This is a genomic window from Rahnella sp. Larv3_ips (assembly GCF_003697865.1).
Classification (GTDB): Bacteria; Pseudomonadota; Gammaproteobacteria; order Enterobacterales; family Enterobacteriaceae; genus Rahnella; species Rahnella rivi.
On record NZ_MJIB01000008.1, the window covers coordinates 13,784 to 71,454 of the forward strand.

Sequence of the window (57,671 nt, forward strand, 5' to 3'; positions counted from 1 at the left end):
TGCGGACGTTTTCAACGTCGGCGTTTGTGGCAGCATTGCGGCAATCGCCAGGACAGCGGCGACGGCGCAGCGTCTAACGATTGATGGCTGCATTGATTTCTCCACTGATGCCCATTGCTTTCAACAGGCGATAGGTTTTTCGCCGGTAGTACCAGTTCACCAGAAAGGTCGCGACGCCGACGGCGGCACCCACCAGAAAGGCGATATCCTGATAAGACATACCCCCCAGCCAGGCCAGAAAGACGGCGACGCAGTAACAGATAAACGAGGTGATGCGCTCCATGGTCATCAGTCCCAAAGTGAGACGGTTTCACTGACTGCGGCCTGAGTAATATCCCGCATCCACCGCTAAGCCAGCAGGAGTTCAGCAAATTCGCGCTGGGCTATCTGGTGTTCGGAAATGCGTATCTGGAACTGATCCGTAACCAGCCTGGCGAACCGATGCGCTTTGAGGTCGCGCCGGCTAAATATATGCGGCGCGGAGTGGAAGAGGGGGACGTACAGGTTTGCACAAGGATAGATAGAACCGCATCAGTTCGCAGCAGGCAGCATCTTTCACCTGATCGAGCCAGATATTGACCAGGAGATTTATTGCCTGCCGGAATACCTGAGTGCGCTGAACTCTGCCTGGCTGCTCAAAGCAGCAGTGATATTGACTCAATGCGCAAGGCTATGAGGGATACAAAAGGCCTGGGTAACTTCCGTAACCTGTTCATGTACGGCACCGAACGGCAGGAAAGACGGCATTCAGATTCTGCCGCTGAGTGAAGTTGCGACCAAAGATGATTTTTCAACATTATGAAATTCAGCCGTGATGACTTGCTAAGTGCGCGTCGCGTACCGCTACAGACGATGGGCATCATTCCTGATAATGACGGAGGATTTGGGGAGGTGGAGAAAGCCGCGCAAGTGTTCGTATGGAATGAACTGAGGCCGCTACAGGAGAGAATGAAAATGTTAACTCAATATGCACAATCATTTCATTTGCTAACTATGAGTTTGATATGAGGGTGATTTATTCAATCGTTCAGACACGATAAACTTGCCACTTACTAATTAATAAAGAGTGATTTTTTCTAACAGCAATTTATTTCATATATATAAATACAACATATACAAATGAAAATAGTGGTGCGAGTGGCTCTTCTCATATGTTCAGAGAAGAGCCCAACATTAGAACTTGGTCCAACCACCTGTTTCTGTGGCTAATAAGGTGTTTTTTTCTCGTATATTAGGTCTGATAACGGGAATTGTTGAAGAAGACAGAGGGGCTTCATATTCTATTTTAAATACAGAGACAATTTCTGTGAGTTGACGTGCTTGCTCTTCCAGTGAAGCAGCTGCAGCAGCTGATTGCTGAACCAGTGCGGCATTTTGCTGTGTAACACTGTCCATTTGAACTACAGCTATACCAATTTGACTTATCCCTTTGCTTTGTTCAGTTGATGCAGCGGCTATCTCGCTCATGATGTCATTTACACGGCTGACCGAACTCACTATTTTATCCATTGCTCCGCCAGCCAGTGTAACTTGTTCTGACCCGGACTTAATGTTCTCGACCGATTCATTAATGAGCACTCCAATCTCTTTTGCCGCTTGACCACTGCGTTGTGCAAGGCTTCTTACTTCACTTGCAACGACCGCAAATCCCCGACCTTGCTCACCGGCTCGCGCTGCTTCAACGGCAGCGTTAAGTGCAAGGATGTTGGTTTGAAAAGCGATACTGTTGATCACGCTAATAATATCGACGATTTTATGTGAGCTTGCATTAATCTTTATCATTGTGGATACAACATCGTTAACTATATCACCACCTTGATTTGCTTCCCGAGTTGCCTGATCTGCCAGAGTACTCGCCTGAGTTGCATTATCTGCGTTGTGTCGGACGGTTGAGCTAAGTTGTTCCATGCTGGCAGCAGTCTGTTCAAGTGCTGAAGCCTGTTCTTCAGTTCTGGATGAAAGATCGGTATTTCCAATAGAAATTTCACTTGAGCCTTTGTAAATTGAATCAGCACTATTTCGTATGTCGTATACCGTTTTAGCCCAGTTAGTCTGCATCTTATTAATATAAGGAGTTAACTGGCCTACACAGTTTTTACCTTGGTCAGAAAGCTTGCTGTCAAGTTTACCGGATGCCAGAGATTCAAGGTGCGCTTTTACAATATTTAATGGTTTAACGAGAAAGTTTGCTAGATAACGATCGCTCGTTAGCATGATTACAACACTCACGCCCAAAGCACATATAAGTATATACTGACACCATTGAACCCATTGAGTAATCCTCTGATTTGCCTCAGCATTAAGAGTCATTATTTTTTGATTGTATTTATCAATGGCACTACTAAAATTTCTTCTCAGTGGAAGATACTTATCATTTTTTAAAGACTGGAAAACACCTGTGTTTTTTTCTATCGCTGACTTGTACATCGGAGATAAAGCATCGTTAAAAAGAGATAACGAGCTGTTATATATAGCATTCACAGTGTTTGAGTCGAGATTTCCATGTCTAATGCTTTTAAATTGATTAAGTCCACTTTTAAGACTTTCTAATTCGATAAGGGCTGCTTTTGATTCTAGATCGTAAACTTCATTTTCATTCTTATCCAAACCTATCATTGCACGCTCTAATGCTGTGACAGCACGATAATACTGCGCATTGGCATTATTGATGATATCGCCGTTTTGCTGCTGAACATTAGTAAGACTAAGCTCGCCTTTCAACTCAGTAAGCGAGTATAACGCAAAACATGATGCCCCAGTCCACAAAAAAGAAAAGGTAACGAGAATAGTAATTAATGCTGTTCGTATTTTTATATCTCTTATGAATCTCACTTTATATACCTCAAGTGTTGGATACTGTACTGCGCCTGAGAAAGCCGCGAATTTTTTATAAGCTATATAACAGCCAGGATAGTTTTTTTATATTTTACTAACAATGATATCGGCAATATTATTTTTATCTTGAGATGTTTAGTGATTTAAAAAAATAAAAATGAATAAACGAAGCCTTCATGTTGAAAAGTATGAATATTATTTCAGCGTGTAGAAATGTTAATATTTTCTCTTCTAATTGTATCTCGTTCTTAAAGGGCTAAAAAAATGAATACTAAAAGAAAATTATTTTCCTAATAGAGCGCAATGCTATCCCCGTCACGCCTGCCCGCTTTATTGGTCGCTTTTTATTCAGTTGCGCGATCCGTTTTGATCCACGCCAGCACGGGTGTGGCAGGGAGAAGTGAGCAGGGCGATCACAATGTGAAATCATGCACTCAATGCATGCAGAGCTGCCAGAAGGAGATCACTCACTCTTCTCCGCACCCTATTTCCTTTACTACAAGCTCCTCGATGATTAACAGCTTCTCAAAGCTATGCTTTACTGAAACCATACCTGGTTGAATCTGATTGGAGGAAGCATGTTGATTTACAATGTTTTCGGGAGATACCTCGGGGTTTTAAAAGTGCCTGAGGGCTGGCAGGTTTTTCGCGTGGATATCACCGAAAGAAAGTTCTCGCGGCTTTATGAAATTATCATTCCTGATGAAATGACTGAGAGTGAGATCCCCGGCTGGCTTGGGGATATTTTTCATGAGGCAGCGAGTGAACGGCACCCTGATGTGGTTAGAGTTGAGTGACCGTGTTGAGGACAAAAAAAAGCCCGCTCGGGGCGGGCTGAAAGGGGTAAAGCGAGGGTCTTACACATCGGGAAGGACAGTTCCCGGTTGACACAGGAGAAGAAACTTCGTCTTCGGAATCTAAGGTATCAAACAGAATGTAGGGTTATGTCAGAGCAAAGTAAGTTTGCCTGGTGACATGTAACCCGTGCAGTAGCGGGTTTACATTGAGCTTATAACCGCTATCTTTTTAACAGGAACATAAGCCTGATAAAGGGAATGTGATGCGATATTGGACAGGCACGATAGTTATTTTCATTATCGCCATACTCTGCGCCCTGTGGCTTGGCGACCGTATTCCTCAGGCTTATAACCCGTTCGCGCCACTGGCTGTCAGCGATGCGCCGAACCTCATTACACGCTATAAACTCCGTCGTCTCGACGGTAACCCGCAAGCCTGTCTTGATGCGCTTGATCGCGCGCAATCATCCGGTGCGATTCAGTTTACTCGTGCAGAAAATATGGGGGGAAAGTGCCCGCTGGAAAATCCCGTGCGGGTGAGGGGATTTGGAGATGTGGCACTCAGTTCAAGTTATCTGGCGAGTTGTCGTCTGGCCCTGAGCAGCGCGATGTATGTTTCTCAGGTTGCCAAACCGCTGGCATCAGAGAAATTGGGTTCACAGCTTACACGCATCGACCATTTAGGCAGTTATGCCTGTCGCAATATCTATAGCAAACCTGATGCCCGGCTGAGTGAGCATGCCACCGCTGAAGCGCTGGATATCGCCGGGTTTCGCTTGAAAGATGGCCGGCAACTGACAGTCTTAAAGCAGTGGCCGCAATCCGGTGATGAAGCACAGTTTATACATGCACTATTTTCAGAAAGCTGTCCGTACTTCGGAAACTCGATAGGGCCGGATTACAACGCAGCGCATGCCAATCATTTTCACCTTGGCATGCGCTGGTTTGGTTTTTGTCGTTGATAGATGAGAACTTTATTCGGCCAAATACCGTTCAACCAGACGCGTCCAGTAGGCTGCCCCAAATGTCAGGCTCTGATCGTTAAAGTTATACGCCGGATTGTGCAGGGCGGCGCTGTCTCCATTCCCCAGGCGTAAAAAGCATCCCGGTTTTTGCTGCAGGAAGTACGCAAAGTCCTCACTGCCAGAAATCGGGGGTAAATTGTCTATTACGTTCTCTTCCCCCAGCAGTTCTTTTGCCACGCTGAGAGCGAAAGCGGTTTCCTGATCGTGATTAACCAAAACCGGATAACCCGGAACATACTCGATTTCCGCCCGCGCTCCGTATCCTGTTGCGTGATGTTCAACCAACGTGCGGATGCGTTCTTCAAGGATCTTACGAACTCCGGCATCGAATGAGCGAACGCTCATTTCCAGGCGAGCAGTTTCAGGAATAACGTTTGATGCATGGCCCGAATGCAGTGAACCGATGGTGACTACCGCCGTTTCGTTAGGATCAATGCTACGTGACACAATCGACTGCAAAGCAACCACCAGGCTGCCCGCAACCAGAATGGGGTCTACGGCCATATGTGGCCGTGCAGCATGTCCGCCTTTTCCATGAATAGTGATGTTCACCGTATCGCAGGCCGCCATGAAAGGCCCGGAGCGGAACATCATTTTCCCAACCGGGTAGCCTGGATGATTGTGCAGGCCGTAAACGGCGTCGCACGGAAAACGCTCAAACAGCCCCTCTGCCAGCATGCGTTCTGCACCGCTGTTAAAGCCGATTTCCTCCGCAGGCTGAAAAATCAAATGTACGGTGCCGGAGAAATTTTTGCTTCGGGCCAGCTGTTCCGCCGCACCCAGCAACATGGTGGTATGTCCGTCGTGACCGCAGGCATGCATTTTCCCCGGGTACTGACTCGCATAACTCACGCCAGTTCGTTCAGCGATAGGTAATGCATCCATATCTGCGCGAATGCCGATGCTGCGCGACCCGGAACCCGACGTCAGCGAACCGACCACACCGTGTCCCCCCAGGCCCGTGGTCACCTGATAGCCCAGCGCACGTAATTTATCCGCAACCAACGCAGCGGTCGCGGTTTCTTCGTTAGAAAGTTCAGGATGTTGATGCAGGTGTTGGCGAATTTCTCGCAGTCCCGGCTCGAGATCGGCGACGTCAGCGATGGTGCAAAGTGTTTTATGAGTCATTATGAGTATCTGTCTGTGCCTGAGAGATATCCGGTCAACGTGACCGGTGCCACATGGTTACTTCAGACAGAATGCAATGCCAAATCTGAGCTGGCAATCACTAAATAAATCCTCTGATAAGGTTTGTTCAACATCTGGAATGTTCAATTCAATACCGCTATGTAATTGATGTAACAGATTAAAGTATTTTACGTGATGTCGTCCAAAAAATGATTTGCGCTCTGGACAGTCGGGAGAGGCTTTTGGGAATATCTGGCAGGCGAAAAGTGACCTGCCAGAAAGGCATTCATTTAAGAGGGCTTGAGAAATCAGGCAGGGAGGTAAGTGATCGAATGTTCCAGGGAGTCACATTGAGAATCAATGAGGACATTCCAGATACCTTTATAAGGGATGCCGACATAGGCCGTGTTTTGATCTTTTACTGTCAGTACGTCGCCGAAACCTGAGTGGCGGTTCTGTTGCTCCGTGTCATTTTCGCACATGAGATGGATATGGCATTTCTCTGAACAACGAATGACGACAGTGTCGCCCCCAAAAAGACTTAATCTGGCTCGCACATTTGGCATGACTGTCCCTCAATATAAAGTGATGTATCTGAAATACGCCGTAACTGAACACTGCCAGGGTTTACGCCGGACTCTCTGGAGTGATGTAAGTCACACAACGTTCTGTAACTTATAAAAGCAGACTGCAGGTGGCGAAATAATGACCTTAATCAATAGTTATGAGATTGCGCATCAGATATTCAAATGAGTCATCGATGTGTTGTAAATAAGGGTGCTTAAAACTTCATCAAAAAGGTGTCATGTGTTTTCACGGTTAAGAAAGGGTAAAGAAGCAAGCGGGGCGGTAACATTCATCGGTTATCGTGAACGTCAGTGACTGCCGATATTCATTCGTTACAGAGTAATAAAATAGCTGCTTTTTCTTTCGCAAGCTGACACCCTATAGGTCTGGCATGTGTGCACGCTTGAAATTGATTCTTATCGGATTTTTTACCGTCTAACTCGCTTGTTTAGCGGGTCATGAAAAGAGTGTGCACTACACTTTCTTATCTCATTCAGTCATAAGGGCATCGGATGATTTGCTCCGAAACATTCAAACACTTCAGAAATTTCAGTGCATTAGCGTTGATTCTGAACGCGACTTTTAGCCTGCCGGTACAAGCGGATGATGCGCTGCTACGGGCTTGTGGCAATGCAAATACGGCAAAAGATTGCCAGTTACCTTTCCAGCAGGGGCTTTCCCCGGTTCAGGTGAGTTTGACCCGTGAACCTTTATGGGGTTATGTCGATACCAGCGGACATATGGTGATTAAACCCGCCTTCAGCGAAGTCAGCGGATTTGTTAATGATGTCGCCGCCGTCAAAAAGGGCGATAAGTTCGGTTATATCGATAAAAAAGGCAACTGGGCGATTGAGCCGCGCTTTACCCGCGCTACCGATTTCAATGCTCTGGGAACCGCTCTGGTCGTGACTGATAATCGACTGGCGATGATTAACCGCAAAGGTGAAGTCATCAAAACCTTACCTTTTGCTGCCTCTTCAGACACTAAAGGATTCACGCAGGGTCAGGCGCTGGCAAGTGTACAGGTTCAGGTGTCACCGGCGTTATGGAATGCCGCCACCGATCGATCACTTGCATTACCTGATGACGTGATGGCCCTCGATTTACCGCAATCGGGTCTTATTCCGGCGAAAAAACGTGATACCGCCACTGACGGATTTTGGGGTTATCTGGACGAGAACGGTCAATGGGCCATTGATCCGATGATCCTGAAAACCCGCGACGAACCTATGCTTAACGGCAATGTGGTTGCGGTGAAAACGAAGAACGACTGGACATTTGTTGATCGTCAGGGAGTTTCCCTGAGCAAAGAGCAGTACAAATCTGTCCGCCCGCTGTCATCTGGCAGCTGGCTGGTGACCCTGAACGATAACGGCAAACAACTGCTCAGCAGCAAGCTTGAAAAAGTGCAGGATATCCCTGCCGATCAGGCTGAAAATGTCCTCGTCTGGGGCAATGCCATTATCGGACAAGGCAGTAAGGGCGTTACCATTATTGGTGCCGATAATCAGATCGTCTCGGTGAAAGCCAACAAACCTCAGTTATTACAGCAGGGTGACCGACTTTGGGTCACGCAAAACGAAGGTAAATCGCTGCAGGTCATACAAATCTATAACAATAACGGCGTAGCGCTGCTCAATGATGCCACGCTCGCGGCGTTAAAGGATTATCAGTTGCAACCGCTGGCGACCAGTGTCATGACGGATGATGCGCCCGTATTACCCGCAGAGAGTCAGGATGCCTCGCGGACTTTGCCATGGGCTGTGCTGACTTCATCAGATGCCGCCAGGCCACCCGCCATTTTAACCTCGCAAGGCGCGGTGCTCTCGGACCCGCAGTGGGCATCGATTGATAATGCAATCTCTCAGTCACCACTGATCATCCATACTCAAACCAAAAAAACAGGGGCGGTGGATTCAGCAGGGAAATGGATTATCCAGCCGGTCTATTCGCAAATCAGCCCGTTTAACGGCGATTACACCTGGGCCGTGGACGACAGCAACAAAGCAGAGACCCGTCGTTTAATCGACCACAGCGGCAATGCGGTTGATGTGCCTGCGGATATTCAACAGAATGCCCAGCGTCTTTCTTCCGGAATGTTGTATTACGCGGTAGGCGAAGGTGATTCACGGCGCTGGGGTCTTTGGGATATTGCCAGCAAAAGCATCAAAGCTGCCCCTCAGTACCTGCAGATTGAATCCTTCGACGACGGTTATGCGCTGGCGAAGACAGATGCTGGCTGGGGCGTGATTAATCTTGATGGAACCTGGGCAATTGCACCGGATGCCAGCCTCAGCGGCAAACCTCAGTATGTGGGTGACGGGATGTTTACCTTCTCTGATAACGATCAGCCCGGTGAACGCGGTGCAGTGACCGGTCATTTCGCCCTTTATAATGCGCAAAGTGGCCAGGCGATGGCCACTGACTTGCTTGCCAGTCCGCAACGGGTTGGGGAAAATCACTGGCTGATTAAGCCGTCGGAAGGTGGCGTGTCCTTAATCGATGATGCCGGCCGTGCGCCTCTGAGCAAAGGCATTGTCGCATCCTCAAGCTCCGTTAAAGGTGACTGGGTGATGCTGAATTTCTCGGCGCACTTCGGCGCCATTAACGGCAAGGGTGAATGGCAGATCCCGCCACTGTATACCGCAGAGTTTAACTTCATTTCTCCACTGAACTGGAGCCGTGCGGTAAGTGACAACAACACAACGCTCATCAACGATCACGGCGGCGTTCCGCTCGATGGTTTTGACCAGGCACAACCGCTGAATTCACTGGTTCGTATGGCAATGAACGATGACGCTACCGGTGAAACGGTACTGTTCGATAACGATGGCAATGAAGTCCGTCGCTTCTCAGGGCTCAACAGTCTGCTGGCAGATAAAGCGAGCTCAGGCGTGATCCCAATGCGAGACAATAAAGGCCTGTTCGGGTTTGTGGATCAGCAGGGTAAAAAACTGATCGGCGCCTATTTTGATCAGGTGGGATCGATGAATGATAACTTCGCCGCCGCCATGAAAAAATCGACCTACGGTAATTTGTTCGGTTACATCAATCCTACCGGCCGGTTTGCAGTGTTGCCTAAATTTAACTGGGCAGGCGATTTCAGTGAGAAACATGCGTGGGCGGGCGGCAAGGGCGTGGTCAGCCTGCTGAACGCAGAGGGTGCCGTTCAGGCGAAGATACAAGTGCGCTGCAATCAGCGTGTCATTGTTGATACGAAAGGTGCCTACCTCTGGCCAGCCAAAGCGCCTTCTTGCAGTAACGGAGGCAATTAATGATTGTTAGTAAACCTTCAAGGTTACATCGCGCACTTTTCGGTGCGTTTCATACCACCAGCGCGCTGGCCTTATTGACACTAACAATTCCCGCGATGGCGGCAGAGTCCGACAGTTGTTTCGCACCATTACCCTCGGCTCAGGCTGAAATGCAGGCGCGTAATGCGCAGCCTCTGGTTCAGAATCAGTGTCTGCGCGATGTTCACGAAGGGCGGGCCGCCGTCCGCTTACCGTCAGAGAACGCAAGCGGTGACCGTTGGGGCTTTTTAGATAATAAGGGCCAGTTGGTGATTAAGCCCGTCTTTGATGACGTCGGGGATTATCACTACGGAACCGCCGCCGCGAAGCAGCAGGGCAAATGGGGTTTCATTGATACGACCGGCAACTGGCTGATACAACCGACTTTCGAAAGTGTTCAGCCTTTCACACAGTCGGGGCTGGCCGTGGTGACGCTCGCGGGCAAACCGCAACTGATCGATCGCAAAGGAGCGCAGGCCGGTAAAGCTTTTGATGAGTTAGTTGATGAAGCGACCCTGACTGACGGTGTTCCTGCGCGTTTGCAGCTTTCGTTTAAAAGTGTCTTGCTGTCGCCGGACGGTGTCCGGCATGTCGCGACGGACAAAATGGAGATCGTCGAGCCTTTTGGTGCCAGCGGTTTGTTCATCGCGTTTGATGCAAACAAAGGTTATGGCATTGCTGACGAGAATCTCGCCTGGCGCGTTGAGCCTCAGTATTCGGCGCTGACGCTTGATACGAGAAATCCTGCTGTTGCATTGGCTAAAAATGCCGACGGTATTACGCTTATCCGCGCAGATGGCGTGCAGGATGAGCAGAAATATCTGACGGTCAGTGAAGAAACCGGCGCATTCTGGCTGGCTAAAACTGCCGATGGCATTAAGTTGCTCGATAATTCAGCCGCTGTCATCGCGACATTTAGCGAAGCCGGGGCGTCTGCATTGCAGGTGTCAGGTGACTATGTTCTGAATCCATCGGGCAAAGAAGCGTTAACGGTCTTTGTTCCAGGGCGCAAACAGCCGCTGACGGTGCCTGCTGCCAGCCAGCCTCTGGGGCAAAATACCGGTGAGTTTTTAGTGCTGACCAAAGGTGAGCAGAAGAAAGTGAACACCATCGTGGCGCCATCAGGCGGCATGATCGGCGGGGCACAAAATGTCGGATGGCTGGCACAAATCGCCAGTGCTGAAGTGATTGATCATCGCCTGTGGCTACGTGATGAACAGGGCGACGTGTTAAACGTCGTTGATGCTTCCGGTAAGGCGCTGCTGAATCAGAAAAGCCTCAGTGCCCTTGGCGACAGCCGCATTGAGCCTCTGAACGCCGGTTCGGAGCCTGCCGGCGCGCAATCTCCGTTGGCCTTAATTCGCCCAGAGAATGATTCGGGCAATGCCGGTGCGGGTTTCCTGCGTTCAGATGGTTCACTTCAGATTGAAACCAAATGGCTGGATATACAGCCTGCTGACAGCAGCCAAAATGTCGGTCAGTTTATTGTGCGAACCGCCGGGGGCACCGGCGTGGTGGATGCCCAGGGCAAAACGCTGATCCCACTGGCGGAAGACAATATTTCTCCGTTTGTAAACGGTTATGCGCTGGATTATCTGGACGGCAAGCTGACGGCAATGGATCACGCTGGCAAACACTATGGCCTGCCGGATGTGTTCGAGCTGGAATCTGTTGGCAACGGCTGGTTCCGTTACCATGAGACGGCTGCGGAAGGCGCGCTGTGGGGGATTTTTGACGCGAACAGTCAAAAAAACATTTCGCAACCCGCGTACAAAAGTGTCGGCAATTTCGCTAATAATCAGGCTGAAGTACAGATGCCAGACGGTTTATGGGGCATTGTCGACGCTCAGGGTAAAGTGCTGGTCCAGCCAAAGTATGCGGAGGTTAAGCGTATCAATGCCGCATTGTGGTTGCTTACTCAGCCAGCTGTGGCTGATCAACCTGAATCAAGCACTATCGCTGAAATCATCGGCAATGATACCCAGACACGTATTTCCCCTGTTGCAGGATTATCCGTCACCCAGTTCAGTGATGGCCGCATTTTGGCGACGTCAGCGGCGGGTCAGTCCTGGTTACTGGATGCCAAAGGAAATGTTCAGCTTCACGAACAGCAAACACATATCAGCGCGCTTGGCGATTGGGTGAAACTTTCCCGTCAGCCACAGCAAGGCTACCTGACGGCTCAGGGTGAGTGGCAAATTCAGCCTGTCCCGGTGTCCGAAGGCTCTGCTTTCGGGCAGGGGCGCGCGTTGCGTTCAACGCCAGCGGGCGCTGAGTTAATTGATGATAAAGGTGCACGCATCGCTGCCATGCCGGAAGGTAAATGGGTACTGCCGGCGGGCAGCGCCTGGTCTGTCTCTTATGATCCGCAGGACGATGAGCCTGCCACCCGTTATGTTGACAGTACGGGCAAGCTGGTGCTGACGGTTCAGGGTTTTGCCAGCAGGATGACCGACGGCCACGCTGTGCTGACCCGCGCTGACGGCAGGAAAACCTGGATTGATGCGCAAGGAAAACCGACTGACGGTGTCTCATTTACCGATTTAGGATTGCCGGTTGATGGCCTGGCATTTGCGCGTATCGATCAGGGTTATGGTTTTGTTGATGCACAAGGCAACTTTGCAATTCCGCCGGTGTTCAGTGCCGTTTCCCCGTTTGACAGCGGCGTTGCCGTGGTGTCGACGCCGGTGATGTCGATGATGATTGATAAAACCGGTAAGCCTCTGGCGCGTATCGATAAAGAATGTGGTATTTCGGTCTTGTACGCAGCGGGAAGTACAAGACAGTGGCCGCCGGTTATGCCAGAAAACTGTACGAAATAGCCGATACCTTCTCTGACTGAAACCCGCTTCGGCGGGTTTTTTTGTGCTAATGTTTACAGGTAATCGTTGTGAACTATCTCAATTGAAAGGATAAATTATGATCCCGCAGATCCCATTAAAATACAGGGACGCAGAACGTTGGTCTTTTGGTGATACTGAATCATCCGCAGATGAACTGGCAAAGCGCGTTATCGACGGCACAAAAACAGCGACCTGTTCAAACCTCGATGATGACCCGGAGCCTGAAGCCGGTGAGATCTTTGTTGTGGTTGATGGCCGCAACAATCCTGTCTGCGCCGTTCAGCTGACTGACGTGAAGCAGGTGCCTTTCGACCAGGTGACTGAGCAACACGCCTGGGAAGAAGGTGAAGGCGACCGTACGCTGGCCTACTGGCGCACAGAGCATCAGCGTTTCTTTGAAGAGTATGAAATGTTCGAGCCCACCATGCCGTTGTTGTTGATGAAATTTAAGCTGGTGGAAAAATTCTAATATTTTCCGTTCAGGCCCTTTACGGGCCTGAATATCCATCACTCAGCGATTCCCCCTCTTGTTCATCCGCATCTCGCTCAGGAAACCGTTATGTCTGCAAAGTCTGCTTTTCAGAATGCATTTTCTACCCAATCTGTGATCCCTTATTTCAGCCAATGGGAAGATCCTGATGCTGCTGCGGGGATCATTGCCGGGGAGATTTCGCTTTCGGAAGTGACGCTATGGCGTGAATCCGGGGCATCTTCACAGGAAGAGTTTATCGAGTGGGCTAACCATGTCTGCGGAATGTGTTGTCTGAAAATGGTACTGGCAGCAACGTCGGGCAACGTAGTGCCGATATTAAATCTGACTCAGAAAAGTTTGCCGTATGGCGCTTATGTGCGGGATGGCGAAAATATCAAAGGCCTGATTTATGCGCCCTTTGTAGAGTTCGTGAGGAAGGAGTTATCGCTGAGTGCGCAGGTGAAAGTCGGAATATCCGCTAAAGATATTGCCGGTGAGCTGGAAAATCACCGTTTTTTTATCGCGTCGGTGCATCCGTCAATCCGTAAACCTGAGTCATTGCCGCCGCATAAAGGGGGGCATCTGGTTCTTGTTACCCGGGCTGACGCGCAGTCTGTAACGTTTCATAATCCTTCCGGCCACGATATCTCTTCTCAGCAGGACGTTACGCTGTCCGTTGATGCATTCTCACGCTTTTTTGCCGGACGGGGTATTTCACTGGTGGCTGCCGCTAAGTGACCGCATAGCGGCATGGCGAACAACGTCCCGTTCGCCATGCTGTGTCACTCCAGTCTCATGATCCATTCGTCATTCTGTTTGTCATATTTTTCTTTGTACAACACGGAATGACGGCCATCCAGAATCGCCGGTACGCTGGTGTTATCGTCCCAGGCATCCAGTTGCATGCATAAATCAGGATCTGATTTGCAGGGGATATGAACCTTATCGCCGCCTTTTGCTTCAGGTGTTGATAACTGCGCATCATCTATTTCATAACTGCCAATTCGTATAATCGATTTTCCCATCAGGTACTCCTTGCCAGATTAAAGCCAGTGATTTGAACAGGATCAGGTACGACCAGTTGATCGCCCTTACTTGAGAATAGTCGAGAGCACAAAAAGCGCCATAAGAAATTTTCAAGCAGGGAAGAAGTGGGATGAATCTCATGAGACGTGCTGAGAGCAAGGAGGAGAAATGCCGGTGCGTCAGTAAGACGTTCCGGCATTTTCAGCAGGTTAAAGCGGGTTAAATCTCACAGAAACCGGCATGGCATTGATCTGATTGCGGCCGTTATTTTTCGACAAATATAAGGCTTCATCGGCAGCGCTGACGATATCGGACTGATCGTCAAGGCCGGGATCCTGATCGGGCATATAGGTCGCAATGCCCTGGCTGATGGTCACCCGGTTAAATTCGCTGAAACTGTGCTTGATGCCCAGCGCTTCAATGGATTCCATGATGTGCTGCGCGACGATCCAGGCACCTTTCAAATCGGTATCGGGGAGGATCGCGGCAAACTCTTCGCCGCCGAATCGCGTGACCACGTCCGTGCTGCGTTTTAACGATTTACGCAATGTGCGGGCGACCAGACGCAGACAGGCATCGCCCGATAAGTGCCCGTAGTGATCGTTGAAATGTTTGAAATAATCGATATCAATCATCACAACGGTCAACGGCGTGCGGTTGCGCTTGGAACGCATGTATTCGTGACTGAGCACTTTTTTGAATTCGCGGCGGTTGGGCAATTTGGTCAGTGAATCTGTACGGGCCTGAATTTCCAGACGGCGGTTAGCCTTGACCAGTTTCAGTTCCAGCAGCTTGCGCTCGTGAACATCTTCCGCCGTGCCGTACCAGCGCTGGATTGAGCCATCCGGTGCATAACTGGCTGCCGCGCGAATGCGCATCCAGTTCCAGCCGCGATCCACATGGCAAAAACGCACTTCGATATCCAGCGGTGCACCGGTTTTCAGGCATTGTTCCCAGGTTTGAACCGCGCCACGACGATCTTCCACATGCATGCTCTGGATCCACTTATCGGCCAGAATATCCTGACGGGTCATGCCCGTTATGCGCTGAAATCGTGAACTGACGTCATTGAGCATGCCGCGCGGATCAGCGGTCCACGGAATTTGCGGGTTCAGCTCGACCATATTGCGGTAATGCTCCTGACTTTCCCGCAAAGCCTTCTCCATTCGCTTCAGGCTGGTGATGTCAGTCATCGCCACAGACAGTCCGTTCAGCTGATTTTGTCCGTCGTAAGCGGCTTTAATGCGCACGAAGAACACCTGATTTTTGCCCGGAACCGAAAATTCTCTGTCCGGTGTATGCTCGTTGCGCTGCGCCAGTTCCAGTGCGTTGTTGAGCAACGGCGACAGGCCGGGCAGGAAAACACCGACTTTGCGGCCAATGGCTTCAAAAGGTTGCAGGCCAATAATATTTGCCATGGCGTCATTCACCGTCACATATCGCATGTGCAGATCGATGAAGCACAGCCCAACAGGCGCGTTCGAGTAGATGGATTCCAGCTGAAAAAGACGTTGTCCGGGAGCCTGATCCAGTGTGGTCAGATTGCGGTCGATGCCGCGATAGCCCCGGAAATTGCCGTCGGGGTCAAACAGTGGCACACCGCTGGTTTCGAGAATAACTTCCGTTCCATCCGGGCGGATATTACGGTTAAGCAATCCGCCGAAGGGCGCGCGCCGTTCAACGATGGCGGCAAATTGTTCGCCCACACGTTTCGCTTCGTCTGGCGGCATAAAGTCGAACGGGGTTTTACCTATAACGTCTTCAGGCGGGACTCCCAGAAACTCGATGCATTTATTCGAGGAAAATACGTAACGTCCTTGTGCATCGACTTCCCAAATCCAGTCAGAATTGTTATCGATGATATCCCGCAGACTGGCCATTTCCTGTAAAAGCAGTCCATCTGCTGATTCGAGTTTCATTTCATCCGACATGATACTTCTCCGACTGGCAGCTCTTTACTCAACATCAGGCACTATGATTCATTTAGAAAAATGATATATCACTAGCAATGTTATCTTGAGGGCAATAATACATGGCAGGCTAGGATTATTCCTACTTATAATTCAATAAACCTTAATAGATAAAATAGCTTCATATCAAAGATTTGCAGGATTAAATTTTTATCATGCATTTGATTCATGAGATTAGCTCTCAGAAGTTCACTTAAAGGGATGAGTAAGGAGTATTAACTAAAGTGCGTCTTTGGGGGATTTTGCTGTTTTTAGAAAAGTATAAAGAGAATATTCTGCGCCAGCAGGGTGATCTTCTGGCGCAGTAAACTTTAGCAACAATCACGTTAACTGATCGTTCGGCAAATTCAGATGGCGGATGGCGCCATCTCTGACCAGTTCGCGCGGCAAACTATTTTTGATTCTGCTGCCAATCCGCTTCGCCAGACCGAGCGGTTGCGCATGCCAGGTCACCAGACATTCATCTTTCGGGGGTGCAGTGTCAGGGTAGATATCCACGCCACGCAGCCAGTTTTGCGCCAGTTCATCATTTATCTCAAAACGATTCACCGCATCCGCGGCGCTGAAAGCGATCACGGCCTCATGCTGCCAGCGGAAACCTTTCGGGAAACGTTCTGCCAGACGCAGGCCGATACGCGAGAAGCGGACTTTACCAAACAGCGGTTCCAGCACGGCCGGGAACAACCAGATTTCTTTATCACGCTGCCACAAGGTGAACTGTTTTTCCGGCCAGCGCAGGCCGGACAGTTGCGCTGCATTCACGATCTCTGCGCTCTCCTGACGTGACATAGGAGAGAAAGGAAAACGGCCTACTTTATAGCCGGGCACCGGCAGACGTGGGACGGAATCTGTTTTACGAAAGCGCGCGACAAAGAACCCCTCGCTGTCATAAACCTGAGGGAATACGTGCAGGTAACCTTGCGGGGTAACGGCTTTCGATGCGTCAGTAAATAAGTGTTCAAGCGTTTCCACTTCAACGGCATCCGCATAAGTATCAAGTAACCACTGACAAACCTGCTGATTTTCCTGCGCGTTGAGGGTGCAGGTGGAATACACCAGAACGCCACCCGGTTTTAATGCATGGAACGCGCTGTCGATAAGTTCGCGCTGGGTGGCTGCAATTTCCAGAACGCTGGCCTGCGACCAGTTACTCATTGCATCCGCATCTTTACGGATCACGCCTTCGCCAGAGCAGGGCGCATCCAGCAAAATCGCATCGAACGTTTCCGGCAGGGCGGCACCAAACACACGGCCGTCAAAATGGGTCAGCGCGGTATTGCTGACGCCGCAGCGGCTGACGTTGGCATGCAGCACTTTGACGCGGCTGGCAGAATATTCGTTGGCAACTATGCCGCCCTGGTTATTCATCAGTGCGGCGATTTGCGTGGTTTTTGAACCGGGCGCAGCGGCAACGTCCATCACCAGCACGGGTTGGGTGTCGTTGGCAAAAAGCGCGGTGACCGGCAGCATGGAACTGGCTTCCTGAATATAGAAAAGCCCGGCAAGGTGCGCGAGCGCGTTGCCTAAGCGTGATTCATCCAGAGCATGACGGTTGATCCAGAAACCTTCCCCGCACCAGGGCACCGGTTCTAATTCCCACTGATAGCTGGCGGCCAGTTCGAGAAATGCCGCCACGCTGATTTTTAGCGTATTGACCCGCAGGCTTGGGCGAAGAGGGCGCTGACAGGCTGCAATGAAATCTTCCATGCTGAGGTTTTCAGGCATGATCGCGCGGGTCGCATCGAGAAAGGCGGCGGGTAATTTATCGGCGAAGGCGCCGGTGGTGGTGAGTTTTGACAAGAGTGCGGTTCCAGAACTGAATAAGTTTTCCAGCGACGGAGTCTAGCATATTTACACCCGATGAACGGCAGGTGCGACTGACCAAAATGAACAGGCCACCCGAAGGTGGCCTGTGTGCGTGAGGGGGCGATCAGTTTCTTGGGATTGCGGTTCCCCAGTCCTGCCAGTCTTTCGGCGCCTCCGGATTAAGCAGGAAGTGATTGCCGCTTGCGGCTTTCGGTGCCAGAGGTGTCGTCGGTGGCGTTGCGAAGGCGATTCCGCCACGAATGAACTGCTGGAATGTGCCGCTTTTGAACACGCCGCCGGTCAGACCGAATTGCAGGTCATACCCGGATGCCAGCCAGAAGACCGTGTTTGCCCGCACCAGATACTGATACTTCTTACTGATCCGCAGTGTGACGTTCACCCTGTCAGCCATCGCGCCAAGGTATAAGCCGGAAACGGTACCCACTTCGATACCGCGGAACAGCACCGGCGTACCAATTTGCAGCGAACCGACTTCGGCGGCATCGACCACAATCCCTAATCCGTCGGTATAACGGGAATCGGTTATGGTTGATTCCTGCAAGTCAAAGTTGCGCGTCGGTGCGCCTTTGCCCGCTTCCACATTGATGTAGGGCTGGAGCAGTGTATCCAGATTGCTGACGCCACCGGCAGAAATCTCAGGTGAGACAATCGAGAAGCGCGAGCCGCGACGGGCAAACGCATCGACATATTCCGGATACAGCACCGCTTTGGCCGCCACCTGATTCAGTTGCTGATCCAGTTTCAATGATTCGACCTGACCGATAGTGATACCGAGATAACGCAGCGGCATCCCCGGCGACAGTTTGCTGGCATCGTAGGTATTGAGAACGATCTGGCTGCCGACAGCGCGGGCTGAGGTTTCGGAGTCATACAGATTACGTTTCGCACCTTTGGTCAGCGTCACGCCTTCCAGATTATCGAAGCTAATGGCGCCTTTTAATGCGCGATCGAGCGGTGAAGCCTGAACGGTCAAACCGCTGCCGTTGAGCTGAACCTTCGCGCCGCCTTCTGCCCAGAAAATACTTTTATCTGTGAGCAAGTTGCGATACTGCGGCTGGATGTAAACGTCCACGTCGAATTCATTGGCCTTCGGGCGAACATTAACGATTTCACCGACCTGGAATTTACGGTAGAGCACCACAGAGCCGGTTTGTACGTCTGGCAGGCTTTTCGCGGTCAGCGTCAGCGTTGCGCCGGGTTGCTCACCCTGAATACCTTCGGCCGCTTTTTCGGCGTTGCTGTAAAGCGGGTATTTCTGCGCCGGTGCGCCTTTGGTGCCCGGAATGATGCGTACACCGCCATCTACCCACTCCTGAGCGCTGGCGCCGAGCACTTCCATTCCGTCGATACCCAGTTTGACATCCACGCGGCTGTTGACCACAAACTTACTGTCTTTATGCAGCAGGTCTTTGTATTCCGGCATGATGGCGGCGTTAAACAGGATGCCTTCGTCGGTCAGTTTACGATCCATCACTTGTCCGACCGTGATGCCATACAGTTTGATCGGCTGCCCGGCGTCAATGCCGTAGCTTTGCGGAGCAATCAGCTGAACTTTGACGGTGCCGGGGTCCTGAAGCAGCTTGCGGTTACTGTCCAGCACCACGAAATGCTTCTGCGGTTCACCTTCGCCTGGGATCAGTTCGAGCGTGTTGCCGGTGAGCAACTGGCTCAGATTGGCATTGTTAAGGCTGATGCGCGGGCTGTTCATTTCAATGCGCGTGCCGGTGCGGATCATATCCAGCACAGACGGGTCGACGGTCAGTTTACCGGTGACTTTGCTGTCCGCCTGCAGGGTGATTTTGGTCAGCGTACCGACCTGAAGCCCCTGGTACATCAGAGGTGTCTGGCCTTCCGACAGACCATTGCCATTCGGCAGATCCAGATCGATTTCTACACCGCGCTGGCTTTGCGCCAGATCGGGATAAAGGACATAAGACTGATCGGCTTTTGCAGGTTTACCTTCGTTAGGTGAATCCATTGAAATGGCGCCGTTCACCAGTGCTGCCAGACTTTCCATCTGTACTTTCGCACCGCTGAGGCTGAAATCACCTTTGAAACCTGAGACGTTCCAGAAACGGGTGTTGTCTTTTACCAGATTGGCAAAACGTTTATCGATCAGCAGATCAATCGTCACGCCGTTATTACCGCTTTCAATATCGTAATCGTAAACTTTACCGATCGGAATTTTACGGTAGTACACCAGCGAACCGGTACTCAGTGAGCCCAGATCTTTGGCGTGCAAATGAATCATCAGTTCGCCGGTATTGAGGCGGAATTTAGGCTGCGTATCAAGCGCCACAAAATGGTCTTTCTCTTTACCCGGCCCTGGCATCATGCCGATGTAATTACCGCCGACCAGTGCATCCAGGCCGGAAACCCCTGCAAGCGACGCTTTCGGGGTGACCAGCCAGAATTGCGTGCCATCGCGCAGCGCATCAGTGAGATCACTTTTGATGCTCACCTTCACCTGAATGGTGCGCAGATCCTTGGTCAGGCTGATGGATTCAACCGTCCCGACTTCGACACCCTGATAACGCACAGGCGTACGGCCCGCCACAATCCCTGCGGCAGACTGGAAGTCGATGGTGACTGTTGTGCCGCGTTCCTGAAAGTTGCTGTAAATCAGCCACCCGGCGATCAGTAAGGCGATAAACGGCAGCAGCCAGAAAGGTGAAATCCGGCGTCTGTGTTTTATCCGTGCTTCAGTCGGTGTATTCGGCGTTTCCTGTTGCATGTGCATCCCAAATCAAGCGGCTATCAAGCCATTCAACGGCAAGAATGGTCAGGATCACGGCGGAGCCAAAGTAAAAGGCGGCCGGTCCCATTGTAAATGACAAAAGCTGGTCACGATTTACCAGCGACATCATCAATGAAATTACAAACAAATCGAGCATCGACCAGCGTCCGATCCAGGTCACCAGCCGTAATAAACGAATGCGCGTTTTCAGTCCCTGAATCGCTTTGAAATGGATGCTGAGCAGCAGCGTCAGCATCACGATAACTTTCGTAAAGGGCACCAGCACGCTGGCGATAAATACAATCGCGGCGATCGGAACATTTCCTGAGGTGGCGAGCGACACTACGCCAGAAAAAATGGTGTCCTTCAACTGCTGACCGTTGGCGTAAATAATCGAAATGGGCAACAGGTTCGCGGGAATCAAAAAGATCATCGCTGCAATCAGCGCAGCCCAGGCTTTTTGCAGGCTGTGTTTATAACGCACACGCATTGGCGTATGGCAACGCGGACACCGTCCACGTTCATCGGGCTGACCGGTGAATTTGCAGGATAAACACAGACGCAGCGACGAAGGCACACCTTTAGGCTGGCGCTGCGGATAAAACTCTTCCCACAGCTGTTCGATATTAAGATTTATCATGGTCAGCGTGACCATTACCGTCATCATCAGATACGCGGCCAGCGCCACGCCGACATTGATATCGGCATATTCTTTCACCTTGATGCTGGCGACGGCCATGCCCACCAGGTAAATATCGAGCATGACCCAGTCTTTCAGGCGATCGAGCATCAGCAGCACGGGTTTGAGATTCATGCCGAGTTTGCTGCCAAAATGCAGATAAAGGATGGAGAGGGCCAGCGTGAGCGGTGCGCCAATGGTGCAAAACGCCACCATGCTGGCTGTGACCGGATCGCCCTGACGCGACATTTGCCAGATGCCTTCGAGCAGGCTGGCGTCTATACGGGTGCCCAACAGACGGATGCTGATCAGCGGTTCGGTGAATGCGAAAGGCATCAGCAATAAGATGCTGATGGCAATAGTGATCAGACGGGGCAAGGAGCAAACCCGGCCCTTTTCGACTTTGGCATTGCAGCGCGGGCAATGTGCAGTCTGTGTGCGTTTCAGCGCCGGAAGCGAAAAAAGATGATCGCATTCGCTACAGCGTTGGTAGCGAACTTGCGGGATCTGGGCTGATATCGTGTGTATTTTCATAGTACCTGGAGTAGTAAGAATACCTGTTGTTACAATTACGCATCCCCTCAGGGGGGCAGGCGAGGCCATCAGGCCAAGATCAGCCAGGTTTTTTTGACAAAATAACGTATTATGCGGTCGGCAAACAGTTATTGTAGGTGAGTCTTTTTGATGTCACACAGGATTAATCTTTTCATATGGGCAATTAATGCTTATTTTAGAGAGGTTAAGCACACCAGAACGGCTCAATGCCCTTAGGTTATTATTGGTTACTACATGAATAAAGAAGCATTCTACACGGAATTAAAACGTGATTTGAGCGCGTTGATCGCCGGAGAGAACAATTTTATTGCCACTCTGTCGAACACCAGTGCCTTACTGTTTGAACGTCTTGAAGGCGTCAACTGGGTAGGTTTTTATCTGATGGACGGCACCACACTGGTACTCGGCCCATTCCAGGGTAAAATTGCCTGTGTGCGTATTCCGGTAGGAAAAGGCGTATGCGGTACCGCAGTGGCGGAAAATACCGTTCAGCGCGTGGGCGATGTCCACGCCTTCCCGGGCCACATTGCATGTGACGCATCAAGTAATGCCGAAATCGTTCTGCCTATTACGGTGAAAGGGACGGTTATTGGCGTATTAGACATTGATAGCACCGTTTATCAGCGCTTTGATGAAGCTGATGAGCTGGGGCTGACAGAGTTAGTCAGCGGGCTTTGCCAGCATCTTGAAAACAGTGATGCTGAAAAATATGTCAATCTGATCGCAAGTTGATCGTCGGATAACGTGGCATTTAATAATGGCGTCATTATAATGGCGCCTGTTCATGCCTGCGCCGGTTGGCAAACCCGTTGTAATCAGGAAATTTCATGGAAAATCAACCTAAGTTGAACAGTAGTAAAGAAGTCATCGCCTTTTTGGCTGAGCGGTTCCCGCTCTGTTTTACCGCCGAAGGCGAAGCACGCCCATTAAAGATCGGTATCTTTGCGGATTTGGTCGAGCGCGTGCAAGGTGAAGAGAATCTGAGCAAAACTCAGTTACGCTCTGCTCTGCGTCTGTATACCTCAAGCTGGCGCTATCTCTACGGCGTTAAAGTGGGCGCTGAACGCGTCGACCTTGATGGTAATTCATGTGGCGTACTGGAAGAGCAGCACGTCGAACATGCCCGTAAACAGTTGGAAGAAGCAAAAGCCCGCGTTCAGGCACAACGTGCAGAACAACAGGCTAAACGTCGTGAAGCCGGTGAAACCGCTGAGCCACGCCGTCCACGTCCGGCCGCTAAAAAGCCTGCGCCGCGTCGTGAAAATGCGCCCGCTGCTGTGGCTGGTCAGGAAAATCGCAAACCACGTACACCTCGTCCACCGCGTGAGGAAAAACGTGAACCGCGTCATGTGCCAGTAACAGACATTTCAAAACTGCAAATTGGCCAGGAAATCAAAGTCAGAGCAGGACAGAGTGCGATGGATGCTACCGTTTTGGAAATTGCCAAAGACGGTGTTCGCGTTCAACTCTCTTCGGGTCTGGCGATGATCGTGCGCGCAGAACACTTGCAGTTCTGATACGGAGGCCAACTCAGGCATGAACAAATTTGTCAGATTAAGCGTTATCGCAGGTCTGTTAATGGCAGGAGCAGGGCTGGTTAATACCAGCTTTGCCGCGAATGAGAGTGCACCGGTCACTCTTGCTCAACTCCCTGACCTGACACAGGATCCTCAGGACGCCACGGTGAGCGAGCGTGTTACGGCACGCTTTACCCGTTCGCATTATCGTCAGTTCGACCTTAATGCAGATTTCTCAGCGAAGATCTTCGACCGTTACCTCAACATGCTCGATTATGGCCACAACGTATTGATGGCTTCCGATGTCGCACAATTTACCGATAAGCGTGCAACCTTGGGTGAGGAACTGAAATCCGGTCAGTTAACCACGCCATACGCTTTATTCAATCTGGCGCAAAAGCGTCGCTTTGAACGCTACGACTATGCGTTAAAAGTGCTTGCCCGCCCGATGGATTTCACTGGCAACGACACGATTCAACTTGATCGCAGTAAATCCCCGTGGCCGAAAGACCGCGCGGAACTGGACAAATTGTGGGATGCGAAAGTCAAATATGACGAGCTGAACCTCAAGCTGACCGGTAAAAACGATCAGGAAATTCGCGACGTGCTCTCCAAACGCTATCATTTCGCGATGAAGCGTCTGACCCAAAGCAACAGCGAAGACGTATTCCAGTTGGTGATGAATGCGTTTGCGCATGAAATCGACCCGCATACCAATTACCTTTCTCCTCGCAGCACCGAGCAATTCAATACTGAAATGAGCCTGTCTCTGGAAGGTATTGGTGCCGTTCTGCAGGGTGACGACGATTATACGGTGATCAACTCAATGGTAGCAGGCGGCCCGGCGGCCAAAAGCAAAGCCATTGCAGTGGGTGACCGCATTGTCGGCGTAGGTCAGGTTCAGGCGGGTAAACCCTCACCGATTGTTGATGTGATCGGCTGGCGTCTTGATGACGTCGTCGCGCTCATCAAAGGACCAAAAGGCAGCAAAGTTCGCTTGCAGATCCTGCCAGCGGGCAAAAATGCTAAAAATCATGTGATTACCCTGACGCGCGAAAAAATTCGTCTGGAAGACCGTGCAGTCAAAATGACCATCAAAAATGTCGGCGCTGAAAAAGTTGCTGTCATGGACATTCCTGGCTTCTACGTTGGTTTGACGGACGACGTCAAAGTTCAGCTACAAAAAATGGCTAAGCAGAACGTTAACAGTCTGGTTATCGACCTGCGTACCAACGGCGGTGGCGCACTGACGGAAGCGGTTTCTCTGTCAGGTCTGTTTATCCCAAGTGGCCCGGTGGTTCAGGTTCGCGATAACAATGGCCGCATCCGTCAGGATAGCGATACCGATGGCGTCGTTTACTACAAAGGTCCGCTGGTGGTTCTGGTTGACCGTTTCAGTGCTTCTGCGTCTGAAATCTTTGCTGCGGCAATGCAGGATTATGGCCGTGCGCTGATTGTGGGTGAACCGACCTTTGGTAAAGGTACCGTTCAGCAATACCGTTCGCTGAACCGTATTTACGATCAGATGCTGCGCCCGGAATGGCCGGCCCTGGGTTCCGTGCAATACACTATCCAGAAGTTCTATCGCATCAACGGCGGCAGCACTCAGCGTAAAGGGGTTACCCCGGATATTCTGATGCCAACCGGTATTGAATCGATTGAAACTGGCGAGAAGTTTGAAGATAACGCGCTTCCGTGGGATAGCATCAACGCTGCGACGTACAATAAATTGGGTGACATGAAACCGTTCCTGCCTGAATTATTGAAAAATCACGATGCGCGTATTGCTAAGGATCCTGAGTTCCAGTACATCCAGCAAGACATTGCACGCTACAAAGCGCTGAAAGATAAACGTGATATTGCCTCTCTGAATTACGCACAGCGTGATAAAGAAGATAAAGAGGATGATGCACTGCGTCTTAACCGCCTGAATGAACGCTTCAAACGTGAAGGTAAGAAACCACTGAAATCTTTGGATGATTTGCCAAAAGACTATGTGGCACCGGATCCGTATCTTGATGAAGCCGACAATATTGCGGTTGATCTCGGTAAGCTGGAAAAAGCATTGAGTGATCAGGCTCCGGCTGCGGCGAAATAATCGCTTCGCTGATCTGCCTGTGAATTTAAGAAGCGCACTTCGGTGCGCTTTTTTTATGCCGTGAAAATGAAAGACAGCGCAATCTCGATGTTATATACCGTGGCTTTATCTGTGAAATAAAATACTTCAAAATGTAAAGTATTGTGATTTTGGGCCTTTAACGCCGCGGAACGCTTGAATCCGTGGAAGAAGCCCATAGGATCACTATCAGCCGGACGGGCATGTCCCGGTGGCAGGACCCAATGAATAATAATGAAGTAACGAAGAGGAATTGAAAATTTTATGATGCGTATAGCGTTGTTCCTGATGACAAACCTGGCAGTTATGCTGGTCTTTGGGCTGGTGCTCAGCCTGACAGGCATCCAGTCCAGCAGCGTGCCGGGGCTGATGATCATGGCCGGGTTGTTTGGCTTCGGCGGTTCCATCGTCTCTTTGCTGATGTCTAAATGGATGGCGTTGCGCTCGGTGGGCGGTGAAGTTATAGAGCAGCCACGTAACGAAACAGAGCGCTGGCTGGTCGAGACTGTGCGCCGCCAGTCACAGCAGGCGGGCATCGGTATGCCACAGGTGGCGATCTATCACGCGCCGGATATCAATGCGTTCGCTACCGGCGCACGACGCGATGCTTCTCTGGTTGCCGTCAGCACTGGCTTATTGCAAAGCATGAGTCAGGATGAAGCCGAAGCGGTTATCGCCCATGAGATCAGCCATATTGCGAATGGCGATATGGTGACCATGACCTTGATCCAGGGGATCGTGAATACTTTCGTGATCTTTATTTCCCGTCTGATTGCTCAGGTCGCCTCAGGCTTCCTGTCTGGCAACCGTGACGGCGAAGAGAGTAACGGCAATCCGATGATCTATTTTGCTGTCGCGACAGTGCTCGAACTGGTCTTTGGTATTTTGGCCAGCATCATTACGATGTGGTTCTCGCGATATCGCGAATTCCATGCCGATGCCGGTTCTGCGAAGCTGGTGGGTCGTGAGAAAATGATCGCAGCATTGCAGCGTTTGAAAACCAGCCATGAGCCGCAGGAAGCGGGCAGCATGATGGCGTTTTGCATCAACGGTAAATCCAAATCTTTCAGTGAGCTGTTTATGTCTCACCCGCCGCTGGATAAACGTATTGAAGCACTTCGCAGCGGCGAATATCTGAAGTAATCCTCAGATATTGCACATAAAAATGCCCGGCAATCGCCGGGCATTTTGCTTTCTGAGATCTGCTCAGGATTTCAGATCTTCAGCAGCCTTCTGACTGCTGGTTTTCTGCGTCATTCTGAGCAAACTGACCAGCGCGCCGGTTCCTGCCAGAGTACCGGCCAGTATCAGTGATGCATGTGTGCCGTGTTCCGGAAACAGGTTAAACATCAGCGCCACCATAGCCGCACCGGTCGTCTGCCCCAGAAGACGTGCGGTGCCTAACAACCCGCTTGCTCCGCCGCTGCGGTTTCGCGGCGCGGAAGTGATGATGGTGTGATTATTGGGAGACTGAAATAGCCCGAACCCCGCGCCGCACAACAGCATTCGCCAGATAATATTCAGATGTGAAGGCTCAGGCGGTAGCAGTGACAGTGAAAACAATCCGATTGAAAAGACGATAAGCCCGATACCTCCGAGCATGCCGGGGTGATAACGCTCAACCAGGCGACCGGCGATAGGTGCCATCACCATGGTTGCTAACGGCCACGGCGTCAGCAGTAAACCGGTGTCGACAGAGTTCAGTCCTAACGTATTTTGCAGGAAGAAGGGCAGAGAGACGAACGCCAGCATCTGCGCACTGAAGGAACACAGCGATGTGCCGAGGGAGAGGCTGAAGATCGGGATACGCAGTAAATCTACCGGCAATAACGGGAAAGGCTGTGAGAGCTGACGGCGTACAAAGAACCAGCCAATTATCAGCAAGGCGATGACCTCAGACAAAATTAAGCCATGATTCTGACCCTGAGCAAAGCCGCTGATCGCGATGATGAGCAAACCGAAGGTCAGTGCATTCATCACGCTGCTGGTAAAATCAAAACGCTGCCCCTGACTGCGTGTCGAATTGGCGGGCAGGAATTTAAGGCCTAACAGCAACGCCGCGACACCGATCGGCACGTTAATGGCGAACAGCCATTGCCAGGATGCCACTGACAGGATCCCGGCAGCAATCGTCGGGCCGGCGGCAGAGGAGACGGCCACAATCAGCGCGTTAATTCCCACTCCACGCCCCAGAAAGCGTTGCGGATAGATGATCCTGATCAGCGCCGTGTTGACGCTCATGATTGCCGCTGCGCCAAAACCTTGTAAAACCCGTGCAATGGTCAGCGTCATCAGGGAGTCTGACAGAGCGCAAAACAAAGATGTAATGCTAAAAACCAGCAGACCTGTTTGATAAATGCGGCGATAGCCAAAAATATCGCCCAGAGAGGCGAGTGAAAGCAGGGAGATGGTAATCGCCAGCTGATAGGCGTTGACGACCCAAATCGACGCGGCCGGGCTGGCGTGAAAGTCATTGGCAATGGTCGGCAGAGCTACGTTGGCGATCGCGCCATCCAGCACAGAAACGGTGATACCCAGTGCGATAGCCAAAATCGCGCCGTATCGCTGGGGAAGGGGAAGTCCGTCGTTGGGTATAGCATTTGGGGTCATAGGATCTGTCAGCGCATAGTCATCAGTGAGGGTAATATTACTACGCTAATGAACTGAAAGTGACAACAGTCACAGTCTGTGACGAATTATTTAGTCTATGCATATTATGAAACAGGGTTAACAGTTCTCACATTCCTGTTCAACGGCTTGATTGCTTCTGTGTGACGCTTGCCACTATAATAAAAACCACGTTCTATTTTTTTTGAAACAAAACCAACGCGAGCAGGTAATTCACTCTATGGCTATCGCAGATCTTGATAAGCAACCCGATTCCGTTTCTTCCGTTCTGAAAGTTTTTGGTATTTTACAGGCGCTCGGAGAAGAGCGCGAAATTGGTATTACTGAACTTTCTCAACGCGTAATGATGTCGAAAAGCACGGTGTATCGCTTTTTACAGACGATGAAATCTCTGGGTTACGTCGCGCAGGAAGGGGAGTCAGAGAAATACTCACTGACGCTCAAATTGTTTGAGCTGGGCGCAAAGGCGTTGCAAAACGTTGATCTGATCCGCAGCGCTGATATTCAGATGCGTGAATTGTCACGCCTGACGCGCGAAACCATCCACCTCGGCGCGCTGGATGAAGATGGTATCGTCTACATCCACAAAATCGATTCCATGTACAACCTGCGTATGCATTCCCGTATTGGCCGACGCAATCCGTTGCACACAACGGCGATTGGTAAGGTGCTGATGGCCTGGGGTGACAAAGCCGAAGTGAGCGCACTGTTGCAGGAAATTGAGTTCACCCGCAGCACTGAAAATACCATTATGAATGCCGCTGACTTACAAACAGCGCTGGATCAGGTACGTGAACAGGGCTTTGGGGAAGATAATGAAGAGCAGGAGCAGGGCCTTCGCTGTATCGCCGTGCCGGTGTTCGATCGTTTCGGCGTGGTGATTGCCGGATTAAGCATTTCCTTCCCGACAATTCGTTTCTCTGAAGAAAGTAAGAGTGACTACGTTGCAATGCTGCATACTGCAGCGCGTAACATTTCAGAGCAAATTGGTTTCCACGATTATCCATTCTGAATTTGTGCCGGGCAGAACGACGTCTTCGCAAACGGAAATGATGATACGTGAAATGAAATGTTAAGCTCTGATTGAACGCCTGATGGTGTCGACTGTTTCACACTGGCCGTAGTCTCACAGAGATTACGGCTTTTTTATGTGACTGAATGACGCATCAGGCCCGATGTTAATGAACTGCGATGTGTGTTTCTGATTACTGAACATGTCGCCAAAGCCAGCGGTTTCGGCTGAACATGTTCAGCATTCAGAACTTAGCGGTGTGCCAGCTCAGCCGTTTCTTCTGAATCCATAACTGATTTATCAGTTTGTTTCATGATCTGGCTGGTGATCGTACCGGCTGTCATGGAACCACTCACGTTCAGTGCAGTACGTCCCATATCAATCAGCGGTTCCACTGAAATCAACAATGCAACCAGGGTAACCGGCAGGCCCATTGCCGGGAGCACGATCAGGGCTGCAAATGTTGCGCCACCACCCACACCGGCTACACCGGCAGAGCTCAGGGTGACGATACCCACTAATGTTGCAATCCACACCGGATCAAACGGGTTGATGCCGACCGTTGGCGCCACCATCACTGCCAGCATGGTTGGATATAAACCTGCACAACCGTTCTGACCAATCGTAGCACCGAAGGATGCGGCGAAGCTGGCGATGGATTCAGGAATACCCAGACGGCGAGTTTGCGCTTCAACACTTAGCGGAATAGTTGCTGCACTTGAACGGCTGGTAAAGGCGAAAGTGAGCACCGGCCACACTTTACGGAAGAATTTCATCGGATTCACGCCGGTGAAAGACAACAGAATGGCATGGACGACAAACATAATCGCCAGACCCAAATACGAGGCCACAACGAAGCTGCCGAGCTTAACGATATCCTGAATGTTGGAGCCGGCCACGACTTTGGTCATTAACGCCAGTACGCCGTACGGGGTCAGTTTCATCACCAGACGTACCAGTTTCATCACCCATGCCTGCAGGGTATCGATGAAGACCAGAACACGCGGGCCTTTTTCAGCATCGTCTTTCACCAGTTGCAGGGCAGCAACGCCCACGAAGGCGGCAAAGATCACTACGCTGATGATCGACGTCGGGCTTGCACCGGTCAGATCGGCAAACGGGTTCTTAGGAATAAAGGAAAGGATCAGCTGAGGTACACTCAGATCAGCCACTTTACCCACATAATTGGATTGAATCGCCGTCAGACGCGCTGTTTCTTGCGTACCTTGTACCAGACCTTCGGCGGTGAGTCCGAACAGACCGGTGACGAAGATACCCACCAGGGAGGCGATAAGCGTGGTAAACAACAGGGTACCGATGGTCAGGAAACTGATTTTGCCTAAAGAAGATGCATTATGCAGTTTCGCCACGGCACTGAGAATCGACACAAAGACCAGCGGCATTACGATCATTTGCAGTAACTGAACGTAGCCGTTGCCGACAATATTGAACCAGGTAATTGACGTTTTCAGAATCGGGTCATCTGAACCATAAATCAGTTGCAGTGCCAGACCGAATACAACACCCAGACCCAAACCGGCCAGGACTTTTTTTGCCAGGCTCCATTGTTTATGACGTGTTTGCGCCAGCAATAAAAGCAAAGCGACAAAAACCACTACGTTAAGAACGAGCGGAAGATTCATACCAAACTCCAGACTTATAGTTTTATATTTAAACGGGTGTTCCCAAAGGGATTGCACCATCCCATAGCGTTGGGGTGCAGAATATCAGTTTGGGTGCCCGATCATTTATATCCAAAAAGAATGCATTATAACTTTTTGATGGTTTTTGTATTTATTTTCACCACATCGTCGCTATTTCATTCTGATCAGATGAACAGCTTCAAAAGATGATTAAAAATGTCAGGATTGATTGCACCAATAATGGGCGTCCAGTCTGGCCAGAACAGCGTTAACCCCACCAGCATCAGACAGAGCGTTCGTTCCAGCTGATTGCCTTTCTGACTGTTAATGATGGGCAGACGAAAGCGCCACCGGCATGGCCAAAGCAGGGGAACCCCCGCTGGCGTGAGCATATCTGCAAGTATATGACTGAGATAACCAATGATCATGGCATGAAAAGCATCAGCCGGAATAACCCAGTCGTGGGGGAAATGCGTGCGTAGCAGGAAGATGCCGCCAATGACGGCCAGCAAACTGTGTGTAAAACCGCGATGCCCGAAGGCGCGTGCGATGGGATGAGAAATCCATTTCAGACGCTGGCCAATCAGAGATTTGGGATGATCGATGTCTGGCAACAGGCAGGTCAGTAATGAACCGGGAATAATATGCCACCAGTCGCCGTGCGCCAGCTCGGGAGAGAGCTGCGCCTTCTTGGCAAATACCGCACAGGCGATAGAAAAAATGAGGTGGCCTTCCGCCGTCATGACGCGTCCGAACTGGATAACTGTTATTTTATCCAGTATAAGTGAAACTGTCACAATCTTGAAAGCAGAACCCTGTAACTAATTGTCAACGGTATGATTAAAATGAAAAAGGCGTATAAAAATACGCCTTAATACTGTCACGTATTCTCAGTTAACGTGCCAGCCAGCCTCCGTCCACGGCAATGGTATATCCATTGACGTAATCAGACGCTTGAGAGGCCAGAAACACCACCGGCCCCATTACATCTTCCGGTAAACCCCAGCGTCCTGCAGGAATACGATCGAGGATCTCCTTGCTGCGTTCACCGTCTGAACGGAGCTGCTCAGTATTATTAGTCGCCATATAGCCCGGTGCAATAGCATTCACGTTAACCCCATGTTTGGCCCATTCATTGGCCATCAGTCGCGTAATGCCCATCACCGCACTTTTAGACGCTGTATACGAGGGCACGCGGATCCCGCCCTGATAGGACAACATTGAGGCAATGTTGATGATTTTCCCGCCGGTGCCTTGCTTAATAAACTGTTTAGCCACTGCCTGAGACATAAAGAATAACGTCTTACTGTTGACGTTCATCACGTCATCCCAGTTTTTTTCACTGAACTCAATGGCATCTTCACGGCGAATAATGCCTGCATTGTTAACCAGAATATCAATATGGCCGAACTCATTAACCGCCTGAACAATCAGTTCAGGAATGCCCTGAATACTGCTCAGATCGGCACGAAGATCCAGAAATCGGCGTCCGGTAGCCATGATTTTTTCAGCCGTTTCGCCTGGCTCAGAAACATTAATGCCCACGATGTCGCACCCGGCCTGCGCGAGTCCCAGCGCCATGCCTTGTCCCAGACCCGTGTTGCAACCGGTCACAATGGCGACTTTACCCGTTAATTCAAACGCATTGAGGATCATAATCAGAGTCTCTTTTGCTTCGGCACGTTCGCCTGAAGATTGGATGACTCCGCCATATCATGGCGGAGTCGCTGGATTAGCGAATTTCGCTGACTTTGACGTGATCCATATCGTCGAAGACCTGGTTTTCTCCCACCATGCCCCAGATAAAGGTGTAATTCTTAGTACCGACGCCGGAATGGATCGACCAGCTTGGTGAAATTACGGCTTGTTCGTTATGCACCAGCAGATGGCGCGTTTCCTGTGGTTTGCCCATCATATGGAAGACGGCGGTTTCTTCTTCCATGTTGAAGTAGAAATACACTTCCATGCGGCGTTCATGCGTATGGCACGGCATGGTATTCCACAGGCTGCCTTCTTCCAGCTTGGTCAGCCCCATGGTCAGCTGACAGGTTTCCAGCACGTCCGGAACAATGAATTTGTTGATTGTCCGGCGGTTGCTGGTGGCAGCATCACCGATGGTTTGCGGCGATGCTTCTGCCAGAGTGATTTTTTTGTTTGGGAAAGTGGTGTGCGCAGGGGCGCTGTTGTAATAGAACTTGGCGGGTTTTGTCGTATCGATGCTGCTGAATTCAACCTGTTTTGCGCCTTTGCCCACGTAGAGCGCTTCTTCATGACCAATCTCATACGTTGTGCCATCAACGACGATAATGCCAGGCCCGCCAATGTTGATCACGCCCAACTCACGGCGCTCAAGGAAATAGCTGACACCGAGTTGCTTACCGACTTCATCACCGACAGAAACCGATTTTTCAGCGGGCATTACGCCACCGACGATGATGCGGTCGATATGGCTATAGGTCATGGTGTAAGTATTTCTTTCGAAAATTTTCTCGATGAGAAATTCGCGGCGTAACTCAGCAGTATCGAGCGTTTTAGCGTGGTCGCTGTGAATGCTTTGACGAACTTGCATGTCGTGCCTCTTGTGCGTTGTGTTGTGCATATAAAGGAGGACTTGCCGGGCTAGTCTGACCGTTGCGTGGCAGTGACAGCGTACAGAAGCAGGAGAGCTCCCGGCTCGTCCGTGTTGCAGAAATCATAAGGTCATCGGTATATGAATTCAATAAAAATGAAATAACGTTTTATTTATTTTTGAGGCAGCTCAAGATTTCTGACATTAATCTGTTGTGATGTCAGTTTTAGTGCAGATAGCGCGAGGGATTTAGCAGGAGAGGAGGCGCAGCCGCAATAATGCGCTGCGCCTCAGGTTCAGCTGATGTGCGAAGGACGCAATTCTTCGAGAGTGGAAAGCCGGGTATCGGCAAGTGCCCAGCGCGGATCTGCACTGAACTCATGAGCCGGCACCACTATTGAGCGCATACGTGCCGCTTTCGTCGCGATCATGCCGTTAAACGAGTCTTCCAGCGTCACGCAATGCAACGGATCCACCTGTAACTGTGCGGCGGCGAGTAAGTAAACTTCCGGATGTGGCTTGCTGTAGGGTAAGTGTTCTGCAGAGACGCGAACCTGAAAATACGATTGCAGGTTAAACATTTCCAGTACGGTATCCAGCATATGCAGTGGCGATGCTGATGCCAGACCGATCTTCAGCCCCTGATCGCGGCAAAGCTCCAGCGCGTGCGTGACGCCAGGTAACAGCGGGCGAGTTTGTTCCACCCGTTCAAGGGTGCGGGCGATGACCATCGCCGATGCTTCTTCCTGGCTTGGGCCTTGCCACGGCAATACCTGATACCACATCCGCACCACCTGATCGATGCGCAAACCGAGGGTATCTGGCAGTAAATGGCGCTGTGAGATATCCACACCGAGGCTGCTAAAAACATCCAGCTCTGCCTGAACCCATAAAGGTTCAGAGTCAATCAACAGACCATCCATATCGAAAATTGCGGCGTTAACGGGGCGGGCATAGGCCATGCGGGCGAACTCCATATCAGTGAATTAGACTGTTACTGTATCACCGGCTGAGAAAGGGTTAAATCTGTTGCAAAAAATCCTAAAGCAGCCATTTTCAGGTCAGTATTTTGCTAACTGGTTAAAATGATGAGCGGTTCAGACTTTCTGTGGGTAAACTTAGCGGAAGATAAAGACGTCCTAACAAGGGGAATTCATGACGTACCAACAAGCCGGGCGTGTCGCGGTCCTGAAAAGAGTTGCCGGGTGGATAATTTTCATTCCCGCGCTGCTTTCCACATTGATTTCATTGCTTAACTTTATTAATGAACACACTAAGACTCAAGAGGGTATCAACGCGGTAATGCTGGATTTTGTCCATGTTATGGTGGACATGGCGCGTTTTAACACCACATTCCTCAACGTGTTCTGGTACAACTCGCCTGTGCCGTCACTGGGGCAGGGATTCACCAGCGCGAATATTATGTTCTTCGTTATCTACTGGCTGATCTTCGTCGGGCTGGCACTTCAGGCTTCTGGCGCAAGAATGTCACGTCAGGTGAAACATATTCGGGAAGGCATTCAGGATCAGCTGATACTTGAGCAGGCAAAAGGTGCAGAAGGGCGTACACGTCCCCAGATTGAAGAGCGCATAGTGATCCCCCGACATACCATTCTTGTGCAATATTTTCCGCTGTATATTCTGCCCGCCATCATTGCGGTTATCGGCTATTTCATTTTGAAATTATTAGGTTTACTGGGGTGACCCCGGTGAAACCGGCGGGTTAATTTAAGCCGCTTTGACGCATAAATAAGGCCTGAATATTTCAGTTATTCAGGCCTTATTCGTTTGTGCATTTACTCATGTATTCTGCTAATTAAAATCTTCGTGTAACAACCTTTCCACCGCGCGTTGCGCGACGACCTGATGCTGGCCACCGAATAAATTGCTGCGGTTCAGCAGATAATATAACTGGTATATCGGTTGCCTCGAAATGAAGTCATCGGGGAGCGGCGTCTTGCTCTGATAGCCGTCGTAAAGCTGAGGCGGAACGTTAGGATATAAAGGTAGCATCGCCAGGTCGCACTCGCGATCGCCCCAGTAACAGGCAGGATCGAAAATCACCGGACCGTTTTCAGAGAGTCCACAATTATGCGGCCATAAATCACCATGCAGCAGGGAAGGCTGAGGCTGATGGTTCTGTAGCCGTCCATGAACCATTGCAGTGATGTCATCTATATTGCCGAAAATCATGCCTTTTTCAGCTGCCAGCTGTAATTGCCAGCCGATGCGTTGTTCGGCGAAAAATGTTGCCCAGCGTCTCTGCCAGCTGTTGGGCTGAGGAAGCGTTGCCAGTTCATTATCGAAATCCAGCCCGAACTGCAGTTGTTCACTCCACTGGTGCAGTGCGGCAAGTTGTTGACCTAAAAGATAGGCATTATGCGCATCGAGCGATTTTTGCGGAATATATTCAAGTAACAAAAAACTGTAATCCCGGTCACTGCCCACGCCATAAACTTCAGGAACGCGGACTGTCTGACTGCGGGCGAGCAGGGCGAGTTGATCGGCTTCGGCGGCGAAAATAGGCAGCATTTCGCGCGCGTTGCATTTAACAAACACATCCCTGTCACCATAACTCAGCCGCCAGGCGGGATGTATTTCACCTCCCGGAAGCTCAACACGTTCGCGGATTTCTGCACTGCCCAGATGTTCACTCAACAAACGATTGACGGCTTGCCACATGGTATGACCCCTTCTGACTGGCCCGATAATTCATTAAGTTAGCGTTTTTTCCGCTTCAAAAACCCGATCCGGCGCACGGCTGAACCAGAAGACGGTGTTAATTTTCGCCCTATGAGATGCAGACTTCCTGAACGTGATAAACAACGAAAATGCTAATTTCAGAATATGTGAAGTGAAAGAGGTTTTATAAGCAGAATTATCTTATCGACATGCTTCTAACCCCTTTGTTTAACAAAACATTAATAATAATAGACTAAAAATATATTCAGGTGAGGAAAGAAGATGTATATGCTACATCTCGTCCAAGTCGCGAGAGAGATAATGTGAAACCAAACATTCTTTATTTGATGGCCGCGCTATTACTGGCGGGTTGCGCTAAAGAAACGCCGGTTCAGACGACGCATTTTTTGAAACCATCACCGCCTTCACGGGCTGATACATCATTAATGCATCAGGGCCCTTACGGCGAGGTGATTCGCCAGGCGGCAAGCACTTACGGCGTAGATGAAACACTGGTAAAAGCCATCATTCAGGTCGAATCTGGATATAACCCAACCGTTGTCAGTAAATCGAATGCGATTGGGTTAATGCAGCTAAAGGCCTCAACGGCAGGACGCGATGCCTACCGGATGAAAGGACGCTACGGTCAGCCTTCACCGCGTGATCTAAAAGATCCTGCGGTGAATATCGATTTGGGCACAGCGTATTTGAGCATTTTGCAGCAACAGCTCGCAGGTATAAATAACCCTGAGACGCGCCGTTATGCCACTACCGTAGCCTATGTCAACGGTGCTGGCGCGTTGCTGAGAACCTTCGCGAAAGATAAAACATTCGCGATTGCTCAGATCAACCAGATGTCGCCAACGGAGTTTTATCAGCATGTTCAGAACAAACATCCGGCTCCGCAGGCGCCGCGTTACTTGTGGAAAGTGAACAATGCTTACCTCGCGATGCGGTAAGCATTGAATTTCCCGCCCGCGGTTCAGGCTGCTGGCGGGAAGGTTTTGATAATCTCAATAATACCGTTGATGACGAACTGAACGCCCATACACACCAGCAAAAATCCCATCAGACGCGAAATCGCCTCAATCCCGCTTTTACCGACCAGTCGCATAATGGCGCCTGAACTGCGCAGTGAAATCCACAATATCATGCCCACTAAAAAGAAAATCATCACCGGTGCAACGGTAATAATCCAGTGCGGATAGTCAGATGATTTCACGGTCGCAGCACTGCTGATGATCATGGCGATGGTGCCCGGCCCGGCGGTACTTGGCATAGCAAGTGGCACAAAAGCGATATTTGGCGAATCCTGTTTCTTCATTTCCGCCGTTTTGTTCTCGATAAGAATTCTTTCTTCAACGTGTGGCTGCGGGAAAAGCATTCTGAAGCCGATGAAGGAGACGATAAGCCCCCCCGCAATTCGCAGGCCGGGAATCGAAATCCCGAACGTATTCATCACCACCTGTCCGGCGTAATACGCCACCATCATGATGATAAAGACATACACCGAGGCCATCAGCGATTGCTGGTTTCTTTCCTGAGTGGTCATATTCCCTGAAAGCCCGAGCATTAATGCCACGGTTGTCAGTGGATTCGCCAGCGGAAGCAGTACCATCAGGCCCAATCCCAAAACTTCAAATAACTGCCTGACTTCTGTCATATCCTTCCCTTTTTTGAAATGCTGCTGTGGTTACCTTAGCGTGTCAGGGGGGATTACACGAAAAATATCCGCGTTTAGCAACACAGGTCGCTGGAAATTCGCACTTTACGGATGGTAAACTCCCTGCCTGTTTTTACGTCGCATCCCGGTACACTCTCTTGATGTATCGAAGGTGTCTATATTTGGCAAAGTAAAGCTGAATAGCGTGAATAACTAAATGAATTTACACTCAAATATTTTTCTAGATGTGCTCTGTCGTGTGGGGCACCACTGTAGATTAAGGAATTAACATGCCTGTTATTACTCTTCCTGACGGAAGCCAGCGCGTTTTTGATCGTCCCGTTTCTCCCCTTGATGTTGCGCTTGATATCGGACCTGGTCTGGCCAAAGCCTGTATCGCAGGCCGCGTAAACGGTGAGCTGGTTGATGCCACCGATCTTATCGAGACAGACGCTCAACTGGCGATCATTACTACCAAAGACGAAGCCGGTCTTGAAATTTTGCGCCACTCCTGTGCGCACCTTTTGGGTCATGCCATTAAACAATTGTGGCCGGATACCAAAATGGCAATCGGCCCGGTTATCGACAATGGCTTCTATTACGACGTGGATTTAGATCGTACGTTGACTCAGGAAGACATCGAACTGCTTGAAAAGCGCATGCACGAACTGGCTGAAAAGAATTACGACGTTATTAAAAAGAAAGTCAGCTGGCAGGAAGCACGCGATACCTTTGCAAGCCGTGGCGAAGAATACAAAGTGGCGATCCTGGATGAAAACATCAGTCATGATGACCGTCCGGGCCTGTATCACCACGAAGAATATGTTGATATGTGCCGTGGTCCACACGTGCCTAATATGCGTTTCTGCCATCACTTCAAATTGCAGAAAACCTCTGGTGCGTATTGGCGTGGTAACAGCGACAACAAAATGCTGCAACGCATTTACGGCACCGCGTGGGCTGAGAAAAAACAACTCAACGCCTATCTGCAACGCCTTGAAGAGGCAGGTAAGCGCGACCACCGTAAAATCGGTAAACAGCTTGACCTTTATCACATGCAGGAAGAAGCGCCAGGTATGGTGTTCTGGCACAATGACGGCTGGACCATCTTCCGCGAGCTGGAAGCCTTTGTGCGCATGAAACTGAAGTCTTACGACTATCAGGAAGTGAAAGGTCCGTTCATGATGGACCGTGTGCTGTGGGAAAAAACAGGGCACTGGGAAAACTACAAAGAGGCAATGTTCACCACGTCTTCTGAGAACCGTGAATATTGCATCAAACCAATGAACTGCCCGGGACACGTTCAGATCTTTAATCAGGGTCTGAAATCCTACCGTGATCTGCCGCTGCGTATGGCCGAGTTCGGCAGCTGCCACCGTAATGAGCCATCAGGCGCATTGCATGGCCTGATGCGTGTTCGCGGCTTCACTCAGGACGATGCACACATCTTCTGCACTGAAGAGCAGGTGCGCGACGAAGTGAACAGCTGCATCCGCATGGTTTACGATATGTACAGTACATTTGGTTTCCAGAAGATTGTGGTGAAATTATCCACCCGTCCTGAGAAGCGCATTGGTACTGACGAAATGTGGACTCGTGCAGAGGACGATCTGGCGGCAGCACTGACAGAAAATGAGATTCCGTTCGAATATCAGCCGGGTGAAGGTGCGTTCTACGGTCCAAAAATTGAATTTACCTTGCACGATTGTTTGGATCGTGCGTGGCAGTGTGGTACCGTGCAGCTCGACTTTTCATTACCTGGTCGCTTGAACGCCTCTTATATTGGCGAAAGCAACGACCGTCAGGTCCCGGTAATGATTCACCGTGCTATCCTGGGTTCAATGGAGCGCTTTATTGGTATTCTGACTGAAGAATACGCAGGCTTCTTCCCAACATGGATGGCTCCGGTTCAGGTAGTGATCATGAATATCACTGATACACAAGCTACCTATGTCGAAGAATTAACTAAAAAACTGCAAGAAGCAGGCATTCGCGTTAAAGCCGACTTGAGAAATGAGAAGATTGGCTTTAAAATTCGCGAACACACGCTACGCCGTGTTCCTTACATGTTAGTTTGTGGCGATAAAGAGGTCGAAGCGGGCAAAGTTGCCGTTCGAACTCGCCGCGGCAAAGACTTAGGAAGCATGGACGTTAGCGAAGTCGTTGACAAACTGCTGGCGGAGATCCGCAGCAGAAGTCTTCATCAACTGGAGGAATAAAGTATTAAAGGCGGAAAACGAGTTCAACCGGCGCGTCCTAATCGCATTAACAAAGAGATTCGCGCGCAAGAAGTTCGCCTCACAGGCGTCGATGGCGAGCAGATTGGTATTGTCAGTCTGAATGAAGCTCTTGAAAAAGCTGAGGAAGCGGGCGTCGATTTAGTAGAAATCAGTCCGAATGCCGAGCCGCCAGTTTGTCGAATCATGGATTACGGCAAATTCCTCTACGAGAAGAGCAAGTCGACTAAAGAGCAGAAGAAGAAACAAAAAGTTATTCAGGTTAAGGAAATTAAATTCCGACCTGGTACCGATGATGGCGACTATCAGGTCAAACTACGCAACCTGATTCGCTTTCTGGAAGATGGCGATAAAGCCAAAATCACCCTGCGGTTCCGTGGGCGTGAAATGGCGCACCAACAGATCGGTATGGAAGTGCTTAACCGCGTCCGTAAAGACCTGTGTGAAGATTCTGAACTGGCCGTTGTCGAATCCTTCCCTACGAAGATCGAAGGTCGTCAGATGATCATGGTGCTCGCACCTAAGAAGAAACAGTAAGGCTTCCAAGTAATCCTGCTGCGCGGTGTTCGCACCGCGTATGCTGGATTCGCCTTTCTGATTCATGTTAATAACAATGCGAAGTGGAATGTAAAATGCCAAAGATCAAAACAGTACGCGGCGCCGCTAAACGCTTCAAAAAAACCGCCAACGGTGGTTTTAAGCGTAAGCACGCAAACCTGCGTCATATTCTGACCAAAAAAGCTACTAAGCGTAAACGTCACTTGCGTCCAAAAGGCATGGTATCCAAGAACGATTTGGGCCTTGTCTCTGCATGTCTGCCGTACGCATAAATACACTTTTTTCATTTAGAATATAAAACTCAGGAGAGCATATGGCTCGCGTAAAACGTGGTGTGATTGCACGTGCACGTCACAAGAAAATTTTAAAGCAGGCGAAAGGTTACTACGGTGCCCGTTCGCGCGTATATCGTGTTGCATTCCAGGCTGTTATCAAAGCTGGTCAATACGCTTACCGTGACCGTCGTCAAAAGAAACGTCAGTTCCGTCAGCTGTGGATCGCGCGTATCAACGCAGCAGCTCGTCAGAACGACATGTCTTACAGCAAATTCATTAACGGCTTGAAAAAAGCTTCTATTGAAATTGACCGTAAGATTTTGGCTGACATCGCAGTCTTCGACAAAGTGGTATTTGCCGCTCTGGTTGAGAAAGCGAAAGCAGCACTGGCGTAAGTCAGGTGAAAGAGGGAGCTTGCTCCCTCTTTTATATTTTGTGTTTGAAATCAGTCCGATTCGTTGTTTAATAGCGACAACGTCGATTCATTTTCGGTTCGAGAGTGTCCATCAACAAGGTAACGCAAGCATGAATGCTGCTATTTTCCGTTTCTTTTTTTACTTTAGCGCCTGACTCAGGAAGGCTTTCGCGCGTAAGAGAAGAAACGAAAAGTAGCGCCTAAGCCTCCCTCGTGGAGGCTTTTTTGTATCTGTGCTTTATACACTAAGGTTCAGGGTCAAAATCGCGCCCCTGATTAATCACGGTTATTTTACATCGGGCCATATTGGCCAGAAGAAGAGGAAAGCAATGCCACATCTCGCAGAGCTGGTTGCCAATGCCAAGGCAGCCGTAGAGAGTGCTCAGGATATCGCCACGCTCGATAACGTGCGTGTTGAGTATCTGGGTAAGAAAGGCCACCTGACACTCCAGATGACGACCCTCCGTGAATTGCCTGCGGAAGAACGCCCGGCAGCGGGTGCCGTGATCAATGAAGCGAAAACGCAGGTTCAGGAAGCCCTGAATGCGCGCAAAAATACGCTGGAGTCTGCGGTGCTGAATGCGCGTCTCGCTGAAGAAACGATTGATGTTTCCTTGCCTGGCCGTCGCATTGAAAACGGTGGTTTGCATCCGGTGACCCGTACTATTGACCGCATCGAAACCTTTTTCGGTGAATTAGGCTTTACCGTCGAGACTGGCCCGGAAATCGAAGATGATTATCACAACTTTGATGCCCTGAATATTCCCGGCCATCACCCGGCACGTGCAGACCATGATACTTTCTGGTTTGATGCCAAGCGCTTGTTGCGTACCCAAACATCCGGTGTGCAGATCCGTACCATGAAGGATCAGCAACCGCCGATTCGTATTATCGCGCCGGGCCGTGTTTATCGTAACGACTACGATCAGACTCACACCCCGATGTTCCATCAGATGGAAGGCCTGATTGTTGATAAAGACATCAGCTTCTCCAACCTGAAAGGTACTCTGCATGATTTCCTGAACAACTTCTTTGAAGCTGATTTGCAGATCCGTTTCCGTCCTTCCTATTTCCCGTTTACAGAGCCTTCAGCGGAAGTTGACGTCATGGGCAAAAACGGTAAATGGCTGGAAGTGCTGGGCTGCGGCATGGTGCACCCGAACGTATTGCGTAACGTCGGTATCGATCCGGAAGTGTATTCCGGTTTTGCCTTCGGTATGGGGATGGAGCGTCTGACCATGTTGCGTTACGGCGTGACTGACCTGCGTGCATTCTTCGAAAACGATCTGCGTTTCCTCAAACAGTTTAAGTAAGGCGGGAATATCACATGAAATTCAGTGAACTCTGGTTGCGTGAGTGGGTAAACCCAGCCATCAGCAGCGAAGCATTATCCGATCAAATCACGATGGCCGGTCTGGAAGTTGACGGTGTTGAACCTGTCGCTGGCGCATTTAATGGCGTGGTGGTGGGCGAAGTTGTGGAGTGCGGTCAGCATCCTAACGCAGACAAACTGCGAGTCACCAAAGTGAACGTGGGCGGCGATCGCCTGCTGGACATCGTCTGTGGCGCACCAAACTGCCGTCAGGGCCTCAAAGTTGCCGTGGCAACGGTCGGTGCCGTACTGCCGGGTGATTTCAAAATTAAAGCCGCAAAACTGCGCGGTGAGCCTTCAGAAGGGATGCTGTGCTCGTTCTCCGAGCTGGGCATTTCCGAAGATCACGACGGAATCATCGAGTTGCCGCTGGATGCGCCGGTCGGAACAGATATCCGCGAATTCCTGAAGCTGGATGACAGCACCATCGAAATCAGCGTAACGCCAAACCGTGCAGATTGCCTTGGTATTATCGGTGTAGCGCGCGACGTGGCCGTGGTTAATCAGCTTCCACTTAACGAACCCGAGATGAAACCCGTAGCTGCAACGATCGACGCATCAGTGTCTATCGATGTTCAGGCACCGCAAGCCTGTCCTCGCTATCTGGGCCGCGTGGTGAAAGGCATCAACGTTAAAGCGCCAACGCCACTGTGGATGCGTGAAAAACTGCGTCGCTGTGGCACCCGTTCTATTGATGCCGTAGTGGATATTACCAACTACGTGCTGCTGGAATTGGGACAGCCAATGCATGCATTCGATCTCAGCCGTATCAATGGCGGTATCGTGGTACGTATGGCGCAAAAAGATGAAGCGCTTACGCTGCTCGATGGTACGCAAGCCAAGCTGAAAGAAGACACGCTGGTGATTGCCGATCACCAAAAAGCGCTGGCGATGGCCGGTATTTTCGGTGGCGAGCACTCTGGCGTTAATGACGAAACGCAGGATGTATTGCTGGAGTCGGCCTTCTTTGCTCCGCTGGCGATCACAGGCCGCGCACGCCGTCAGGGCTTGCACACCGATGCATCGCACCGCTATGAGCGTGGCGTTGACCCTGAACTGCAGTTTAAAGCCATTGAACGTGCCACCGCGCTACTGTTAAGCATTTGTGGCGGTGAAGCCGGTCCGGTCATTGATGTGACTTCTGCGTCAGATTTACCGAAAGCGGCAACCATTACGTTGCGTCGCGAAAAACTGGATCGCCTCATTGGTCACCATGTTGAGGATGCACAGGTCACGGATATTCTGACCCGACTGGGTTGTGACGTTGCCCATAACGGCGATCACTGGGTGGCAGTCGCACCGAGCTGGCGCTTTGACATGCAGATCGAAGAAGATCTGGTGGAAGAAGTTGCCCGGATTTACGGTTACAACAACATTCCAGATGTGCCGGTAAAAGCGAATCTTGAAATGACCCGTCACCGTGAAGCCAATCTTTCGCTGAAACGTGTGAAAAATCTGCTGGTTGATCGTGGTTTCCAGGAAGCCATCACTTACAGCTTCGTTGATCCTAAAGTGCAGGCCTTGCTGCATCCGGGCGAAGACGCGCTGATTCTGCCAAGTCCGATCTCCGTGGAAATGTCAGCAATGCGCCTTTCCCTCTGGTCTGGCTTGCTGACTGCGGTCGTTAACAACCAGAATCGCCAGCAAAGTCGCGTGCGTTTATTCGAAAGTGGCCTGCGCTTTGTGCCTGATACTCAAGCTGATTTAGGTATCCGTCAGGACGTCATGCTGTCTGGCGTGATTTCCGGCAATAAAAATGAAGAGCATTGGGATCTGGCGCGTCAGGCAGTTGACTACTACGATTTGAAAGGTGATCTTGAGGCTATTCTTGAGCTTACCGGCAAAATGAACGACGTGCAGTTCAGGGTTGAAGCCAATCCTGCATTGCATCCGGGGCAGAGCGCAGCGATTTATTTACGCGGCGAACGTATTGGTTTCATTGGTGTAGTCCATCCGGAACTGGAACGTAAACTCGATCTCAATGGCCGTACTGTGGTCTTCGAAATGCTGTGGGATAAGGTCGCAGACCGCGTACTGCCTGATGCGAAAGAGATTTCCCGCTTCCCGGCGAACCGTCGTGACATCGCCGTTGTTGTGGCTGAAAACGTGCCCGCAGACGATATTTTGGCTGAGTGCAAGAAAGTTGGCGCAAATCAGGTAGTTGGCGTAAACTTGTTTGATGTGTACCGTGGCAAGGGCGTAGCTGAAGGTTACAAGAGCCTGGCTATCAGTCTGGTGTTGCAGGATACCGCCCGTACACTGGAAGAAGAGGAGATCGCCGCTACCGTTGCAAAATGCGTAGAGGCTCTAAAACAGCGATTCCAAGCATCCTTGAGGGATTGAACCTATGGCGCTTACTAAAGCTGAAATGTCAGAACACCTGTTTGAGAAGCTTGGGCTTAGCAAACGGGATGCCAAAGACCTTGTTGAAATATTTTTCGAAGAAGTCCGTCGAGCTTTGGAAAATGGCGAACAAGTTAAACTGTCTGGCTTTGGCAATTTCGATCTGCGTGACAAAAACCAACGTCCGGGACGTAACCCGAAAACCGGCGAAGATATTCCGATCACGGCGCGTCGTGTGGTGACTTTCCGTCCGGGACAGAAATTGAAGAGTCGCGTTGAGAATGCCACTCCGAAAGAATAAGTAACATCTTCTAAAAGGCCGCGAAAGCGGCCTTTTTTTTAACCAAAATTATTCTGCTGGTGGGTAATTTTCCAGGGTTTTAAGTAATTCGCACAGAAAGCGAAAAGATAGTGTTAAAGCGGTGGGCGGTTCAGGATTAGTCTGATAGATTTAATTCACGCGCTAAAGACTCTTATTATTTCTTTGCGCTATGCTGGAGCCGATTTTGTGACATAAATAAAATACCAAAATAAAAACACAACATCAGAAACAGAAAAGGGGCCGAAGCCCCTTAAATGAAATGATTAAACCGGCAGCGGGAAATGGAGTGGATTATTTATCCGCTTTCGCCGGAATAAATTGAATTCGACAGATAATTAATGGTTATAGAACATGCGAGGTCCACCAGGACCACCGCCGCCATGACCACCACCGTGACCGCCGCCACCAGGGCCCCAAAACGGAGGAAACAGACAACCGCTCAGGCTGACAACAACCAGGCCAATACTTAACAGGGCTAAAATACGACGCATAAAATAGATCCTTTTTGAATAAACAGGGCGAGTATAAATAATTACTGAATAAGCTGTTGTCAGGCTTGCGTTAAGGTTCGTTAATATTTCCATAAGAATTGAACAGATAACACATTCATGCCTGTTGAATTATTTCAATCAGGATACGTTTGTATTTATTACGTAAGCCCCCAGCAAGTTAAACGAAAATCCGCCTTTGGCTCATAGTCAGTTCTGTACCCCCCTGATATAAAAAACACGTCATATAAAATATAGAAGGCGTGACTACCGTGAAAAAATCTCTCTTATTGCTTTGTTGTGCGCTGGCCTTGCCTGTGATCGCACAGGCAAATGTTTCCATTGACGTTAACGTACCTGGCGTAACGCTTCACCTCGGGGATCAGGATCAGCGCGGTTACTACTGGGATGGTTACGACTGGCGTCCGCCGCAGTGGTGGCGCGCGCATCAGGGCCATCATTATGGTGAGCGTAACGAGCGCGGGATGTACTGGCACGGCAACCGCTGGGATGCCAAACCGCCTCAGCGAGGTCATAGCGCGCCGCGGCCGCCACAGCAGCCGCATAATCAGGGCCGCCCGGATGGCGGTGATCACCGTGATAACAACGGACATCAGGGCGGTGGCAACAATAATCATCAGGGTGGCAATAGCGGTCATCAGGGGAACGGCCAGCCGATTCCGCCCAATGGTCAGCCAGGCCGTTAACCCTGATCGTCTTTGCAAAATACAAAAAGCCGGTGCTCAGTCACCGGCTTTTTCATTTTCTGTTTCCGCGCAGTGGAGCTAACTGCTTAATATCGGTAGGATAGCGAGATCCCTACTATGCCTTTCAGCCCCCGGAAACTGCAATTCATGTCTAACCGGCAGACCTTTTCGACCCTGGAACATCAGCAAAAAAAGCGTGATCGGCGCGGGCTTTACGGTCTGAGCGTGCTCTTAATTCTGGTACTGGGGCTGAGTCTCAGCGCGGGCGAAAACTGGCTGTGGCCGGATCAATGGCTCAGTAATGAAGCGCGTTTATTTGTCTGGCAGTTACGCTTACCGCGTGCGATAGCGGTGATTCTGGTCGGCGCGAGTCTGGCTGTCGCCGGTGCCGTCATGCAATCACTGTTTGAAAATCCGCTCGCAGAACCCGGCCTGCTTGGCGTGGCGAACGGCGCGGGTGTCGCGCTGGTGTTTTGTGTGATGCTCAGTCACGGGATGTTGCCGGTTTGGGTCATGAGTCTGGCTGCCGTGGCGGGTGCGTTAGTCGTCACTTTCTTTCTGTTATACGCCGCGCGCAGGCATCGGCTGAATAATGCCCGTCTGCTGCTGGTGGGTGTTGCCATCGGTATTGTGTGCAGCGCCCTGATGACCTGGGCTATTTACTTCAGCAGCAATCTGGATTTACGCCAGCTGATGTACTGGATGATGGGCGGTTTCGGTGGGGTGGACTGGCGACAAGTCTGGCTCGGCGTCATGCTGTTACCGGTTCTGCTCTGGCTGACAGGTCAGGGTAAGACGCTGAACCTGCTTTCACTGGGTATGCAACAGGCGCAGCAACTGGGCGTTTCCCTGACATCCTGGCGCTATATTCTGGTGCTGGCCGTCGGCTGGATGGTCGGCTTGAGCGTTGCGCTGGCAGGTGTGATAGGGTTTATCGGTCTGGTGATCCCCCATATTCTCCGTTTGTGCGGTATGACCGACCAGCGTCGTCTGCTTCCGGCCTGCGCGCTGTGCGGTGCGGCGGTATTGCTGCTGGCGGATGTGCTGTCACGCATCGGGTTGTACGCGGCGGAGTTGCCGATCGGTGTCGTCACGGCGACGTTGGGCGCACCCGTTTTCATCTGGCTACTGGTCAGAGCCGGACAAATACGCTGATCATCTTTCAAGAGATCAACTATTCTCTCCCTACCTTCTACCTATCAGGATAAAAAGCGATGAGTAATGACATTTTTGATATCTCCCTGAAAACCATTGATGGCGAAACCAAAACGCTTGGCGATTACAAAGGTTCGGTGTTGCTGGTGGTCAATGTGGCGTCACAATGCGGCCTGACCAAGCAATACGAAGGTCTGGAAAATATTTATCAGGCCTGGCATGACCGGGGTTTTGAAGTCCTCGGGTTCCCTTGCAACGAATTTGGCGCGCAGGAGCCGGGTACAGAAGATGAAATCAAAACGTTCTGCACCACGCAGTTTGGCGTTAAATTCCCCATGTTCAGCAAAATTGACGTCAACGGTGAAAACCGTCACCCGCTATACAGCGCGTTGATTGCTGCCCGTCCTGAGGCGGTCAAACCTGAAGCCAGCGGTTTCTACGAGCGTCTGGCGAGTAAAGGGCGTCAGCCGGTGAAACCTGAAAATATCCTGTGGAACTTCGAAAAATTCCTGATTGGCCGCGACGGCACTGTCGTCCAGCGTTTCGCACCTGATATGGCACCGGAAGATCCGATTCTGATGGAAGCGATCAAGGCCGCACTGGCGAAGTAATTCATTAACGTCGAAGGGCAGGGAGCGCGGATGCTGGAGTGTCGTGAAATCAGTGTGGAAGGGCGCCTTCGTGCATTCAGCGCGAAGATTGCGCCGGGCAGCCGCGTTCACCTTATCGGGCCGAACGGCGCGGGTAAAAGTACCTTACTGGCAAGGCTGGCGGGGGTATTTGAAGGAAAGGGCACCCTGACGGGCGATGTGCGGTTTAACGGCCAGCGGGTTGCCGATCTCGGTGGCTTGCAGCTCGCGCGTTTGCGTGCCTGGCTTTGCCAGCAGCTGACCCCGGCGTCCATGATGCCGGTGTTTCAATACTTATCTTTGCACCAGCCCCGCCTTGCTGAACCTGCCGCCGTTGAAAAGACGATTGCGCGTCTTTGTGACGCTTTACAGCTGAGCGATAAACTGGCGCAGCCGGTCACGCATCTTTCTGGCGGCGAATGGCAGCGGGTACGGCTGGCGGCCGTGTTGTTGCAGGTCTGGCCGTCAGTGAATCCAGATTCGCTGATGTTATTGCTGGATGAACCGATGAACAGCCTTGATGTGGCACAGCAACAGGCGCTGGATCAATTGCTGACGGAGTTCTGCGCCTCAGGCCGCGCTGTTGTGATGAGCGATCACGATCTCAATCACACCTTACATTATGCCCGTCAGGTGTGGCTGATGTCGGCGGGAAACGTTGTGGCTGCCGGTGAATGTGCTGACGTCATGCAGATTGAAAGGCTTTCTCAGGTATACAACGTCCAATTTCAGATACATTCTCTTGCCGGACGTCAGTGGATAATGACCACGGCGACGCCGTTTTCGTTAAATGAATAGCGGTTTAATTATATTAACGAACCCTATTTTAAACACGAAACACTCTCATTGTTCATAAAAAACACTGCCTGAGGTTTTATTAATAAAGTTCATTTTTTTAATAAATCCTTAATATATTTTAAGTTATTGTTTTTATTGATTTTGTAATAGACGATACTATTTATCCCCTTCCTATTTAACTTCTGTTTAACTTCACAAAACTGGCAAATCCTTAAGGTTAAATTAAGCTTAAACCGACATCATAAGATCCAAAATTCAGGGCGGTGTTTACTTACGGTTAAATAAACACAGTCTACAGTCGTGTTGAGCTAATTACCTTTTGGGATAGTGAAATGGAAAACTTTTTGCCTTTCTCCCGTCCGTCTATGGGCGAAGAAGAGATCGAGGCTGTAGGGCAAGTGTTGCGTTCAGGTTGGATCACGACCGGCCCGCAGACACATCAGCTTGAACAAGATTTTTCTGCTGCCTTTGGTTGTAAACATGCCATTGCGGTCAGCTCCGCAACGGGTGGAATGCACGTTACATTGATGGCGCTGGGCATTGGCCCCGGCGACGAAGTGATTACACCTTCTCAGACCTGGGTGTCGACGCTGAACATGATTGTTTTGCTCGGTGCCGAGCCGGTGATGATTGATGTGGATCCGGATACGCTGATGGTCAGCGCAGAGGCTATTGCTGCCGCCATTACGCCTAAAACCAAAGCAATTATTCCTGTGCATTACGCCGGTGCCCCTTTAGATCTCGACCCTGTATACGCCGTGGCAAACCAGCATGGTATTGCGGTGATTGAAGATGCGGCTCACGCCGTCGGTACGCGTTATCGCGATCGCTGGGTTGGCGCGCAAGGAACGGCAATTTTCTCCTTCCACGCGATTAAAAACATGACCTGCGCCGAAGGTGGCCTGGTTGCTACTGACGACGATGAGCTGGCCGCCAAAGTGCGTGCGCTGAAATTCCACGGGCTGGCGGTCGATGCGTTTGACCGTCAGGTTCAGGGGCGCAAACCGCAGGCAGAAGTGGTCGAGCCTGGCTTCAAATACAATCTTTCAGACATTCATGCCTCCATTGCTGTTGTGCAGCTCAAACGCCTGAGTGAAATGAACGCCCGTCGTGCCGAACTGGCGCAACGTTACCTCGATAAATTACAAGGCTCGCCGTATCTGCCAATGAAAGTGCCGGATTATCCGCATCTTCATGCCTGGCATTTATTCATGATCCGCGTAGATGAAAAACGTTGTGGCATAAACCGCGATGCACTGATGGAACGTCTGAAAGAGCAGGGCATCGGAACCGGTTTACATTTCCGGGCTGCCCACACTCAAAAATATTACCGCGAACGTTATCCGCAACTTAGCCTGCCAAACAGTGAATGGAACTCAGCCAGTCTGTGCAGCCTGCCGCTGTTCCCTGATATGCAGGACAGCGACGTTGATCGTGTCGTCTCGGCTCTTTTTTCCCTTTTGGAGGCGCAGTAGTGGCGCATTATGAACCTATTCGTAAAGTCTCGGTGGTTATCCCGGTCTACAACGAAGAAGAAAGCCTGCCCGCGTTATTGACGCGTACTCAGGCAGCGTGTCAGCAACTGACGCAGCAATATGAAATTATCCTGGTGGATGACGGCAGCGCCGACAGCTCCGGCGACATGCTTGCCGCCGCCGCAGAGCAGCCTGACAGCCACATCATCGCGGTTTTGCTTAACCGCAATTACGGGCAGCACTCGGCGATCATGGCCGGATTTAGCCATGTCACCGGCGATCTGGTCATCACTCTTGATGCCGATCTGCAAAACCCGCCGGAAGAAATCCCGCGTCTGGTGGCAAAAGCCGATGAAGGTTATGACGTCGTGGGCACGGTAAGGGCAAACCGCCGTGATTCCTGGTTCCGTAAAACCGCGTCCAAAATGATCAACATGATGATTCAGCGCGCCACCGGCAAATCGATGGGCGACTACGGCTGCATGCTGCGGGCTTACCGTCGCCACATTGTTGAGGCGATGCTGCATTGTCACGAGCGCAGTACCTTTATTCCTATTCTGGCGAACACCTTTGCACGGAAAACCGTGGAAATTCCGGTGCAGCATTCTGAGCGCGAATTTGGTGATTCCAAATACAGCCTGATGAAGCTGATTAACCTGATGTATGACCTGATCACCTGCCTGACCACCACGCCGCTGCGCATGCTTAGCGTTGTCGGCAGTGCGATCGCCATCTTCGGTTTCGTGCTGGCGATTTTCCTGATCCTCATGCGGTTGATTCACGGCCCAGCCTGGGCTGCGGACGGGGTGTTCACCCTCTTTGCTTTGCTATTTATGTTTATCGGTGCGCAGTTTGTCGGCATGGGATTACTCGGTGAATACATCGGGCGGATCTACAACGATGTTCGCGCACGTCCCCGTTATTTCGTTCAAAAAGTCGTCGGCGTTCGTTCCGAAGAAAACAGTCAGGAAGAAGAGTGATGAAAGCGATTGTATTTGCCTACCATGATATTGGTTGCGTTGGTTTACAGGCTCTGGTTGATGCCGGTTATGACGTTCAGGCGGTCTTTACCCATACGGATGCACCGAATGAAAACCAATTCTTTTCCTCTGTCGCCCGTCAGGGTGCCGAATTAAATCTGCCGGTGTACGCGCCGGAAGACGTGAATCATCCGCTGTGGATTGATCGTATTTGCGCCTTGCAGCCTGATGTGATTTTTTCTTTCTACTATCGCAACATGCTCAGCGAAGAGATTTTATCTCTCGCGCCGCAGGGCGGTTTTAACCTGCACGGTTCACTGCTGCCGCGTTACCGTGGCCGCGCACCGGTAAACTGGGCGCTGCTCAATGGTGAAACTGAAACCGGTGTCACCCTGCACAAAATGGTGAAGCGCCCTGATGCCGGTGACATTGTCGGCCAGCGTAAAGTGGCGATCGCCTCAGATGACACGGCACTGAAGCTGCACGCGAAAGTACGCGAAGCGGCGAAAGAACTGCTGACCGATTTACTGCCAGAAATGAAAGCAGGCAAGATAACCCTGACGCCGCAAGATGAAGCGCAGGCGAGCTACTTTGGTCGCCGTACGGCGGCTGACGGTGAAATTCATTGGCATAAATCAGCCACTGAGATTAACAACCTGATCCGCGCCGTGACCGAACCTTATCCGGGCGCGTTCACTTTCCTCGGGCAACGAAAACTGACGGTTTGGCGCGCGTTGCCGCTGAACACTCAGCACGACAAACAACCGGGTACCGTCCTTTGCGCTGATCCGCTGACCATCGCCTGTGGCGAAGGTGCGTTGCAGATCCAGGCCGGTCAGAGTGAAAACGGGTTGTACGTTCAGGGTTCTCGTCTGGCGCTGGAACTGGGCATTATGCCGGAAATGCGTCTTTCCACGCTGCCTACTGCGGTGATGAAACGCCGTACCCGCGTGCTGATCCTGGGCGTAAACGGCTTTATCGGTAACCATCTGAGCGAGCGTTTGCTGCGTGAAGACCGTTACGAAATCTACGGTCTGGACATCAGTTCCGATGCCATCAGCCGCTTCATGGGCAATCCGCATTTCCACTTTGTTGAAGGCGATATCAGCATTCATTCCGAGTGGATCGAATATCACATCAAAAAATGTGACGTTGTGCTGCCGCTGGTAGCCATCGCCACGCCAATCGAATACACCCGTAATCCGCTGCGCGTGTTCGAACTCGATTTTGAGGAAAACCTTAAAATCGTTCGTGACTGTGTGAAATACAAAAAACGCATCATTTTCCCGTCCACGTCTGAAGTGTACGGCATGTGTGATGACAAGGAATTTGACGAGGATAACTCGCGTCTGATCGTCGGCCCTATCAACAAACAGCGCTGGATTTACTCAGTATCCAAACAGTTGCTGGACCGCGTGATTTGGGCATACGGCGTCAAAGAAGGCCTGAAGTTTACGCTGTTCCGTCCGTTTAACTGGATGGGGCCGCGACTGGATAACCTCGATGCCGCGCGTATCGGCAGCTCCCGTGCAATCACTCAGCTGATCCTCAATCTGGTAGAAGGTTCACCGATCAAACTGGTTGACGGCGGCGAGCAAAAACGCTGTTTCACCGACATCAACGACGGCATTGAAGCCTTGTTCCGCATCATTGAAAACCGTGACAACCTGTGTGACGGCCAGATCATCAACATCGGTAATCCGACCAACGAAGCGAGTATTCGTGAACTGGCGGAAATGCTGCTGGCAAGCTTTGAAGCGCATCCGTTGCGCGCACAGTTCCCGCCGTTTGCCGGTTTCAATCTGGTGGAAAGCAGCACCTATTACGGCAAAGGCTATCAGGACGTTGAGCACCGCACGCCGAGCATTAAAAATGCCCGTCGCCTGCTGAGCTGGAAACCGGAAGTGGGCATGGATAAAACCGTCGCCGACACCCTGGATTTCTTCCTGCGCTCCGTAAACCCGGAAGCGGATCACTCCTGAAACGGTGCCATTCATGAAGAAAGTGGGTCTGCGCATTGATGTCGATACCTGGAGCGGCACCCGCGAGGGTGTCCCTCAGCTTCTGCAAGTGCTTGCGAAACATAAAATTACCGCCAGTTTCTTCTTCAGCGTCGGGCCGGATAACATGGGGCGTCACTTGTGGCGCCTGCTTAAACCGCGCTTTCTGTGGAAGATGCTGCGCTCCAATGCCGCGTCACTCTATGGCTGGGATATTTTGCTGGCCGGTACCGCGTGGCCGGGTAAACCTATCGCGCGCGATTTGGGTTATCTGATGAAAGAAACGGCCAAACGCGGGCATGAAGTCGGGCTGCACGCCTGGGATCATCAGGGCTGGCAGGCCAAAGTGGGTAAATGGTCCGAAGCACAGCTTGAGCAGCAAATTCAGCTGGGGCTGGACGCACTGGAAAAAAGTCTCGGTCATGACGTCGAATGTTCAGCGGTAGCAGGCTGGCGCGCTGACGAACGGGTGATCGAAGTTAAAGAGCGTTTCCACTTCTATTACAACAGTGATTGCCGCGGAAAATACCCGTTCCTTCCTGTGCTGGAAAACGGCACCCTCGGGACAGTACAAATTCCGGTGACGTTACCGACTTACGATGAGGTGGCCGGTGGCGACATTAACGCCGATAACTTCAACGACTTTATCCTCAGGGCCATCACTGAGGATCAGGGCGTGCCGGTTTACACCATTCACGCAGAAGTGGAAGGCATGTCTCTGGCTGCGCAGTTTGACACGTTATTAACCCGTGCCGCGGCGCAGGGGATCCAGTTCTGCGCACTGGGTGATCTGCTCCCGCAGGATCTGAGTTCGCTGCCGAAAGGCAAAGTGGTTCGCGCCAGTTTCCCGGGACGGGAAGGCTGGTTAGGTTGTCAGCAAGAAGGTTTTTCCTGATGTCGAAAGCATATAAAAGCGTGTGGAGTACACTGGTTCTGGTGTTTTTCGCGCTGGTTTACCTTGTTCCTCTTAACACCCGCCTGTTGTGGCAACCCGATGAAACCCGTTATGCAGAGATCAGCCGGGAAATGCTGCAACGTGGCGACTGGGTGGTGCCACATCTGCTGGGTTTACGGTATTTTGAAAAACCGGTGGCTGGCTACTGGTTCAACAATATCAGCCAGATGATCTTCGGCGACAGCAACTTTGCTGTCCGCTTTGGTTCCGTGTTCAGCACCATGCTCAGCGCGTTGCTGGTGTTCTGGCTGGCAAACCTGATGTGGCGTAACCGCCAGACGGCGTACATCGCGACGCTGATCTATCTTTCCTGCACGCTGGTGTTCAGCATCGGCACCTACAGCGTGCTGGATCCGATGATTACCCTGTGGATGACCGCCGCGATGGTCGCCAGTTACTTTTGTCTGCGCGTTTCGGGCACGCCGCAAAAGGCGTTGAGCTGGATTGTGCTGGGGCTGGCCTGTGGTATGGGCTTCATGACCAAAGGTTTTCTGGCGCTGGCGTTACCGGTCATTGCTGTATTGCCGATTGTCTGGCGCGAAAAACGCTTCAAAACCCTGTTTGGCTGGGGGCCGCTGGCGATCGTCAGTGCTGTCGCCCTGAGCCTGCCGTGGGTGCTGGCCGTCGCACGTCAGGAACCGGACTACTGGCGCTATTTCTTCTGGGTCGAGCATGTTCAACGCTTTGCCGAATCGAACGCACAGCACAAAGCCCCGTTCTGGTATTACCTGCCGGTGCTTTGCCTCGGCGCGCTGCCGTGGCTGGGGCTGCTTCCGGGAGCACTGCGCGATGGCTGGACTAAACGCGTGCTGCGACCTGAGCTGTTCTTCCTGCTGAGCTGGGCTGTTATGCCGCTGATTTTCTTCAGCATCGCCAAAGGTAAGCTGCCGACATACATCTTACCGTGCTTTGCACCGCTGGCGTTGCTGCTGGCCGATCACCTTGATCAGATCCGCCAGTCAGGGAAATTGCGCGCGCTGAAAGCCAACGGCATCATCAACATCGTCTTTGGCGTGCTGATGGCCGTGGCGGTGCTGGTGATCTCCGGAATATTGCCGGTTCATGTGAAAGCGGTGTTTGGCCGTGCTGAACTGCCCCGGGCGCTGATTGGTATTTTGTGCTTTGCAGTCTGGGCGCTTGCCGGTGCTATGTCGCTGACTGATCTGAAAAAACGCTGGTACTGGGCGGCAATTTGCCCGCTGGTGCTGGCATTGCTTATCGGTCAGGCTATTCCGCAGAAAGTGATCGACTCCAAACAGCCACAGGCATTCCTGGATCAGAACAGCGCGCTGCTTCACCAGAGCCGTTACATTCTGGCAGATAACGTGGGTGTGGCGACCGGTTTGGCGTGGATGCTTAAACGCAGTGACATCATCATGTTTGATGAAAGGGGAGAGCTGGAATACGGCCTGAGTTATCCTGATGCGCAGGATAAATTTGTAGATGCCGCCGGATTCCCGGCATGGTTACAAAAAGCGCGGCAGGAGGGGAATATTTCAGTGGTTATCAAACTCGACAGCAACATTGTCTCTGCCGATAAACTGCCACCGGCAGATCATACGGTGCAAGTGAACCGTCTGGCTCTGCTGTTCTATAAAAAGCTGCCATGACCGGATTCCTTCTGGTGCTTGCGGTCAGCGTGATCACCTGTGCCGGCCAGCTTTGTCAGAAGCAGGCCGCACAGGTTTCAGGCAAAGGTGTGAGTTTCGTCCTGCGCTGGCTGGCGCTGGCGGTGGTATTGCTGGGGATTGGCATGTTGCTCTGGCTGCGGGTCTTACAGCTTTTGCCTCTCAGCCTGGCGTATCCGATGCTCAGCCTGAACTTCGTGCTGATCACGCTTTGCGCCCGCTGGCTCTTCCATGAATACGTGGATACCCGACACTGGTGTGGCGTCGTGCTTATCATGTCGGGTATTGCGCTGATGAGTGTCAGTTTATGAAAGGCTATCTGTGGGGCGGTGCCAGCGTACTGTTAGTGACGCTGGCGCAATTACTGATGAAGTGGGGCATGGTACAGATCCCGTGGATTTCACTTTCACAGATCACAATTGTGTTTGTACAGAATCACTTAAGTGCGCTGACGGCGGTGTTTTTTGGCCTGTGCGGCTATGTGCTTTCCATGGGCTGCTGGTTCTTTGCGTTACGCGTTTTACCTCTCAACCGCGCCTATACGTTGCTGAGTCTGAGCTATGCGCTGGTCTACATCGCCGCTGTCGCGCTGCCGTGGTTCAATGAGAGCATCAGCCTGACGAAGACCCTCGGCGGGTTACTGATCCTCTCAGGCGTGTGGGTCATTCACAGCAAACCCTCTAAAAAATCACATTAACGCCCTCCGGCAACGATAAAAATCATCATTTAAAGGTTGGATGACGGATAAAATAGCGCTAAATTCTATTAGTTCTTAGATAACGGCGACTTATCCGGCCTGCGCAAATCCTCGCGTTTCGGCCTTGGCCGTGACGCTATTCGAGAAGGAATGCACTATGCGCTGGTCGTCCGTATCCATGTATTCCCTGCTGGCTGTTGCCGCGTTAATTCTTAACGGCTGCAGCAGCCACGCACCGCCGCCAAGTGGCCGCTTTGCCGATTCCATCACCGTGGTTGCCGAGCTTAACGACCAGCTCAGCCAGTGGCATGGCGCACCGTACCGTTATGGCGGATTACAACCGAGCGGCGTCGATTGCTCCGGTTTTGTTTTCCGAACCTACCGCGACCGTTTCGGCGTCGTGCTGCCACGCACCACCGCCGACCAGACAAAAATTGGCACTAAAGTGTCCCGCGATGAACTGCTTCCCGGCGATCTGGTTTTCTTCAAAACCGGCAGCGGTGAAAATGGACTCCACGTCGGCATTTACGACACCGCCGACCAGTTTATTCATGCATCCACCAGCCAGGGCGTCACCCGTTCTTCACTCGATAACGTTTACTGGCGTAAGGTCTACTGGCAGGCGCGGCGCATCTGACGTATTCCCCCTGAATTCCCTGCGTATTTCATCCTGATTTTTGCTGTTATTATCAAAACAGACTTTTTCAGGATGAATACGCGATGACACCTCTCAGATTATTACTCTCCGACTCTTACGACCCCTGGTTCAATCTGGCTGTAGAAGACTGCATCTTTCGTGAAATGACCACGCAACGGGTGCTGTTCCTGTGGCGCAATGCCGAAACCGTGGTCATCGGGCAGGCGCAGAACCCGTGGAAAGAGTGCAATACCCGCCGGATGGAAGAAGACGGTATTCGTCTGGCACGCCGCAGCAGCGGCGGCGGCGCGGTTTTCCACGATCTGGGTAATACCTGTTTTACTTTTATGGCCGGTAAACCGGAGTACGACAAAAGCGTCTCTACCGGCATCATTCTCAACGCATTAAAAACGCTG

52 protein-coding genes, 2 pseudogenes and 1 other annotated feature (1 of these 55 cut by a window edge) are annotated in these 57,671 nt (G+C 51.0%); of the genes and pseudogenes, 35 read left to right on the top strand and 19 right to left on the bottom strand.

What is annotated here, in order from left to right; all coding sequences use genetic code 11:
* A pseudogene (locus tag ED901_RS25415) lies at positions 1 to 93 on the bottom strand (lysozyme); the annotation flags it as partial.
* Positions 74 to 283: a phage holin gene (locus ED901_RS13305; RefSeq protein ID WP_056779250.1), complete on the bottom strand. Its 210-nt coding sequence runs from the start codon at positions 281 to 283 to the stop codon at positions 74 to 76. The gene ED901_RS13305 and the pseudogene ED901_RS25415, both read right to left, overlap by 20 nt.
* A 50-nt stretch (positions 284 to 333) precedes the next feature.
* On the opposite strand from ED901_RS13305, the pseudogene ED901_RS25420 reads away from it, so the two are divergent.
* Positions 334 to 1,008, top strand: a pseudogene (locus tag ED901_RS25420) (phage portal protein); the annotation flags it as partial.
* Positions 1,009 to 1,173: 165 nt separating this feature from the next.
* Here the strand turns inward: ED901_RS25420 and ED901_RS13315 are convergent.
* Positions 1,174 to 2,832: a methyl-accepting chemotaxis protein gene (locus ED901_RS13315; protein ID WP_122096193.1), complete on the bottom strand. Its 1,659-nt coding sequence runs from the start codon at positions 2,830 to 2,832 to the stop codon at positions 1,174 to 1,176.
* A gap of 581 nt (positions 2,833 to 3,413) precedes the next feature.
* On the opposite strand from ED901_RS13315, the gene ED901_RS13320 reads away from it, so the two are divergent.
* Together ED901_RS13320 and ED901_RS13325 are read left to right on the top strand one after the other, a co-directional pair.
* Positions 3,414 to 3,632 (top strand): hypothetical protein, encoded by a 219-nt coding sequence (locus ED901_RS13320; protein ID WP_056779223.1) that lies wholly within the window; start codon positions 3,414 to 3,416, stop codon positions 3,630 to 3,632.
* A 263-nt stretch (positions 3,633 to 3,895) separates the two neighbouring features.
* Positions 3,896 to 4,594, top strand: a complete 699-nt coding sequence (locus tag ED901_RS13325; protein WP_122096194.1) for an extensin family protein — start codon at positions 3,896 to 3,898, stop codon at positions 4,592 to 4,594.
* Positions 4,595 to 4,606: 12 nt separating this feature from the next.
* Here the strand turns inward: ED901_RS13325 and ED901_RS13330 are convergent, their stop codons facing one another.
* Both ED901_RS13330 and ED901_RS13335 read right to left on the bottom strand, forming a co-directional pair.
* Entirely contained in the window at positions 4,607 to 5,785 is a 1,179-nt protein-coding gene (locus tag ED901_RS13330; RefSeq protein ID WP_122096195.1) for a M20 aminoacylase family protein, read from the bottom strand.
* A gap of 308 nt (positions 5,786 to 6,093) precedes the next feature.
* Positions 6,094 to 6,351: a DUF1883 domain-containing protein gene (locus tag ED901_RS13335; protein WP_056779210.1), complete on the bottom strand. Its 258-nt coding sequence runs from the start codon at positions 6,349 to 6,351 to the stop codon at positions 6,094 to 6,096.
* Between the two features lie 513 nt (positions 6,352 to 6,864).
* On the opposite strand from ED901_RS13335, the gene ED901_RS13340 reads away from it, so the two are divergent.
* From ED901_RS13340 to ED901_RS13355, 4 genes are all read left to right on the top strand, one after another.
* Positions 6,865 to 9,627, top strand: coding sequence for a WG repeat-containing protein (locus ED901_RS13340; protein WP_122096196.1), 2,763 nt, complete (start codon positions 6,865 to 6,867; stop codon positions 9,625 to 9,627).
* A complete protein-coding gene (locus tag ED901_RS13345; RefSeq protein ID WP_122096197.1) occupies positions 9,627 to 12,467 on the top strand; it encodes a WG repeat-containing protein in 2,841 nt (946 codons plus the stop codon). Before ED901_RS13340 ends, ED901_RS13345 begins: the two co-directional genes overlap by 1 nt.
* A 97-nt stretch (positions 12,468 to 12,564) precedes the next feature.
* Complete coding sequence (locus ED901_RS13350; RefSeq protein ID WP_056779198.1) at positions 12,565 to 12,957, top strand: ASCH domain-containing protein; 393 nt, start codon at positions 12,565 to 12,567, stop codon at positions 12,955 to 12,957.
* A 90-nt stretch (positions 12,958 to 13,047) separates the two neighbouring features.
* The gene (locus tag ED901_RS13355) at positions 13,048 to 13,698 is read left to right on the top strand and encodes a C39 family peptidase (RefSeq protein ID WP_122096198.1); all 651 of its coding nucleotides are present in this window, start codon (positions 13,048 to 13,050) and stop codon (positions 13,696 to 13,698) included.
* A 44-nt stretch (positions 13,699 to 13,742) separates the two neighbouring features.
* Here ED901_RS13355 and ED901_RS13360 read toward each other — a convergent pair whose 3' ends face one another.
* The 5 genes from ED901_RS13360 to yebS all read right to left on the bottom strand — a co-directional run bounded on the left by ED901_RS13360 (position 13,743) and on the right by yebS (position 21,733).
* Positions 13,743 to 13,985 carry a DUF1480 family protein gene (locus ED901_RS13360; RefSeq protein WP_056773387.1) on the bottom strand — a complete coding sequence of 81 codons (243 nt, stop codon included), beginning with the start codon at positions 13,983 to 13,985 and terminating at the stop codon, positions 13,743 to 13,745.
* A gap of 210 nt (positions 13,986 to 14,195) precedes the next feature.
* Complete coding sequence (locus ED901_RS13365) at positions 14,196 to 15,917, bottom strand: diguanylate cyclase (protein WP_056773390.1); 1,722 nt, start codon at positions 15,915 to 15,917, stop codon at positions 14,196 to 14,198.
* 360 nt (positions 15,918 to 16,277) lie between these two features.
* On the bottom strand, positions 16,278 to 17,756 hold the full coding sequence (gene rsmF / locus ED901_RS13370) for a 16S rRNA (cytosine(1407)-C(5))-methyltransferase RsmF (protein WP_256370285.1): 1,479 nt from the start codon (positions 17,754 to 17,756) through the stop codon (positions 16,278 to 16,280).
* A 130-nt stretch (positions 17,757 to 17,886) separates the two neighbouring features.
* Positions 17,887 to 20,517 (bottom strand): PqiB family protein, encoded by a 2,631-nt coding sequence (locus ED901_RS13375; RefSeq protein ID WP_122096200.1) that lies wholly within the window; start codon positions 20,515 to 20,517, stop codon positions 17,887 to 17,889.
* On the bottom strand, positions 20,486 to 21,733 hold the full coding sequence (gene yebS / locus ED901_RS13380; protein WP_056773397.1) for a membrane integrity lipid transport subunit YebS: 1,248 nt from the start codon (positions 21,731 to 21,733) through the stop codon (positions 20,486 to 20,488). The genes ED901_RS13375 and yebS overlap by 32 nt, the downstream gene beginning before the upstream one ends.
* A 255-nt stretch (positions 21,734 to 21,988) precedes the next feature.
* On the opposite strand from yebS, the gene ED901_RS13385 reads away from it, so the two are divergent.
* The 4 genes from ED901_RS13385 to htpX all read left to right on the top strand — a co-directional run bounded on the left by ED901_RS13385 (position 21,989) and on the right by htpX (position 26,530).
* Positions 21,989 to 22,486, top strand: a complete 498-nt coding sequence (locus ED901_RS13385) for a GAF domain-containing protein (protein WP_122096201.1) — start codon at positions 21,989 to 21,991, stop codon at positions 22,484 to 22,486.
* Between the two features lie 95 nt (positions 22,487 to 22,581).
* Positions 22,582 to 23,271, top strand: a complete 690-nt coding sequence (gene proQ, locus ED901_RS13390) for an RNA chaperone ProQ (protein ID WP_122096202.1) — start codon at positions 22,582 to 22,584, stop codon at positions 23,269 to 23,271.
* Positions 23,272 to 23,290: 19 nt separating this feature from the next.
* Positions 23,291 to 25,369, top strand: a complete 2,079-nt coding sequence (gene prc / locus ED901_RS13395) for a carboxy terminal-processing peptidase (protein WP_056773407.1) — start codon at positions 23,291 to 23,293, stop codon at positions 25,367 to 25,369.
* A 282-nt stretch (positions 25,370 to 25,651) separates the two neighbouring features.
* On the top strand, positions 25,652 to 26,530 hold the full coding sequence (htpX, locus tag ED901_RS13400; RefSeq protein ID WP_056773410.1) for a protease HtpX: 879 nt from the start codon (positions 25,652 to 25,654) through the stop codon (positions 26,528 to 26,530).
* 63 nt (positions 26,531 to 26,593) lie between these two features.
* Here htpX and ED901_RS13405 read toward each other — a convergent pair whose 3' ends face one another.
* On the bottom strand, positions 26,594 to 27,997 hold the full coding sequence (locus ED901_RS13405; protein ID WP_122096203.1) for an MFS transporter: 1,404 nt from the start codon (positions 27,995 to 27,997) through the stop codon (positions 26,594 to 26,596).
* Between the two features lie 238 nt (positions 27,998 to 28,235).
* Here ED901_RS13405 and kdgR point away from each other — a divergent pair, with 238 nt between their 5' ends.
* Positions 28,236 to 29,027: a DNA-binding transcriptional regulator KdgR gene (gene kdgR / locus ED901_RS13410; protein WP_056773416.1), complete on the top strand. Its 792-nt coding sequence runs from the start codon at positions 28,236 to 28,238 to the stop codon at positions 29,025 to 29,027.
* 251 nt (positions 29,028 to 29,278) lie between these two features.
* On the opposite strand, the gene ED901_RS13415 is transcribed toward kdgR, so the two are convergent.
* From ED901_RS13415 to hxpB, 5 genes are all read right to left on the bottom strand, one after another.
* Positions 29,279 to 30,670, bottom strand: a complete 1,392-nt coding sequence (locus tag ED901_RS13415) for an L-cystine transporter (RefSeq protein WP_122096204.1) — start codon at positions 30,668 to 30,670, stop codon at positions 29,279 to 29,281.
* A gap of 185 nt (positions 30,671 to 30,855) precedes the next feature.
* On the bottom strand, positions 30,856 to 31,413 hold the full coding sequence (locus tag ED901_RS13420; protein ID WP_122096205.1) for a metal-dependent hydrolase: 558 nt from the start codon (positions 31,411 to 31,413) through the stop codon (positions 30,856 to 30,858).
* Positions 31,414 to 31,564: 151 nt separating this feature from the next.
* Positions 31,565 to 32,326 (bottom strand): 2-dehydro-3-deoxy-D-gluconate 5-dehydrogenase KduD, encoded by a 762-nt coding sequence (kduD, locus tag ED901_RS13425; protein WP_122096206.1) that lies wholly within the window; start codon positions 32,324 to 32,326, stop codon positions 31,565 to 31,567.
* A gap of 76 nt (positions 32,327 to 32,402) precedes the next feature.
* The gene (kduI, locus tag ED901_RS13430) at positions 32,403 to 33,239 is read right to left on the bottom strand and encodes a 5-dehydro-4-deoxy-D-glucuronate isomerase (protein ID WP_056773426.1); all 837 of its coding nucleotides are present in this window, start codon (positions 33,237 to 33,239) and stop codon (positions 32,403 to 32,405) included.
* A gap of 296 nt (positions 33,240 to 33,535) precedes the next feature.
* A complete protein-coding gene (gene hxpB / locus ED901_RS13435; protein ID WP_122096207.1) occupies positions 33,536 to 34,201 on the bottom strand; it encodes a hexitol phosphatase HxpB in 666 nt (221 codons plus the stop codon).
* Positions 34,202 to 34,394: 193 nt separating this feature from the next.
* On the opposite strand from hxpB, the gene ED901_RS13440 reads away from it, so the two are divergent.
* Positions 34,395 to 34,943 carry a YniB family protein gene (locus ED901_RS13440; protein WP_056773435.1) on the top strand — a complete coding sequence of 183 codons (549 nt, stop codon included), beginning with the start codon at positions 34,395 to 34,397 and terminating at the stop codon, positions 34,941 to 34,943.
* 108 nt (positions 34,944 to 35,051) lie between these two features.
* On the opposite strand, the gene ED901_RS13445 is transcribed toward ED901_RS13440, so the two are convergent.
* The gene (locus ED901_RS13445) at positions 35,052 to 35,921 is read right to left on the bottom strand and encodes a fructosamine kinase family protein (RefSeq protein ID WP_056773440.1); all 870 of its coding nucleotides are present in this window, start codon (positions 35,919 to 35,921) and stop codon (positions 35,052 to 35,054) included.
* Positions 35,922 to 36,244: 323 nt separating this feature from the next.
* Between ED901_RS13445 and ED901_RS13450 the strand changes: the two genes are divergently transcribed.
* Positions 36,245 to 36,880, top strand: a complete 636-nt coding sequence (locus ED901_RS13450; protein ID WP_082465712.1) for a transglycosylase SLT domain-containing protein — start codon at positions 36,245 to 36,247, stop codon at positions 36,878 to 36,880.
* Between the two features lie 23 nt (positions 36,881 to 36,903).
* On the opposite strand, the gene ED901_RS13455 is transcribed toward ED901_RS13450, so the two are convergent.
* Complete coding sequence (locus tag ED901_RS13455; protein WP_122096208.1) at positions 36,904 to 37,584, bottom strand: MarC family NAAT transporter; 681 nt, start codon at positions 37,582 to 37,584, stop codon at positions 36,904 to 36,906.
* A gap of 290 nt (positions 37,585 to 37,874) precedes the next feature.
* Here ED901_RS13455 and thrS point away from each other — a divergent pair, with 290 nt between their 5' ends.
* The 8 genes from thrS to ihfA all read left to right on the top strand — a co-directional run bounded on the left by thrS (position 37,875) and on the right by ihfA (position 45,085).
* Entirely contained in the window at positions 37,875 to 39,803 is a 1,929-nt protein-coding gene (gene thrS / locus ED901_RS13460) for a threonine--tRNA ligase (RefSeq protein WP_122096209.1), read from the top strand.
* Positions 39,804 to 39,806: 3 nt separating this feature from the next.
* Positions 39,807 to 40,358, top strand: a complete 552-nt coding sequence (gene infC, locus ED901_RS13465) for a translation initiation factor IF-3 (RefSeq protein ID WP_013576136.1) — start codon at positions 39,807 to 39,809, stop codon at positions 40,356 to 40,358.
* Positions 40,359 to 40,453: 95 nt separating this feature from the next.
* Positions 40,454 to 40,651 carry a 50S ribosomal protein L35 gene (gene rpmI, locus ED901_RS13470; RefSeq protein WP_056773448.1) on the top strand — a complete coding sequence of 66 codons (198 nt, stop codon included), beginning with the start codon at positions 40,454 to 40,456 and terminating at the stop codon, positions 40,649 to 40,651.
* Positions 40,652 to 40,692: 41 nt separating this feature from the next.
* Entirely contained in the window at positions 40,693 to 41,049 is a 357-nt protein-coding gene (rplT, locus tag ED901_RS13475) for a 50S ribosomal protein L20 (RefSeq protein WP_056773451.1), read from the top strand.
* A 125-nt stretch (positions 41,050 to 41,174) separates the two neighbouring features.
* Positions 41,175 to 41,299, top strand: a sequence feature (Phe leader region).
* The gene (pheM, locus tag ED901_RS25240; RefSeq protein ID WP_106120997.1) at positions 41,180 to 41,224 is read left to right on the top strand and encodes a pheST operon leader peptide PheM; all 45 of its coding nucleotides are present in this window, start codon (positions 41,180 to 41,182) and stop codon (positions 41,222 to 41,224) included. It overlaps the preceding feature by 45 nt.
* Before the next feature lie 99 nt (positions 41,300 to 41,398).
* On the top strand, positions 41,399 to 42,382 hold the full coding sequence (pheS, locus tag ED901_RS13490) for a phenylalanine--tRNA ligase subunit alpha (protein ID WP_056773454.1): 984 nt from the start codon (positions 41,399 to 41,401) through the stop codon (positions 42,380 to 42,382).
* 14 nt (positions 42,383 to 42,396) lie between these two features.
* A complete protein-coding gene (gene pheT / locus ED901_RS13495; RefSeq protein ID WP_122096211.1) occupies positions 42,397 to 44,784 on the top strand; it encodes a phenylalanine--tRNA ligase subunit beta in 2,388 nt (795 codons plus the stop codon).
* 4 nt (positions 44,785 to 44,788) lie between these two features.
* The gene (ihfA, locus tag ED901_RS13500; protein ID WP_004089944.1) at positions 44,789 to 45,085 is read left to right on the top strand and encodes an integration host factor subunit alpha; all 297 of its coding nucleotides are present in this window, start codon (positions 44,789 to 44,791) and stop codon (positions 45,083 to 45,085) included.
* Between the two features lie 356 nt (positions 45,086 to 45,441).
* Here ihfA and ED901_RS25145 read toward each other — a convergent pair whose 3' ends face one another.
* Positions 45,442 to 45,690, bottom strand: coding sequence for a hypothetical protein (locus ED901_RS25145; RefSeq protein ID WP_162997870.1), 249 nt, complete (start codon positions 45,688 to 45,690; stop codon positions 45,442 to 45,444).
* Between the two features lie 176 nt (positions 45,691 to 45,866).
* On the opposite strand from ED901_RS25145, the gene ED901_RS13505 reads away from it, so the two are divergent.
* The 13 genes from ED901_RS13505 to ED901_RS13565 form a co-directional block, all read left to right on the top strand.
* Complete coding sequence (locus ED901_RS13505) at positions 45,867 to 46,301, top strand: DUF2502 domain-containing protein (protein WP_122096212.1); 435 nt, start codon at positions 45,867 to 45,869, stop codon at positions 46,299 to 46,301.
* 147 nt (positions 46,302 to 46,448) lie between these two features.
* Positions 46,449 to 47,456 carry a vitamin B12 ABC transporter permease BtuC gene (btuC, locus tag ED901_RS13510; protein ID WP_122096213.1) on the top strand — a complete coding sequence of 336 codons (1,008 nt, stop codon included), beginning with the start codon at positions 46,449 to 46,451 and terminating at the stop codon, positions 47,454 to 47,456.
* 59 nt (positions 47,457 to 47,515) lie between these two features.
* The gene (locus ED901_RS13515) at positions 47,516 to 48,067 is read left to right on the top strand and encodes a glutathione peroxidase (RefSeq protein ID WP_122096214.1); all 552 of its coding nucleotides are present in this window, start codon (positions 47,516 to 47,518) and stop codon (positions 48,065 to 48,067) included.
* Positions 48,068 to 48,097: 30 nt separating this feature from the next.
* Complete coding sequence (btuD, locus tag ED901_RS13520; RefSeq protein ID WP_122096215.1) at positions 48,098 to 48,883, top strand: vitamin B12 ABC transporter ATP-binding protein BtuD; 786 nt, start codon at positions 48,098 to 48,100, stop codon at positions 48,881 to 48,883.
* Between the two features lie 332 nt (positions 48,884 to 49,215).
* Positions 49,216 to 50,358 (top strand): UDP-4-amino-4-deoxy-L-arabinose aminotransferase, encoded by a 1,143-nt coding sequence (gene arnB / locus ED901_RS13525; RefSeq protein ID WP_122096216.1) that lies wholly within the window; start codon positions 49,216 to 49,218, stop codon positions 50,356 to 50,358.
* Complete coding sequence (gene arnC, locus ED901_RS13530; protein WP_056773473.1) at positions 50,358 to 51,338, top strand: undecaprenyl-phosphate 4-deoxy-4-formamido-L-arabinose transferase; 981 nt, start codon at positions 50,358 to 50,360, stop codon at positions 51,336 to 51,338. Before arnB ends, arnC begins: the two co-directional genes overlap by 1 nt.
* Positions 51,338 to 53,320: a bifunctional UDP-4-amino-4-deoxy-L-arabinose formyltransferase/UDP-glucuronic acid oxidase ArnA gene (gene arnA, locus ED901_RS13535; protein WP_122096217.1), complete on the top strand. Its 1,983-nt coding sequence runs from the start codon at positions 51,338 to 51,340 to the stop codon at positions 53,318 to 53,320. The genes arnC and arnA overlap by 1 nt, the downstream gene beginning before the upstream one ends.
* A 13-nt stretch (positions 53,321 to 53,333) precedes the next feature.
* Positions 53,334 to 54,233, top strand: coding sequence for a 4-deoxy-4-formamido-L-arabinose-phosphoundecaprenol deformylase (arnD, locus tag ED901_RS13540; RefSeq protein WP_122096218.1), 900 nt, complete (start codon positions 53,334 to 53,336; stop codon positions 54,231 to 54,233).
* Positions 54,233 to 55,903 (top strand): lipid IV(A) 4-amino-4-deoxy-L-arabinosyltransferase, encoded by a 1,671-nt coding sequence (gene arnT / locus ED901_RS13545; protein ID WP_056773486.1) that lies wholly within the window; start codon positions 54,233 to 54,235, stop codon positions 55,901 to 55,903. Before arnD ends, arnT begins: the two co-directional genes overlap by 1 nt.
* Positions 55,900 to 56,232, top strand: coding sequence for a 4-amino-4-deoxy-L-arabinose-phosphoundecaprenol flippase subunit ArnE (arnE, locus tag ED901_RS13550; RefSeq protein ID WP_122096219.1), 333 nt, complete (start codon positions 55,900 to 55,902; stop codon positions 56,230 to 56,232). The genes arnT and arnE overlap by 4 nt, the downstream gene beginning before the upstream one ends.
* Complete coding sequence (arnF, locus tag ED901_RS13555) at positions 56,229 to 56,618, top strand: 4-amino-4-deoxy-L-arabinose-phosphoundecaprenol flippase subunit ArnF (protein ID WP_122096220.1); 390 nt, start codon at positions 56,229 to 56,231, stop codon at positions 56,616 to 56,618. The genes arnE and arnF overlap by 4 nt, the downstream gene beginning before the upstream one ends.
* A 157-nt stretch (positions 56,619 to 56,775) precedes the next feature.
* Positions 56,776 to 57,255 carry an NlpC/P60 family protein gene (locus ED901_RS13560; RefSeq protein WP_082465713.1) on the top strand — a complete coding sequence of 160 codons (480 nt, stop codon included), beginning with the start codon at positions 56,776 to 56,778 and terminating at the stop codon, positions 57,253 to 57,255.
* Positions 57,256 to 57,338: 83 nt separating this feature from the next.
* On the top strand, positions 57,339 to 57,671 hold part of the coding region annotated (locus ED901_RS13565; protein WP_122096310.1) for a lipoate--protein ligase (this coding region is incomplete at its 3' end). 198 nt of the annotated region lie beyond the right edge of the window; 333 of 531 annotated nt are visible.

Coding starts and splice junctions, on each gene's coding strand:
- ED901_RS25145 (WP_162997870.1), bottom strand. CDS start 45,690: ATGGAAATATTAACGAACCTTAACGCAAGCCTGACAACAGCTTATTCA.
- arnT (WP_056773486.1), top strand. CDS start 54,233: ATGTCGAAAGCATATAAAAGCGTGTGGAGTACACTGGTTCTGGTGTTT.
- ED901_RS13440 (WP_056773435.1), top strand. CDS start 34,395: ATGACGTACCAACAAGCCGGGCGTGTCGCGGTCCTGAAAAGAGTTGCC.
- htpX (WP_056773410.1), top strand. CDS start 25,652: ATGATGCGTATAGCGTTGTTCCTGATGACAAACCTGGCAGTTATGCTG.
- kduI (WP_056773426.1), bottom strand. CDS start 33,239: ATGCAAGTTCGTCAAAGCATTCACAGCGACCACGCTAAAACGCTCGAT.
- ED901_RS13325 (WP_122096194.1), top strand. CDS start 3,896: ATGCGATATTGGACAGGCACGATAGTTATTTTCATTATCGCCATACTC.
- rpmI (WP_056773448.1), top strand. CDS start 40,454: ATGCCAAAGATCAAAACAGTACGCGGCGCCGCTAAACGCTTCAAAAAA.
- kdgR (WP_056773416.1), top strand. CDS start 28,236: ATGGCTATCGCAGATCTTGATAAGCAACCCGATTCCGTTTCTTCCGTT.
- ED901_RS13360 (WP_056773387.1), bottom strand. CDS start 13,985: ATGGGAAAATCGATTATACGAATTGGCAGTTATGAAATAGATGATGCG.
- prc (WP_056773407.1), top strand. CDS start 23,291: ATGAACAAATTTGTCAGATTAAGCGTTATCGCAGGTCTGTTAATGGCA.
- ED901_RS13305 (WP_056779250.1), bottom strand. CDS start 283: ATGGAGCGCATCACCTCGTTTATCTGTTACTGCGTCGCCGTCTTTCTG.
- proQ (WP_122096202.1), top strand. CDS start 22,582: ATGGAAAATCAACCTAAGTTGAACAGTAGTAAAGAAGTCATCGCCTTT.
- thrS (WP_122096209.1), top strand. CDS start 37,875: ATGCCTGTTATTACTCTTCCTGACGGAAGCCAGCGCGTTTTTGATCGT.
- kduD (WP_122096206.1), bottom strand. CDS start 32,326: ATGATCCTCAATGCGTTTGAATTAACGGGTAAAGTCGCCATTGTGACC.
- ED901_RS13385 (WP_122096201.1), top strand. CDS start 21,989: ATGAATAAAGAAGCATTCTACACGGAATTAAAACGTGATTTGAGCGCG.
- yebS (WP_056773397.1), bottom strand. CDS start 21,733: ATGAAAATACACACGATATCAGCCCAGATCCCGCAAGTTCGCTACCAA.
- ED901_RS13560 (WP_082465713.1), top strand. CDS start 56,776: ATGCGCTGGTCGTCCGTATCCATGTATTCCCTGCTGGCTGTTGCCGCG.
- rplT (WP_056773451.1), top strand. CDS start 40,693: ATGGCTCGCGTAAAACGTGGTGTGATTGCACGTGCACGTCACAAGAAA.
- ED901_RS13350 (WP_056779198.1), top strand. CDS start 12,565: ATGATCCCGCAGATCCCATTAAAATACAGGGACGCAGAACGTTGGTCT.
- arnE (WP_122096219.1), top strand. CDS start 55,900: ATGACCGGATTCCTTCTGGTGCTTGCGGTCAGCGTGATCACCTGTGCC.
- arnB (WP_122096216.1), top strand. CDS start 49,216: ATGGAAAACTTTTTGCCTTTCTCCCGTCCGTCTATGGGCGAAGAAGAG.
- ED901_RS13455 (WP_122096208.1), bottom strand. CDS start 37,584: ATGACAGAAGTCAGGCAGTTATTTGAAGTTTTGGGATTGGGCCTGATG.
- btuC (WP_122096213.1), top strand. CDS start 46,449: ATGTCTAACCGGCAGACCTTTTCGACCCTGGAACATCAGCAAAAAAAG.
- ED901_RS13445 (WP_056773440.1), bottom strand. CDS start 35,921: ATGTGGCAAGCCGTCAATCGTTTGTTGAGTGAACATCTGGGCAGTGCA.
- hxpB (WP_122096207.1), bottom strand. CDS start 34,201: ATGGCCTATGCCCGCCCCGTTAACGCCGCAATTTTCGATATGGATGGT.
- pheT (WP_122096211.1), top strand. CDS start 42,397: ATGAAATTCAGTGAACTCTGGTTGCGTGAGTGGGTAAACCCAGCCATC.
- ED901_RS13515 (WP_122096214.1), top strand. CDS start 47,516: ATGAGTAATGACATTTTTGATATCTCCCTGAAAACCATTGATGGCGAA.
- ED901_RS13375 (WP_122096200.1), bottom strand. CDS start 20,517: ATGCAACAGGAAACGCCGAATACACCGACTGAAGCACGGATAAAACAC.
- ED901_RS13320 (WP_056779223.1), top strand. CDS start 3,414: ATGTTGATTTACAATGTTTTCGGGAGATACCTCGGGGTTTTAAAAGTG.
- ED901_RS13345 (WP_122096197.1), top strand. CDS start 9,627: ATGATTGTTAGTAAACCTTCAAGGTTACATCGCGCACTTTTCGGTGCG.
- arnF (WP_122096220.1), top strand. CDS start 56,229: ATGAAAGGCTATCTGTGGGGCGGTGCCAGCGTACTGTTAGTGACGCTG.
- arnA (WP_122096217.1), top strand. CDS start 51,338: ATGAAAGCGATTGTATTTGCCTACCATGATATTGGTTGCGTTGGTTTA.
- ED901_RS13340 (WP_122096196.1), top strand. CDS start 6,865: ATGATTTGCTCCGAAACATTCAAACACTTCAGAAATTTCAGTGCATTA.
- btuD (WP_122096215.1), top strand. CDS start 48,098: ATGCTGGAGTGTCGTGAAATCAGTGTGGAAGGGCGCCTTCGTGCATTC.
- ED901_RS13330 (WP_122096195.1), bottom strand. CDS start 5,785: ATGACTCATAAAACACTTTGCACCATCGCTGACGTCGCCGATCTCGAG.
- ED901_RS13365 (WP_056773390.1), bottom strand. CDS start 15,917: ATGTCGGATGAAATGAAACTCGAATCAGCAGATGGACTGCTTTTACAG.
- ED901_RS13355 (WP_122096198.1), top strand. CDS start 13,048: ATGTCTGCAAAGTCTGCTTTTCAGAATGCATTTTCTACCCAATCTGTG.
- pheS (WP_056773454.1), top strand. CDS start 41,399: ATGCCACATCTCGCAGAGCTGGTTGCCAATGCCAAGGCAGCCGTAGAG.
- arnD (WP_122096218.1), top strand. CDS start 53,334: ATGAAGAAAGTGGGTCTGCGCATTGATGTCGATACCTGGAGCGGCACC.
- ED901_RS13405 (WP_122096203.1), bottom strand. CDS start 27,997: ATGACCCCAAATGCTATACCCAACGACGGACTTCCCCTTCCCCAGCGA.
- ihfA (WP_004089944.1), top strand. CDS start 44,789: ATGGCGCTTACTAAAGCTGAAATGTCAGAACACCTGTTTGAGAAGCTT.
- ED901_RS13415 (WP_122096204.1), bottom strand. CDS start 30,670: ATGAATCTTCCGCTCGTTCTTAACGTAGTGGTTTTTGTCGCTTTGCTT.
- ED901_RS13420 (WP_122096205.1), bottom strand. CDS start 31,413: ATGACGGCGGAAGGCCACCTCATTTTTTCTATCGCCTGTGCGGTATTT.
- ED901_RS13335 (WP_056779210.1), bottom strand. CDS start 6,351: ATGCCAAATGTGCGAGCCAGATTAAGTCTTTTTGGGGGCGACACTGTC.